At 61.1% G+C, this 56213-nt stretch carries 54 protein-coding genes, 1 tRNA gene and 3 pseudogenes (2 of these 58 only partly in view); 27 read left to right on the forward strand and 31 right to left on the reverse strand.

The genetic code is table 11. The features are described from left to right. The 7 genes from EKH55_RS04415 to EKH55_RS04445 all read left to right on the forward strand — a co-directional run. A protein-coding gene (locus EKH55_RS04415; RefSeq protein WP_192803746.1) for a phage tail length tape measure family protein crosses the window boundary here: on the forward strand, positions 1-578 show its end. 1570 nt of this gene lie to the left of the window's left edge; the window shows 578 of its 2148 coding nt (coding positions 1571-2148); its start codon lies off the left edge, out of view; the stop codon is at positions 576-578. Positions 579-581: 3 nt separating this feature from the next. After that, a complete protein-coding gene (locus EKH55_RS04420; RefSeq protein ID WP_151611057.1) occupies positions 582-1298 on the forward strand; it encodes a hypothetical protein in 717 nt (238 codons plus the stop codon). After that, positions 1295-1879, forward strand: coding sequence for a hypothetical protein (locus EKH55_RS04425; protein WP_151611058.1), 585 nt, complete (start codon positions 1295-1297; stop codon positions 1877-1879). Before EKH55_RS04420 ends, EKH55_RS04425 begins: the two co-directional genes overlap by 4 nt. Beyond that, a complete protein-coding gene (locus EKH55_RS04430) occupies positions 1879-2277 on the forward strand; it encodes a DUF6950 family protein (RefSeq protein WP_246231775.1) in 399 nt (132 codons plus the stop codon). The genes EKH55_RS04425 and EKH55_RS04430 overlap by 1 nt, the downstream gene beginning before the upstream one ends. Positions 2278-2280: 3 nt before the next feature. Then, the gene (locus EKH55_RS04435; protein ID WP_151611060.1) at positions 2281-4377 is read left to right on the forward strand and encodes a phage tail protein; all 2097 of its coding nucleotides are present in this window, start codon (positions 2281-2283) and stop codon (positions 4375-4377) included. Positions 4378-4444: 67 nt separating this feature from the next. Then, positions 4445-7177: a hypothetical protein gene (locus EKH55_RS29320; protein ID WP_192803747.1), complete on the forward strand. Its 2733-nt coding sequence runs from the start codon at positions 4445-4447 to the stop codon at positions 7175-7177. A gap of 11 nt (positions 7178-7188) precedes the next feature. Beyond that, positions 7189-7374 (forward strand): hypothetical protein, encoded by a 186-nt coding sequence (locus EKH55_RS04445; protein WP_151611061.1) that lies wholly within the window; start codon positions 7189-7191, stop codon positions 7372-7374. Position 7375: 1 nt separating this feature from the next. Here the strand turns inward: EKH55_RS04445 and EKH55_RS04450 are convergent, their stop codons facing one another. Further along, complete coding sequence (locus EKH55_RS04450; RefSeq protein ID WP_151611062.1) at positions 7376-9364, reverse strand: glycosyltransferase family 29 protein; 1989 nt, start codon at positions 9362-9364, stop codon at positions 7376-7378. Positions 9365-9834: 470 nt separating this feature from the next. After that, entirely contained in the window at positions 9835-10680 is an 846-nt protein-coding gene (locus tag EKH55_RS04455) for a hypothetical protein (protein WP_151611063.1), read from the reverse strand. 471 nt (positions 10681-11151) lie between these two features. On the opposite strand from EKH55_RS04455, the gene EKH55_RS04465 reads away from it, so the two are divergent. The 4 genes from EKH55_RS04465 (at position 11152) to EKH55_RS04485 (ending at position 13783) form a co-directional block, all read left to right on the forward strand. Beyond that, positions 11152-11928, forward strand: a complete 777-nt coding sequence (locus EKH55_RS04465) for an ABC transporter permease (RefSeq protein ID WP_151611065.1) — start codon at positions 11152-11154, stop codon at positions 11926-11928. 92 nt (positions 11929-12020) lie between these two features. Continuing rightward, a complete protein-coding gene (locus EKH55_RS04470; RefSeq protein WP_151611066.1) occupies positions 12021-12989 on the forward strand; it encodes a glycoside hydrolase family 19 protein in 969 nt (322 codons plus the stop codon). A 120-nt stretch (positions 12990-13109) separates the two neighbouring features. After that, positions 13110-13349, forward strand: a complete 240-nt coding sequence (locus tag EKH55_RS04480; RefSeq protein ID WP_151611068.1) for a hypothetical protein — start codon at positions 13110-13112, stop codon at positions 13347-13349. Between the two features lie 41 nt (positions 13350-13390). Then, entirely contained in the window at positions 13391-13783 is a 393-nt protein-coding gene (locus EKH55_RS04485) for a hypothetical protein (RefSeq protein ID WP_151611069.1), read from the forward strand. A 10-nt stretch (positions 13784-13793) separates the two neighbouring features. On the opposite strand, the gene EKH55_RS04490 is transcribed toward EKH55_RS04485, so the two are convergent. Then, positions 13794-14033 (reverse strand): hypothetical protein, encoded by a 240-nt coding sequence (locus EKH55_RS04490; RefSeq protein ID WP_151611070.1) that lies wholly within the window; start codon positions 14031-14033, stop codon positions 13794-13796. Positions 14034-14361: 328 nt separating this feature from the next. On the opposite strand from EKH55_RS04490, the gene EKH55_RS04495 reads away from it, so the two are divergent. After that, entirely contained in the window at positions 14362-14535 is a 174-nt protein-coding gene (locus EKH55_RS04495) for a DUF3606 domain-containing protein (protein WP_151611071.1), read from the forward strand. Between the two features lie 373 nt (positions 14536-14908). Here EKH55_RS04495 and EKH55_RS04505 read toward each other — a convergent pair whose 3' ends face one another. Next, a complete protein-coding gene (locus EKH55_RS04505) occupies positions 14909-15421 on the reverse strand; it encodes a thermonuclease family protein (protein WP_151611073.1) in 513 nt (170 codons plus the stop codon). A 115-nt stretch (positions 15422-15536) separates the two neighbouring features. Here EKH55_RS04505 and EKH55_RS04510 point away from each other — a divergent pair, with 115 nt between their 5' ends. Together EKH55_RS04510 and ligD are read left to right on the forward strand one after the other, a co-directional pair. After that, on the forward strand, positions 15537-15860 hold the full coding sequence (locus tag EKH55_RS04510; RefSeq protein ID WP_151611074.1) for a sunset domain-containing protein: 324 nt from the start codon (positions 15537-15539) through the stop codon (positions 15858-15860). Positions 15861-15890: 30 nt separating this feature from the next. Continuing rightward, complete coding sequence (gene ligD / locus EKH55_RS04515; RefSeq protein ID WP_151611075.1) at positions 15891-16868, forward strand: non-homologous end-joining DNA ligase; 978 nt, start codon at positions 15891-15893, stop codon at positions 16866-16868. Between the two features lie 57 nt (positions 16869-16925). On the opposite strand, the gene EKH55_RS04520 is transcribed toward ligD, so the two are convergent. Next, positions 16926-17420 (reverse strand): hypothetical protein, encoded by a 495-nt coding sequence (locus EKH55_RS04520; RefSeq protein WP_151611076.1) that lies wholly within the window; start codon positions 17418-17420, stop codon positions 16926-16928. Between the two features lie 664 nt (positions 17421-18084). Continuing rightward, positions 18085-18161 (reverse strand) — tRNA-Pro (locus EKH55_RS04530). A 166-nt stretch (positions 18162-18327) separates the two neighbouring features. On the opposite strand from EKH55_RS04530, the gene EKH55_RS04535 reads away from it, so the two are divergent. Further along, on the forward strand, positions 18328-18540 hold the full coding sequence (locus EKH55_RS04535) for a hypothetical protein (RefSeq protein WP_069460673.1): 213 nt from the start codon (positions 18328-18330) through the stop codon (positions 18538-18540). Between the two features lie 116 nt (positions 18541-18656). On the opposite strand, the gene EKH55_RS04540 is transcribed toward EKH55_RS04535, so the two are convergent. The 5 genes from EKH55_RS04540 to EKH55_RS04560 all read right to left on the reverse strand — a co-directional run bounded on the left by EKH55_RS04540 (position 18657) and on the right by EKH55_RS04560 (position 24533). Continuing rightward, positions 18657-19823, reverse strand: a complete 1167-nt coding sequence (locus EKH55_RS04540; protein ID WP_069460674.1) for a glycosyltransferase — start codon at positions 19821-19823, stop codon at positions 18657-18659. 2 nt (positions 19824-19825) lie between these two features. Next, the gene (locus tag EKH55_RS04545) at positions 19826-21070 is read right to left on the reverse strand and encodes an O-antigen ligase family protein (RefSeq protein WP_151611078.1); all 1245 of its coding nucleotides are present in this window, start codon (positions 21068-21070) and stop codon (positions 19826-19828) included. Then, the gene (locus EKH55_RS04550; protein ID WP_151611079.1) at positions 21067-22629 is read right to left on the reverse strand and encodes an undecaprenyl-phosphate glucose phosphotransferase; all 1563 of its coding nucleotides are present in this window, start codon (positions 22627-22629) and stop codon (positions 21067-21069) included. Before EKH55_RS04550 ends, EKH55_RS04545 begins: the two co-directional genes overlap by 4 nt. Positions 22630-22779: 150 nt before the next feature. Continuing rightward, positions 22780-23952: a glycosyltransferase family 4 protein gene (locus EKH55_RS04555; protein ID WP_151611080.1), complete on the reverse strand. Its 1173-nt coding sequence runs from the start codon at positions 23950-23952 to the stop codon at positions 22780-22782. A gap of 5 nt (positions 23953-23957) precedes the next feature. After that, positions 23958-24533, reverse strand: coding sequence for a polysaccharide biosynthesis/export family protein (locus EKH55_RS04560; RefSeq protein WP_069460678.1), 576 nt, complete (start codon positions 24531-24533; stop codon positions 23958-23960). Positions 24534-24739: 206 nt separating this feature from the next. On the opposite strand from EKH55_RS04560, the gene EKH55_RS04565 reads away from it, so the two are divergent. Next, positions 24740-26884, forward strand: a complete 2145-nt coding sequence (locus EKH55_RS04565; RefSeq protein ID WP_151611081.1) for a GumC family protein — start codon at positions 24740-24742, stop codon at positions 26882-26884. A gap of 30 nt (positions 26885-26914) precedes the next feature. Here EKH55_RS04565 and EKH55_RS04570 read toward each other — a convergent pair whose 3' ends face one another. After that, positions 26915-28135: a GNAT family N-acetyltransferase gene (locus tag EKH55_RS04570; protein WP_151611082.1), complete on the reverse strand. Its 1221-nt coding sequence runs from the start codon at positions 28133-28135 to the stop codon at positions 26915-26917. Positions 28136-28323: 188 nt separating this feature from the next. Between EKH55_RS04570 and EKH55_RS04575 the strand changes: the two genes are divergently transcribed. Beyond that, positions 28324-28974, forward strand: coding sequence for a CatB-related O-acetyltransferase (locus EKH55_RS04575; RefSeq protein WP_151611083.1), 651 nt, complete (start codon positions 28324-28326; stop codon positions 28972-28974). A 1-nt stretch (position 28975) separates the two neighbouring features. On the opposite strand, the gene EKH55_RS04580 is transcribed toward EKH55_RS04575, so the two are convergent. Beyond that, a complete protein-coding gene (locus EKH55_RS04580) occupies positions 28976-29716 on the reverse strand; it encodes a metallophosphoesterase family protein (protein ID WP_151611084.1) in 741 nt (246 codons plus the stop codon). 13 nt (positions 29717-29729) lie between these two features. Further along, positions 29730-29939: a DUF2842 domain-containing protein gene (locus EKH55_RS04585; protein ID WP_069460683.1), complete on the reverse strand. Its 210-nt coding sequence runs from the start codon at positions 29937-29939 to the stop codon at positions 29730-29732. Between the two features lie 208 nt (positions 29940-30147). Here EKH55_RS04585 and EKH55_RS04590 point away from each other — a divergent pair, with 208 nt between their 5' ends. Further along, a complete protein-coding gene (locus tag EKH55_RS04590; RefSeq protein ID WP_151611085.1) occupies positions 30148-31251 on the forward strand; it encodes a COX15/CtaA family protein in 1104 nt (367 codons plus the stop codon). 21 nt (positions 31252-31272) lie between these two features. Here the strand turns inward: EKH55_RS04590 and EKH55_RS04595 are convergent, their stop codons facing one another. Together EKH55_RS04595 and EKH55_RS04600 are read right to left on the reverse strand one after the other, a co-directional pair. After that, positions 31273-31878, reverse strand: coding sequence for a response regulator transcription factor (locus EKH55_RS04595; protein WP_151611086.1), 606 nt, complete (start codon positions 31876-31878; stop codon positions 31273-31275). Beyond that, positions 31875-33887 (reverse strand): two-component system sensor histidine kinase NtrB, encoded by a 2013-nt coding sequence (locus EKH55_RS04600; protein WP_210249908.1) that lies wholly within the window; start codon positions 33885-33887, stop codon positions 31875-31877. The genes EKH55_RS04595 and EKH55_RS04600 overlap by 4 nt, the downstream gene beginning before the upstream one ends. Before the next feature lie 162 nt (positions 33888-34049). Here EKH55_RS04600 and EKH55_RS04605 point away from each other — a divergent pair, with 162 nt between their 5' ends. From EKH55_RS04605 to EKH55_RS04615, 3 genes are all read left to right on the forward strand, one after another. Beyond that, a complete protein-coding gene (locus tag EKH55_RS04605; protein ID WP_151611087.1) occupies positions 34050-35057 on the forward strand; it encodes a TRAP transporter substrate-binding protein in 1008 nt (335 codons plus the stop codon). A gap of 61 nt (positions 35058-35118) precedes the next feature. Further along, on the forward strand, positions 35119-35751 hold the full coding sequence (locus tag EKH55_RS04610) for a TRAP transporter small permease (protein WP_069460687.1): 633 nt from the start codon (positions 35119-35121) through the stop codon (positions 35749-35751). Beyond that, entirely contained in the window at positions 35748-37073 is a 1326-nt protein-coding gene (locus tag EKH55_RS04615; protein ID WP_069460688.1) for a TRAP transporter large permease, read from the forward strand. The genes EKH55_RS04610 and EKH55_RS04615 overlap by 4 nt, the downstream gene beginning before the upstream one ends. Before the next feature lie 104 nt (positions 37074-37177). Here the strand turns inward: EKH55_RS04615 and argC are convergent, their stop codons facing one another. The 5 genes and pseudogenes from argC to rplM form a co-directional block, all read right to left on the reverse strand. Then, positions 37178-38110, reverse strand: coding sequence for an N-acetyl-gamma-glutamyl-phosphate reductase (gene argC, locus EKH55_RS04620; RefSeq protein WP_069460689.1), 933 nt, complete (start codon positions 38108-38110; stop codon positions 37178-37180). An 82-nt stretch (positions 38111-38192) separates the two neighbouring features. Further along, positions 38193-39149, reverse strand: coding sequence for an agmatinase (gene speB, locus EKH55_RS04625; protein WP_069460690.1), 957 nt, complete (start codon positions 39147-39149; stop codon positions 38193-38195). Between the two features lie 22 nt (positions 39150-39171). Then, positions 39172-39276 (reverse strand): annotated as a pseudogene (locus EKH55_RS29665) (antibiotic biosynthesis monooxygenase); the annotation flags it as partial. Positions 39277-39356: 80 nt separating this feature from the next. After that, positions 39357-39824: a 30S ribosomal protein S9 gene (gene rpsI, locus EKH55_RS04635; RefSeq protein WP_012707595.1), complete on the reverse strand. Its 468-nt coding sequence runs from the start codon at positions 39822-39824 to the stop codon at positions 39357-39359. 2 nt (positions 39825-39826) lie between these two features. Then, positions 39827-40291 carry a 50S ribosomal protein L13 gene (gene rplM, locus EKH55_RS04640; protein WP_069460692.1) on the reverse strand — a complete coding sequence of 155 codons (465 nt, stop codon included), beginning with the start codon at positions 40289-40291 and terminating at the stop codon, positions 39827-39829. Positions 40292-40608: 317 nt separating this feature from the next. Between rplM and EKH55_RS04650 the strand changes: the two genes are divergently transcribed. Then, positions 40609-41430, forward strand: a complete 822-nt coding sequence (locus tag EKH55_RS04650) for an enoyl-CoA hydratase (protein WP_151611088.1) — start codon at positions 40609-40611, stop codon at positions 41428-41430. A 45-nt stretch (positions 41431-41475) separates the two neighbouring features. On the opposite strand, the gene EKH55_RS04655 is transcribed toward EKH55_RS04650, so the two are convergent. After that, positions 41476-42312, reverse strand: coding sequence for an EamA family transporter (locus EKH55_RS04655; RefSeq protein ID WP_069460856.1), 837 nt, complete (start codon positions 42310-42312; stop codon positions 41476-41478). Between the two features lie 212 nt (positions 42313-42524). On the opposite strand from EKH55_RS04655, the gene EKH55_RS04660 reads away from it, so the two are divergent. The 4 genes and pseudogenes from EKH55_RS04660 to EKH55_RS04680 all read left to right on the forward strand — a co-directional run bounded on the left by EKH55_RS04660 (position 42525) and on the right by EKH55_RS04680 (position 45474). Then, entirely contained in the window at positions 42525-42953 is a 429-nt protein-coding gene (locus EKH55_RS04660) for a CoA-binding protein (protein WP_069460694.1), read from the forward strand. Positions 42954-42971: 18 nt separating this feature from the next. Continuing rightward, positions 42972-44255: an O-acetylhomoserine aminocarboxypropyltransferase gene (locus tag EKH55_RS04665; protein WP_151611945.1), complete on the forward strand. Its 1284-nt coding sequence runs from the start codon at positions 42972-42974 to the stop codon at positions 44253-44255. 418 nt (positions 44256-44673) lie between these two features. Continuing rightward, a complete protein-coding gene (locus EKH55_RS04670; protein ID WP_151611089.1) occupies positions 44674-45081 on the forward strand; it encodes a hypothetical protein in 408 nt (135 codons plus the stop codon). Positions 45082-45248: 167 nt separating this feature from the next. Further along, a pseudogene (locus EKH55_RS04680) lies at positions 45249-45474 on the forward strand (hypothetical protein). 381 nt (positions 45475-45855) lie between these two features. Here EKH55_RS04680 and EKH55_RS04690 read toward each other — a convergent pair. The 7 genes and pseudogenes from EKH55_RS04690 to EKH55_RS04720 all read right to left on the reverse strand — a co-directional run bounded on the left by EKH55_RS04690 (position 45856) and on the right by EKH55_RS04720 (position 53787). Next, positions 45856-46791 (reverse strand): MBL fold metallo-hydrolase, encoded by a 936-nt coding sequence (locus EKH55_RS04690; RefSeq protein ID WP_071025230.1) that lies wholly within the window; start codon positions 46789-46791, stop codon positions 45856-45858. Then, positions 46788-47588: an SDR family NAD(P)-dependent oxidoreductase gene (locus EKH55_RS04695; RefSeq protein WP_151611090.1), complete on the reverse strand. Its 801-nt coding sequence runs from the start codon at positions 47586-47588 to the stop codon at positions 46788-46790. The genes EKH55_RS04690 and EKH55_RS04695 overlap by 4 nt, the downstream gene beginning before the upstream one ends. A gap of 37 nt (positions 47589-47625) precedes the next feature. Next, positions 47626-48036, reverse strand: coding sequence for a DUF4126 domain-containing protein (locus EKH55_RS04700; RefSeq protein WP_427915842.1), 411 nt, complete (start codon positions 48034-48036; stop codon positions 47626-47628). Positions 48037-48182: 146 nt separating this feature from the next. Then, positions 48183-49013, reverse strand: a pseudogene (locus EKH55_RS04705) (alpha/beta fold hydrolase). A 258-nt stretch (positions 49014-49271) separates the two neighbouring features. Then, a complete protein-coding gene (locus tag EKH55_RS04710; RefSeq protein WP_069460700.1) occupies positions 49272-49820 on the reverse strand; it encodes a type 1 glutamine amidotransferase family protein in 549 nt (182 codons plus the stop codon). Between the two features lie 96 nt (positions 49821-49916). After that, entirely contained in the window at positions 49917-52712 is a 2796-nt protein-coding gene (locus EKH55_RS04715; protein WP_486669405.1) for an ATP-binding protein, read from the reverse strand. A gap of 343 nt (positions 52713-53055) precedes the next feature. Continuing rightward, the gene (locus EKH55_RS04720) at positions 53056-53787 is read right to left on the reverse strand and encodes a hypothetical protein (protein WP_151611093.1); all 732 of its coding nucleotides are present in this window, start codon (positions 53785-53787) and stop codon (positions 53056-53058) included. A gap of 639 nt (positions 53788-54426) precedes the next feature. Between EKH55_RS04720 and EKH55_RS04725 the strand changes: the two genes are divergently transcribed. Further along, entirely contained in the window at positions 54427-54771 is a 345-nt protein-coding gene (locus EKH55_RS04725) for a cupin domain-containing protein (protein WP_151611094.1), read from the forward strand. A 34-nt stretch (positions 54772-54805) separates the two neighbouring features. Here EKH55_RS04725 and EKH55_RS04730 read toward each other — a convergent pair whose 3' ends face one another. Continuing rightward, positions 54806-56014, reverse strand: coding sequence for a right-handed parallel beta-helix repeat-containing protein (locus EKH55_RS04730; protein ID WP_069460704.1), 1209 nt, complete (start codon positions 56012-56014; stop codon positions 54806-54808). An 84-nt stretch (positions 56015-56098) separates the two neighbouring features. Beyond that, positions 56099-56213, reverse strand: partial view of a cytochrome P450 gene (locus EKH55_RS04735; protein WP_069460705.1) — the 3' portion only. Its footprint extends 1124 nt past the window's final position; only the last 115 of its 1239 coding nucleotides appear in the window; its start codon lies off the right edge, out of view; its stop codon occupies positions 56099-56101.

The following is a 56213-nucleotide window of genomic DNA, read 5'->3' on the forward strand; positions in this document are numbered from 1 at the left end:
TCGCGAACGGCGAGGGGTTCTGGAAGTCCTTCGGCAAGGCTGCTCTCAACGTCCTGGACAAGATCATCGGCAAGATCGAGGACCAGCTTGTGGAGGCACTGTTCTCGGTCGGCAGCGCCAGCACAGGCACGGGCGGTGGCGGCTTCCTCGGCGCGATCTTCGGCGGCATCGGCAAGTTGTTCGGCTTCGCCTCTGGCGGGTACACCGGGGGCAAGGCTGCCTCATCTGTGGCCGGCGTGGTTCATGGCGGGGAATACGTTTTCTCCAAGAGGGCAACAGACAGGATCGGCGTTGGGAACCTGGAGTCCATGCACCGGGCGGCCAAGGGATATGCATCCGGCGGCTATGTCGCTCCAGCTCCGGCCAACCAGAACGGCAGCCGTAGCGCGACGGCGGTCATGGTCGACGTCCGCACCTATGTCGATGAAGACGGCAACTGGCAGTCGGAAGTCGAGCGGATCAGCCAAAAGGAAGTCAGAAAAGCTACCCCAGGGATCGTGAACGCGTCGAAACAGCAGTCCGTTCCGGCTATGGCTGAATATCAATCGAACAAGGCAAATGCGGATTGGAGGTCATAGTTTATGCCTGAAATCCTCGTCTGGCCTCATAAGCTGCTGAAGCCGTCCGCCAACCCTGCCGATGTCGTGCCGTTCACTCGTTCCGGCGGTCGCACGCTGGGCGGCACGAAACCGGCCTATCGCACTGACCTCGGGCACTGGCGTGTTGACCTTCAGGACGTCGCATTGGTCACGACCGCGCAGAAACGGACCTGGGATGCGATCTCGACTTATCTCAGTGGAGCATCCGGTCGCGTCGCCGTGCCAATCTGGGCGATCGACACCGCGCCATATGCCAGCGGACAGCCGGAAAGCACGACAGAGGTCACGCATTCCGACGGCAGTACGTTCAGCGATGGGACGCGATACGCGCAAAGCCCGATCGCCATCGTCTCGTCTGGCGTCACGGCGATCGGCGCCACGGTCATGTCCATGCGGATCATCAACGGCGCGCAAGACCTCTCCGGGCTCCGGTTTTCCTACAACCACGTCGCCTACAAGACCGGGCAGGTCCTTTCGATCGTCGACGACGTCTGGACAGTGCGCATCACGCCGTCCGTCGCGCAATTAATCCCCGCCGGCGCCGATCTCGAATTCCACCGGCCGACCTGTGTCTGCAACCTGGCGTCGGACAACGCCATGCGCCGCGGCATGAATGCCGATGGCGTCGAGTTCATCAGCGTCTCGTTTCTTGAAGACACCCGCTATCTGAGCGATCTCGCTGCGGGGATCATCGCATGAGTTATAATCTCCGCATCCTCTGCGACGCGATCCTGCCGGACCGGACCATCAGGGTATGGGATGGATCCGGCCGGGTCTTTCTAGACGGTGAAGGCAATCTCTATCGCGCCGCGCAATTTTCTGAGGACGCTCTTCAGCAGATCGAGGCGGCCATCAACGGGGAAGCATACACGCTCTCGCTCTCCCTGATCGCGCTGCCGCAGATGGCCGGCGATGAAGTCTGGGAATACGATGAGGAGACGCCGATCTCTGGATCAAAGTTCGTCGTCAAACTCCAGACCGTCGATGAGTACGAGCAGCCGGAAGGGGAGCCGGAAGTCGTTTTCACCGGGCTGATCGACAACCTCGCTGTTACCGACCAGGGCGTTGAGGACGATGAAGACGGCGACCGGTGGGAATCGATCGTGACGATCGAGGTGACGAACCGCTTCACGCTGCGCACGCTCGCCAATGGAGCCGTCCTTTCGGACGTGGATCAGAGGGAGCGGTCGAAGGTACTGAACCCGTCCGCACCGGATGACGAGTTCTGCACCCGCGTGCCGACGCTGCTGTCGAAAACAGTGCGCTGGCCGAATTGGTGATGCGCGAAACTCTGGCGCAGTTCATAGCCGCGAATTCCGCCATGCCATGGACACCGGGCGGCGCCGTTGATTGCTGCCTTGCTCTTGCGGAATGGGCGATCTGGCTTGGCTATCCGGATCCTGCTGCGCATCTCCGCGGTGCATACGAACCCGGCCAAGGGCAACTCGACATTCTCGCCAGGTACGGCGGCGCTCTGCCTCTGGTTGCTTCTTGTGCGGCGGCAATCGGTGGCAGGCCTGTCGCCGTTCCTGAAATCGGAAACATCGGTGTCGTCGGAAGTGCGCGCAACCCGCTGCGCCAGTTCGGCGTGATCCATGACGGCCACTCTTGGCTGACGAGAACTCCGACCGGTTGGACGACCGTCTCCGCCAAAGCTCTCGGGATTTGGAAGATCTGACGTATGGGCATCATCGAAACATTCGTGCTGTCGGTCATTGCAACGATCGGCACGACGAGCGTGCTCGTCTCGAACATACTTTATCTTGGCCTCTATGCAGGCATCGGTCTCGGTGCCTCATATCTTGCTGGCCAGGTCTCGCGGTTGTTCGTGCAAAAGCCTTCCGTGCCGAAACCGGAAGACGGATCGTTCAACCTCAAGCAGAATGTCCCGTCTCTCCCGATCGTCTATGGCACAGTGAAGAAGGGCAGCGATTACGTCTTCCTCGAGGAGAAGAGCGGGACCGCCTATCATATCCTCGTCTGGTGCGGCCGGCGCATCAACAATTTCACGCAGCACTATCTGCATGACGAAAAGGTTACGGTGAACGGCAGCGGCGTCGTGACGAGCCCGTCGCATTTTGGCTCGAACGTCACCATTCTGTCCCGGCGCGGCCTCAATGCTGAGACTGCCTATGCGCCGGTTGTGTCTGCCTTTCCAACCATCTGGTCGAACAATCACCGCGGCGACGGCCTCGCGTCGGTGATGATGTCGTGCAGGACGGTTTCGCAGAACGACTACCTAGATGTCTATCCGAGCCAAATGCCGGAGCATTCGGCGGCCGGAGAAGGCGCGCTTCTGTACGATCCGCGCAAGGATTCGACGCAAGCGGGCGGCTCGGGGTCGCATCGTTACGACAACCCGAACACCTGGGAATTTTCCCGCAATCTTGCGCTGATCCGCCTTGACCACCTGACCAAGCCCTATGGCGGTAAGCTCTCCTATGCCGACATGTACATGCCGGACTGGATGAATGCGGCAGATGTGTGCGACGAGCTCGTGACGAACCGCAGCAGCGCGACGGAGCCGCGCTACCACGGCGGGATCTGGTTTCGGGCGAACAATGATGCAACGGAGGTCGGTCGGAACATAGACGAGGCTGCGGAGCTCGTCGTCTATGAGCGGCCGGACGGGCTGATCGGTGTTCATGCCGGCGAGTATGTCGCGCCGACGGTCCGCCTGACGCAATCGGACATCTTCGCGATCTCGGTCGACAAGAACCGCCGCAAGGCAGCCACGGTGCTTGCCGTGCGCGGGCGCTACGTCAACCGGTCGAATGACTACGTGACCGAGGACGCCGCGCTCTACGGTGACCCCTATGGCATTGTGGATGACGACAGCGAGAGGACGCGGACTTTCGATAACATCTGCATCCAGTCGCACAATCATTGCCAGCGGAAACAAAAACTCACCTATACCCGGGCCAACGCAAGACGCGTGCAGATCACCGCGGATTATCGGGCGGCGAAGGGTGTTACCTATTCGCGGTTCGTCAGGGTGCACTGGCCGTCGCGAGGCCTTGCGGAAGCGATTATCGAGATCACCTCCGGCGTCACACGAGATCTTCGCAACATGCGGATCTCGTTCGCCGGCATCCTGGTCTCGTCCTCGCTCTACGATTTCAACGCGGCGACGGAAGAAGGTGAGCCTGGGGCCGTCATCGAGCCCGCGCCGGATTCCGGCGTCCCGATCCCGGTAAACTTCTCGGTCTCGATCGAAACGGAAGTCGTTTCCGGCGGCAGCACGGCGGCTTACGGTCTTGCGACGTGGGACTTTGTCGACGACAGCCTCATCTACGAACTGGAATGGGAGCCGACGGACGGATCCGAGCCGGCGCGTTCGGCTTTCTCGACGGCCGGCCAGATCGAAGTCCGCTCCTCCTACCTCGCGGACGGGAAGGAATACAAATTCCGTCTCAGGGCGTGGGGCGGCGGGTCGAAGAGTGCGTTTACGGCCTATCAGACGCTCACTGCGACGGCCGATCCGGTGGCGCCTGGGCCCGTTACAGGAGCTTCGCTGACTGGCGGGGCGGGTGAGGCTGAGTTCGACTGGATGGCGCCGAATAGCGCCAACTACTTCGCCTCGAGGCTTTACCTCAACACTGTGAATGACTTCGCCACGGCAACGCTAGTCGCCACCGAATACGGCGCCGCGGCTGCCAACGACGCCCGCACTGTGACCGGCCTTTCCGCCGGCACCTATTATGGCTTCATCGAAGCGATCAACTCTTCCGGCGTGGCCGCGACAGAAGTCGCGGCCGGATCAGCCATCGTCACCTGACCAACTCCCAATCCAACCGTTCTCCACACCCTGCCGTCTCGGCCGGGCAATCCCGCTTGAGGTAAACATGGCCTTTTCTCCGAATGCGAACACCGTTTATCGCGACTATGAGGCAGACGGAATCCCGTCTTCAGGCGAGCACGACCCGAAGAAGTCGGACATCCGCACGCTCCTCACGACGTACGAGACGATAATCGATGCATTCACCTCGAACGGCGGCCTGATCTATTCCAGCAAGGCGGCGCTCGATGCTGATCTCGCGCATGGCGCCAACACCATGGCCTGGGTGCTCGGCGATGCGACGGTTGCCAACAACGGCGTCTACCAGAAGCAGGGCGCTTCTGGCGCTGGCTCCTGGACACGCGTAGCCGATCTCCCGTTTTCCTTCATCATCGCTTCGGACGCCGGCGCCGGCACGGCGAACGCCATTCAGGCGACGACGAGCATTCCGGTCAGCAGCTCGGCGCTGATCTGGATGAACATCTTCGAGGCAAATACGGCGTCGCCCGTGACCGTGTCCTTCAACGGAGGCTCGGCGCTGACGATCAAGACGAACAGCGGCAATGATGTTGCGGCCGGCGGCCTGACTGCCGGAATGATCGTGCTCGGCATCGTGAGCGGTTCGACCTTCCGGCTGGTGAGCGACCAGGCGAGCGCGGCGGTTCTGGCGGCGTGCGAGGCGGCGCAGGCGGCGGCAGAAGCGGCGGCCTCGCAGGCGGCTGCTGCGGCGGCGTCTGTTGTGAACCTCATCTCGCTGGGCTGCGATGACACAGGGAGTGTCGATTGTTCGGCCATCCTTGACTCGGCCGAGCTAACCTACAAGCACATTATCATTCCTGACGGCAATTTCCTGGTCGACGCGGACAGGATCTGGCGCAGCAGCGTCACCTATCATTGGGAAGGCGGCCTGTTGGTAAACGGCACAGGTAGGACCCAGACATTTCTTGCGAACCTCGAAGCGCCGCCAACCGCGCACGTCTTCGGTGGCGAATTGACAGACGGAGCCTATACGCGCATCGGAAACGAACCTTACCAGTTTCGCTGGCGAGGAGGGCCGCAGATCAAGCATGCCACCGGACAATGGTTTGGTTCCAAGAACGATATCGTAGAGCTTACCGACGGCGCTGTTTCGGCCGCGGCTACTACGTTCACCTCCGCTTCGGCAAACTTCACCTCTGCGGACATTGGCAAACTGATCTGCATCCATGGCGCCGGATCGTCCGGAAACAATCACGCGGCGACAATCGCCAGCATAAACTCGCCAACGTCTGTCGAGCTCGCCAATGCGGCTGTCACCACCGTGTCGGGAGCCGAGTTCTTCTATGGGACGGACGACGAGGTAAGCCTCCACTGTGCTCAGTATTTCAACGGCACCATCTTCATGGTGGATGACTGTACCTATCTCACGGGGCGCCAAATTCAGCAGAGGAAAAGCCGTCAACTGATGTTCGGGAATGGGGGCCGAGCCAGGTTAAAGTGTTCTGGCGCAAGCACACTCGGCGCTGTCGTCGGCGTCAGAGGAATACCTCCCGCAACCGCCTCTGGCGAGCCGCAGGAGTATGTAGAGGATGCCATCGTTGAGGGAATAATCATCGACGGATCGAAGGCTGTAAATGCGAACTGCTATGGGGCTGCCTTCCACAAGCGAAGCGGCACGCGTCGATGCATCATGGTAGATGCCGGGCGGAAGGCGATCACACATCAATATTGGTGCATCGATCCCATTGCGGAGGACGACAAGATACTGTCTGCTGTTAAGGAGGTCGGTAATACGACGGGCGCAATCTCTGTTGAGGGGCAGACGGCCGGTCTGAACTATACGAACGACGGCGGCTTCAATGGCGTCGCCGATATGCTCGGGGCGGATTGCGTTGGCGGGCATATCCGTGTCTCTACGATCGTCGAGAGCGACTACAATTACATTGTCCTTCAGCGCTGCACCGGCGTTAGCGTCGATGTGGGGCGTTGCGGCGATACGATCGGCTCCGGTGGGCACATTGTCCTTGGCCAGTACGCCAAGAGCAATGAAATCAATGTGAAGAAGGCGGGGAATACTGAGCGTCGCTTCATCTTTTGTGACAGCAATTCCCAGGACAACGAGATCCATATAGATGCGGGTGACAATACCGGAACCGGGGCGGACGGATATTCGGTCCGCGACCTGGGTAGCAGAAACCGCATTCATGCCAAATTCGATCATTCGAACACGGCTACGACCAACGGGCGCGCGGTGGAACTGGCTGGAGCCGATGGCGACATCGATCTTGACGTACGCTCATGTGACTCCACGACAGTTGTCGGGGGTGCCGGCACAGGTTACCGGTTATTGCCGACGATGCGCGTCAGAGCGACGGCGGCCCGCGCCGTACTATCCGGCGCTGCATGGAGGATCGGGGGCGACTATGAACCGACCGGGGCGACGGGGATCCAGCTCAATGGCGCAAACTCCATCGTCCTGCCTGGCACGAAGATAGGGGGCAACGGGAGCCAGCGCATCCTGGTCAGCTCCGGTGTTGCGGGCGCCATCGTTCCTGGCGGTATCTTTTTGACCGGGACTGGCGCCTCTATTGACTGGGCAAACACTGCCGATCTGTGGTCCAGCGGTGTGAAGCATAGCAACGTAGGGGATACGAGCACGTACCATTGCGTTCGGATGGGGAGCCTGATCGACGGCTCCTATGCTGGTGACCCAAATGGCGTGATTACCGGCACCTATGGCTCTACCATTCGCGACGGTCTCAACGGGAACGTCTATCGCAAAACCAGCGCTAGTGGGAATACTGGCTGGACAGCTATGTGAGGAGAAGAAAAATGGCTGAAGATCAAGTCGAAGTGCCGAGCGTGTCGATCCACGTTAGCCAAACGGGTCTCGTGCAAATCACCTTCAAGGGCGCAGTTGCTTCAATGGATGAGGCGTCCGGGGAGGCTGTGCTGTCGATCTCGGCTGTTCAACTGCAGGAACTCAAGGCAGCTATCCTTGAGTTCCTGCCTGAGTGATTTAGAGGCGTTTGATAGCGCCCTTATCGAGAAGGCTTTGCATATAGGCCTTCTCGCGATCGAAATCATGTTTGCCATCAGCCTTCGTCGTCACGTCGAAGTAGCGGCTAAGTGTCACCCGGTTGTCGGCGTAGAATTGGAAGCCGTGCACGTAAACCGTCGCGGCTTTTCCGTGCATGTCGCGGGCCCATTGAACGGCAACGATTCCCGTTGATGGCCACTGGTTTTCGGCTAGGTCGAAATCCATATCTAGGCGGAGGGCGTCGACATAGATCGAAGACTTTAGGACGTTCTCGGGTGGTGGAAGAACTTTGCATCCGCGGTCCTTGTCGAGGAGCCTGGCTTTAATCTTCTCGTAGTCATCGCGCATGTTGGCGCCGCACACGAAGACCTTTGATGCCGGAAGGGAGCTGAGCTCCTCGCTCGGCATGCAAGCCGGTGAAATGAGAGCATAGTCCGTCTTCGATCCGATATGCTTTTCGAATCCTTTGATCCGAAAATTGTTGACCCGGATAACAACGTCGAAACCGTCAATTTTTTGGCCAAGTTCCCGCTCAAGGACCGAGGGAGCATTGCCCAGAACAACAACCTTGAGGTTCTCTGCTTTTGCCAGGAAAGGAATCGGGAAGTTCTTCTTGCGTGAGGCGCGGGCAAGCCGCCGCCTCTCGCGATAGTGTTCGATCTTAAGATCGGAAGCCAGCCGTCGCGTTATACCCTTTAAGGCGTCACGTTCCTTCAGAACGTGTTCTAGTCGTCGCCCCTTTCCGTCGAGGGTGGTTCTTTCCCGCTGAACTGCCCGCATCAGCTTCAGGAGTTTGCTCTGCTCCTCTTGAAGTTGGGCGACGCGAGCGTCCAGGCTGTCGGCGTTCCTCTCTTCGTAGAGATCGACGACCTCTTGGTCGAAAATCGGCAAGTTGAACGGTATAGTATGTCTCGGCCTGAAGGCTCTATCACGGAAGCGTTCAACGCTGAAATTCTCAGCGATTGCGCGGAAGCGTTGCGGATCAGGCCTGAAAGCTTCGATACTCTCGCAAAGCTTGCGGCACATGGCGTCGGGGTCTAGCGCCACAAATTCTCGCGGTAGCATCTCGTTAAAGCCGGTAGTGGCGAAAGCATAGGCCGGATGACCGGTCGCGAGCGCCTCGAACACGACTAGCGGACTCGGGTCGTCACGGGATGTGAGGACGAATATATCCACTTCTTTCAAAGCATCTTGAAAGTTCGGCGCGTGGCCCATCCATTTGATCGCCTTCGGGTACGGGACGTTGAAATTTTTCGCTCGGTCCGTTGCCGCGTACCAGCGGAACTCCACCGGGCGCTTTGCGACCTTGGAGACCGTATTCGCTATATAGGAGAAAATATCGATGCCCTTGCGCTCATCAGGAACGCCGGCTCCCGCAATCACGATCGGAACCGTCTCTGGCTTGGGCTCAGCACGTGCATTGACTGCGAAGCTCTTCAGGTCAACCACCTCGTAGACAATCCGGAAGCTGTCTAACGAAAAACCGAACATCGTTGCCACGCTATGGAGGCACTGCGAGGTCGGGACCCAATTCATCACATGCAGGCATTGGAGGAGTTCGCGGCACCGCTTGAAGTTCTGCGCCTCGCGTTCGGCGAGGAAACGAAGGTTCCACGCCGTCTCGTGCCAGTAGATAGTGACTGGGATTGCCTTGGCGAACGCAGTCGACAGCGCCACGATGCTGCTGGGCAGCAGGAGAGACTGAAACCCGTTAAACAGAAAATGAGGGTGCTGAACCTCCGCCAGCTGCTTTGTGAGGGACTTCTTGAAACTCTCTGCATCGTCAGTGACATTGCAATAGCCGGCCAGATCAGCAATTCGATCTTCGCCAATGAATGCCTGGTATATGGATGCGCAAGGTGAAGTGTGCTTGTCTCGCGGGTGGTGCGACAGGAAGATGAAGTTGGGGATGAACCCCATATCATCAGTCTCGACGCCGTCCTGAATGCGCCGCTGATCCATGTTCATTGAAGGGCTTCCTATTCCGAGAGGTAGTCTTCTTGGGAGCACAGACTACCAGTTGGCTTCGTATTGTTCCGAATCTTCCGGTTCCGGGAGTTGGTCATCCTCTTCCTCAACCTCTTTCGGCTCCCGGAGGGCAAAGAACGAAACTACAGCACCAACAAGGAAGACGCAGCCCTTGGCTGCGTCGTATGGCAGAAAGTAAGAGATGCCGACGAGGGCAAAGGCGAGGCAAACAACGGTTCTCATAAGGCACAACCAGACTGAGGGCAATTAGCGTTAGGCGAAAACGCGATAAGGTCACTTTTCCTGGTCACATTGTGAACACTGTAGTCTGCGCTCCAATTCTAGGTCCACCGCGCTGTCGACACTTTTGAGCGCCTGCTCGATGATTCCACGGGCGGTATCAGGGTCGTCAGAGTATGCGTTCTCGGCTTGCGCTGCTCTTATCAAGCCCAAGATGGCTTCACCAATCGTCATTTTGCTGGCACTCCCTCATCTGCTGTTAGGCGCGACTTGATTTGGTCGATGTAACCGATCAGTTGTCTCTTAGTAGAATCGTGTCCCTGTAGGGCGTCGATATCCTCAGCGGCCATCGCGAGTGCGCGCTTTTGGCCGTATCGGAAATCATTAATTGCCACAGTGGCGGACCTATGGGCGCTTTTCTCATATTCCTGGGCAACAAGCGAGAACAACCGACATTCTTCAACATCATCTCCGGCGCCAACTGCATCGTGGATCACATGCTCGAGAAGGTTCAAGTCCGCCAGGGCGAACCCGGCCGGATGACCGGAATATGGGAGTGCCCAGAGTATGGTGCTCTGGTGCTCAGTTGCAATCGCCGTGCTGTGAGCGTTGTCCATGGAGTGCTTCGGGTCGAAAAAAATGTGCGCAGGAATGCTGCTGCTGGAAATACGGTGGCGCCATTCATTAATGGTAGCCAGTTCCGCCCTCCAACGCTTCTCGAACGGTGCAAGAACAGGATCAAGGGATATTTGAGGCGATATAGCAATGGACCTGGTTGCGCCAAACCTTTCAGCAAGCGCCACAGCGGCGAAGCCGCCCATACTTGATCCCATGACGATGCGATTGTCGAACCCGGAAATTAAAGGCATGACGGTTTGTATCGCTGCGTCAACGTCGGGGGTTTGGTACCAATGGTTGCGGAGTGCGACAAAGAACATCGCGCTGGTGCCTATGTGCTTCTCCCAAAGCGGTCGCGGTTGAACCGACGTCCAATTCGAGAACGTCACAGCAACGGTGTCGGTCGGGGCGCGGCGAAAGTGAACCTGCAAATCTCCACTCGAATAGACGCATTCCATAAAATCGCTCCCTTTCATTCCCAACGGGTATTCTTCAACCTGTTTTTTGCCTATGACTCAAGGCCGGTTGTCCAGGAGAGGGTGTTAATGAACATAGACGAGCTTATCCGGCGTCTCGAGACAGCTCCGAAGCCAGAGCGTTCTCTCGATGGAGAGATTGCGCTGATGTTGGGGTGGAGGAGGCAGGCCGAGGAAGGCCAAGTCCAGGAAGGCGCGCAGAAGACAACTCGGTGGATCGTGCCCTCCGGCCAATCTCCGGGAACGGTTCCGTCTTTCACATCGTCGATCGGCGCAGCTGTGGAGTTGATGAACAGGATTTCACCCGCGGACGTGTGGGGGGTGAGTTTTGCCGAGGGCAAAGGCACTGCCGTCATCGGGGGTGGTCCATATTGTCATGGAGCCACACCGGCAATGGCGCTGTGCATCGCCGCGCTCAAATTGAAGCGGTTCCGAGATCAGCGGCGATAGGTCATGAACATTGTATTTCAACATGTTCGGGTGACCGGCGCCCTTATGGTGCGCGAAATGTCCACGCGGTATGGTAATAAACCGGGTGGATATGCTTGGGCTCTGATCGATCCAGTTGCGCATGTCCTTCTGCTCACGTTGATTTTCCAGACGATATCCAAAGTTCCAGCCCTTGGTAGTAGCTTCTCGCTTTTCTTCGCATCCGGTTATTTGCCGTACTCGTTCTACCAGTCGATGGCAGCCTTTACGTCGGGGGCGATTAAGGCAAATAGAAACTTGCTGAACTACCCAGTTGTTTCCCCATTTGATGCAGTGGTATCGCGGTATTTTGTGCAGATGCTAACCTCAGCTCTAGTCGGCTGTATCGTTATGGCCACAGTAATTTTGCACGACGGAGTTTCATTGCATGCAGACCTTCGTGGTGTGGTATCCGCGTTTTTTCTTGCGACATTTCTCGGCTTTGGAATGGGGCTAATAAACTCTGTGCTTTTTGCTCGATCTCCACTGTACGAGCAAGTGTATGGGGTTATTACACGGCCGCTGTTCATGCTGTCTGGAGTGTTCTTCCTGACTGATAGTATTCCTCACCCATACCGGGACATGCTGCTTTACAACCCGATTGCTCAGGTAATAATGGCGTTTCGCAAATCAATATATCCAGAGTACAGAGCATTTGGCTTGGATATGTTCTACATTGTAATCGTTGCTGTGATGTTAATTTCTGTCGGCCTCATGTTGTTTACCACCTCTGGAAGGGCAATTCGAGAAGATAGACTTTAGCATTCGCAAGATTTTCATTCAAAACCCCGCTTTTGCGGGGTTTTTTATTGCGTATAGGGCAGATACTTCCTCGCAAATATCAGGAGTCACCGATGAGCGTCATCACCGCTCAACAGGTTCGCTCTGCCGCAAAGGGCAAAGTGAACGAGAGCAACCTCGCGTCCGTGCTCGTGGCGCTGGACAAGTACGGCGATCGATTCGGCATGGATCGGCCGCACCGCCTGGCGCAGTATTTCGCCCAGCTCATGCATGAAAGCGGCGACTTCCGCCATGACCGCGAGATCTGGGGCCCGACGCCCGCGCAGCAGCGCTACGACACGCGCACCCATCTCGGCAACACGCCTGAGAAGGATGGCGACGGCTATCTCTATCGCGGCCGAACCGGCATGCAACTGACGGGTAAGGACAACTATCGGCAGTTCCGCGACTGGTGCCGCGCCGCCGGCCTCGACTGCCCGGACTTCGTCAAGGATCCGAATGCGGTCAATACCGATCCGTGGGAAGGGCTCGTTCCCTTGTTCTACTGGGACACTCGCGATCTTAACCGCTGGGCCGACGAGGGAGACGCCGAGACCATCACGAAGAAGGTCAACGGCGGCAAGAACGGCCTGGCCGACCGGTTTGACCGGCTTGCCCGGATCTCGCTCGTGCTCCTCGGGTATCGGGCTGACAACGTCATGCAGTTCCAATCGGACCAGCGGCTGCTAGTCGACGGCGATGTCGGCCCGAAAACGCGCGCTGCCATGCACAGGGCGCTTGTGGCGCTCACCCCGGGCGAAGCCGCACGGCCAGAGGTCAAGGCCGCGCCGGTGACCGAGGAGAAGCGGGTCCCGGTTCCCGTCACGCCGCCCAGCCTCGACGCGCCGTGGTGGAAGTCGAAGGAGGTGATCACCCCGTCTGTCATCGGCGGCGGCGCTTCGCTTCTGACGGCGATCGGTGGCATACCCTGGCAGAACCTTCTCCTGATCCTTGTCGCGTTCTGCGGCGTCGCTGGCTTCCTCTATTGGCGCAAGAACGCCGATCGGAAGGCGGTGGCGAAACAGGTCGAGGGGATGGCGTGATGTTCTCCGCTCCTCGCCTCATCGTGGCCGCGGCCGCTCTCGCAATCGTTATTGGCGGCCTCGTCTGGATTTATCGTCAGGGCGCCGACGACGTCAGAAACTCCATTGAAAGGCAGAACAATGAAGCTGGCCGCACTGCGGACGATGTCCGCTCTCGCTTTGACCTTTGCCCTCCAGGGATGTGGGACTTCGGCGCCGGCAAGTGCCGACGGGCTGCGTCGCGTCGTTGGAACTGATCTGATCGGCGCGCGCGGGGCGACTTCGGCGGATCAACGGAAGATCGACCGGACCGTCGTCGGCATCTGCGCCGCGGCGGTATGGTCGAAGGCGGAATGCGCGCGGCACGGCGAAGCGCAGTAACGAACCATCCGAAATCGCATTGCATACGAGGGGCAGGGGAATTGGCCAACGAAACCGAAGAGAAAACCGTCGTGAAAACTCCAACCTGGAAATTCGAGTGGAATCTGAACACCCTGGTCATCCTCTTTGGCTTTGCCGGCGGGTTGGTCGCCTGGGGCGCCACATGGGAGAGGGTGAACGCCAACCAGGATTCGCATGCCGATTCCATCGATCGGCTCGACAAACGCCTGACTGCGGCGGAGGTTTCCCTGCGTCAGCTCGACAAGCACGAGCTTCGAATATCGGCGGTCGAGAAGCAGGCGGCCGAAGCGGCGACGTCGATGAAGGCCGTCGAGAACACGCTCAACAGCCTCTCCATCGACACGCGTGTGATGCGCGAAATCCTTCAGAGGATCGAGGCCAGCCAGCGAGACGGCGCGCAACTGCGGCGGTGATAGGCGCTCCTCAGATTTCGACAAATTCTTGCTGCACGTGCCTTCCTGGCAGACGAGCCGCAAGGTCGATGTAAGGCACTGGCGTGCCAGTGTATGTGGTGAACGACCATGTTCCCGGCCTCAGTTCGATGTCAAACCCACATTGCGCAGCGCGCTTGATTGCAGCATTGAAGGTGTGCATAGCCTCGGTCAGCTGGCGCTCCGCCTCCTGCTCCTCGGCGGTCTTCGAAAACAGATAAATCTCAGCCATAGGTTCGGTTCCTTGCAAGTTTGCCCGGGTGCGCACTTGATCCCTCTTCCGCTGAGAGTACAATACGCATAAGCGACGTTCGAAGCGGTTCCCTTCGATGGAACAGGGCCATAGAGCCCCAAAAACCGAATTCTGGATACGTCGCGATCGGAGCTGCAGCGGACCGGGCCCAGTCCTACCTGCAGCTCTTTGCATTTCAGGTCGGCTCCAACTCGCCGTCGTTTCCCGTTATCATCCTCCGGCCATCATCCCTGCCTGTCGTAGAGATTCCAGCCCTTGTCGCAAGCACAACTGCTCCTATCCTTCTTCATCGAAGATGGAGGAAAGCATGGCAGATGATCCGAAAAAGAAAGGTCGGGACCGCGGCCTTGTATCCACGCAAGAGCACGAGGTCGCCTATATCATGAGAAAGGCGAAGGTGACCCGGCAGAAGGCGCTCGAGGCAATTCGGGAAGCCGGCCCTAGCCGCGACAAGGTGATGGCGTATCTCGCGCAGAAGTGAAGGCGGCTCACTGCTGTTCGCTTTCGACTCGTGCAGCTCGTCGATTTCGGTGGAGCGGTCTCGCTCTGTCCTTGTTCTCTTTTTGTTCTTATACTATCCGACTGTCATGGTCGAGACGATCGGAGAAGCATTCAGCCTGGGTTGGCAGTTACGGGCGCGCTGCGCGTTCGGCAAGCGCGAGGGCATGAAGTCGGTCCGGCAGTGCGTCTGGAGCTACGATCTCGACATGCTGACGCTGGTGACGACGCGAGGCAGGGACTTCCCGCTTGCAATGCTCGCGAGCCGGCTTCGATGTCCGCGGTGCGGTTCACGATCGGTGGCCGTCGTGTTCATACCGCCGTCGGAAGGCGATAGGCGGCGAGGTGCCGCGTGATCAGCAGGAGGGCTGCCGCTTTGCACGCTCAGCTCGCGCCAGGCACGGCAGCTGAAAACGGCCGCGCCAAATGCCTGCGCCACGGGCTCTCGCCTCGTCCTGGGCATCTGCATAGGCTCCATTGCTGTACCGCTCCCAATCTACCGCATTGCCGCTCTTAACCAGCCAGCGGTTGACTTCGCGGCTGTCGGCGCGGAAGCATCTTCCGACGAACCGCCCGTAGCGATCGCGATCGACGAATTCACAGCTGGTCGGACGGGACGCCGCTAGAAAGCGGTCAAGCGCGGCAGCCGCCTCCTTGCCACACCGATAGGCGCGTCCGTTTTCATCCTCGCATTGCTGCCAGCTCTCCGGAGCGTCGACTCCGTTCAATCGAATCCGTTCGCCTCTGATCTCTATCGTGTCGCCATCAATAACCGAAGCGCGTCCGATTAGAGGCTCGACGGCGCTTGCGCTCTGGGAGATTGAAAGAAGGGCGATCGAGGCAATAGCAAAGCAGTGGCGAAACATCATTGACCGGGTAGGCCACACTGCCAGGCACCCGGTCAAGTAGACTAACCCATTTGTACAGCTTTTGCCGGTGTATGCTCGCAGTTACTATCAGCGCGCGAGAGTGTTGGAAGAGCGTATGGGCAATCGGCAAAGTTATCGAGGTCAACAGCGAGGCTCGGTGCTTCTCAAAGCGCCGGGCCTCGTGGTGCTTGGGATCGCGATGGGGGCGGCCGGTGGTTCGACTGTCTTTGACATGGTGACAGGGGGCTCCAGCATCACCGGGGTGGGGCTGTCCTGTAACATCAAGGGCAACGTCAGCATCGACACGGGTGAGCGAATTTTCCATGTGCCCGGCCAGGAATATTACTCGCGGACGAAGATAAGCCCTCAATATGGGGAACGTTGGTTCTGTTCGGAAGCCGAGGCGCGTGCCGCTGGATGGCGCAAGTCTCGTCGGTGACATTTGGCGGTTCTGCGCGTTTACTGCGCGATGACAAAGGCATCATCGAAGAACAAACCACCGGAGCCGCCTGACCCAATGCCGGCGCGTGTCGACCCTTGCCTCGCAACACTCGTCGACAAGCCGCCGAACGGGCACGATTGGGCCTTTGAAGTGAAATGGGACGGCTACCGGCTTGCCGTCCATATCGTATCCGATCGCGTGCGGCTGATCACGCGCGGAGGCTATGACTGGACGGACCGCTTTCCGGCTATTGCTGCCGAGGCGCCGCGGCTGAAGGTGAAAACGGCTATCTTCGACGGTGAGGCCGTCGTGCTCGACAAGCAGGGCCGATCAGACTTCGGCATGCTGCAGCGCGCCCTCAGTCGCCGGCCGGCCGCGCATGAGCCAGACGAAATCATCTTCTTCGCCTTCGATCTTCTCTATCTCGACGGGTGTGATCTACGGCGGCTGCCGCAGCGCGAACGACGACGCCTGCTCGAACCGATCCTTGCCGGCCGCGACGGCGCGATTCGCCTGTCCGAAGAAGTGGAGGCGGACGGCGACGAGCTGCTGCGTATCGCCTGCACGCATGGTCTCGAGGGAATCATCGCCAAGCATCGCGAGCGCCCCTATCGCTCTGGCCGCCGGCCAGACTGGCTGAAAATCACCTGTAGCCGCCGCGACAGCTTCGTCATCGTCGGCTTCGAGCCGTCAGAAGCGACGCCTGGCGCGATCGGCCGGTTGTTGCTGGCGGCGCGCAAGGGCGGCGAACTCGTCTATGTCGGCGGCTGCGGAACCGGCTGGAGCCGCCAGGAATCGGTCAAGCTGCGGGAGCTCCTCGAGGAGATCGAGACGAAGTCGCCGGCGGTGAACCTAAAGCGGAAGGGCGCGGTCTTCACCGAGCCGTTCCTGGTCGCGACAGTGGAGTATCGCGCCTGGACAGAGGATGGCAAGCTGCGGCATCCGTCTTTCAAGGGGATCAGGGAACCGGCGGACGACGCAACGGTGTTTCAATTAGCTCCCTAAAAGGCGAGGCGCGTAGAATCCTGCGTCTCCATTTCGGGCGACTTCCGAGGCTCATGATTAAAAAGCAACTTTGTGCGTATCGAGGTGAACTTTTGCCTTGGTTATCAGCGCTTTAAGTTCTTCGATGCGGTTAAGCGCGTTGAAGTGCACTGATACGTTTTCCACCGTCACAACGAACATATTCTTCCCGCGACCATCATTGAAAACGGTAATCTTAAGGCCGTCCACTTCATACTCGACCTCTGAGAAGGCGAAGCGATCAGTTCTCAGCGTCGCCTTTGCGAGTTTTTCCAGCGATGTAAGAAGCTTGGGAATGTTGTCGTACTGTATCATCGCGCTGGCTTCCTGCGGATAGTCACCAATTGACTCGAGCGCAACGCGAACAAAATACGCGACGTACCTTCTGTCAGGGACGACCGCCTCGCGGGCTTCCACTTCGATCGTCCCCATGGCCTGCAAGGTGCCCATTGATGAGTAACCGCGGACAACTACGTCACTTCCTTCGACCGGATGTGCCGTTGCCTCGTCGTTGTGCAGATTTGCCAAGTTCATACGCCTTCTCCCCCCATTGATTATGCTGCAACTACAAGGTTGCAGAACTGCTAACAAAGTCAATATTACGTGTAGGCTAATTCGAGGGAGGTATGCTCGCCGGGAAATTGCGGTCGCGGCAATGAGCTCACGACCTTCATCACCCAATTAGGCAACTTGGCCCAGGCGCGGCGAAGCTGGTCTATTGAGGCATCTAATTTGGAGGAGCACATGAAATTCGGGATGAGGAAGCCAAGCTTGAAGAAAAGCCTCGCGGCTCGCACCTCTGTAAAGCGTATGGTTCGCCACAACTTGGGTGTGAAAGCACCAAGGGGCTATGGATGGATCACCGATCCCAAGAAGGCGGCATACAACCGAATTTACAGTCGGACGACCTTCAGTTTCTGGAGTTTGTTAGGGAGGTTATTCGGTCGCGGATAGCCGAGTAGTGGTAGCTGAGGCAGAGCGGTTTGGCGCAGCCGCTGCGGTCCCGCGATGTATCTTTGAGAAGGTGTGGTCGGGAATCAACAATCGGAACCAATGGTGAACATTGCCGAGATTCGTCCGGGACTTTTTCGGGACTTTATGTTCCCGAACCAGCATTTTGGGCGCCTTTTGTTCCGCTTTAGCGGAAACCGCCTGACGGCGAAGACTCCGAATTCTCATTGAAATTCAAGTAGATAAATGGTCGGAGCGGCGGGATTCGAACCCACGACCCCTTGACCCCCAGTCAAGTGCGCTACCGGGCTGCGCTACGCTCCGACCCGCTTTGTTACAAGCCCGCTCTCATTAGTCGGAACGCTCAGTCGGCGCAAGGGAAAAATGGAGATCCTTGTCCCGATCTGCCACCGTTGAAAAAGCGCGTTTTGTGATTTGGATCACGGCCCTGCCGCGGATACACTACGCCGGCAACAACAGGAGAAGCCCGATGAAGAGCATCCTCGTATTTGCGGCCGCCTTCGTCCTGTCGACGACGGCGGCGTCCGCCGCATGCCTTGGCCACGACAAGACGGCCTCGACCAGCACGGTGGACAAGGAGATCACGACGGCGAGCGTGACCAAAGCCGAACAGTCCACCCCGAGCGATGACCTCCTCCTGCAGCGGAAGCTGCAGCAAGACGAAATGGCCGCTGAAGAATAGACGGCAGCGTTCATCAGAGGGCCTCGCAGCGCGCCCGCCGCGCTGTGAGGTCCTGTCGTTTCAACAAACACGCAATCCGCTCCGCGTGCCGCCGCACCGCGCCACTTCGGACGGCGTCAGCGCCGCCGTCGTGCCGCCAGACGCAGATAGATTTCCTCCGTCCGGTCGAGCATCTGCTCAAGCGTGAAGCGGTTCCTGCGGGCTTCTGCCGCGTCGGCGAGCTCTGCATATCTCTCCGGATCGGCGGCGGCGATCATCGCCTTGGCGAGTTGCGAGACGTCGTCGCTATTGCCGACGATGAAGCCGTTTTCACCGTGGTCGACAGCGGTGCGCGCGCCGCCGACGTTCGAAATGATGATCGGCCGGGCCGCGGCGACGGCCTCGAGCATCACATAGGACATCGCCTCGTAGCGGCTCGGCATGACGATGAGGTCGAAGGCGCAGACGGCTTGCGGACCTGTAAATGCCGAGGTGAGGTGGATGCGGTCCTTCAATCCACTTTCGTCGATGCATTGCCGGAGTTCTTCTTCCGCATCGCCGGAGCCGATCATTACCAGGTGGCTGTTGCCGACCGACCGGGCGGCGCGCTGAAAGGCTTCGAGCAGGCGCTCCGGCGCCTTCTGGGCTGCCAGCCGGCCGATGAAGCCGTAAACGAACGCATCGGCTGGAATGCCGAGGCTCGCGCGCACGGTCTTGGCCAGGCCGGGGGAGGGGGCGAGAACGCCGTTGACGATGATCGAAATCCGCGCTTCCGGAAGGCCGAGAGTGAGGGCATGGGCGCGTTCATCGTCGGAAACCGTTATCAGGTGATCGGTGAAGAACCAGGCGAGCGCCGCTTCGATTGCGCCATAGATGAACCTGCCGCCGCGACCCAGCGTCGGGTCCATGGTGCGGAATGCGTGCGGCGTGTAGACCCGCGGCACGTGCCGGCCCGGAAGCCTCAGCCGCGTCAGGGCTCCCGCTTTGGAACTGTGGCCGTGAATGACGTCGAATGGTCCGGCCTCGCGAATGATCCGCTGTATGGCGCGAAAGGCGGGCAGGTCGGAGGGCCCGGGCGCACGATGCATATCGACCGCGTGCATGGCGGGAAGACCGATCTCCTTCAATTCGCGCAGGAAATCGTCTTCGGCGCGCCGGGGCGAATAGACGGCCTCGACATGGTGGCCGCGCGCATGCATGCCGCGGCAGAGATCGAGGAAGTGCCTTCCGGATCCGCCGCCACTCGGCTCGAGGACTTCAAGGAGCCGCAATGGCTTGGCTGCCGGTCTGACGGTCAGAGACATGCTCATGCAAGCCTATGGGCGCGCGCTTGCCGCCGGCTGCGATATTCGAGGGCGGCGCATCCCCAGATGACGCCGAGCAGCATGTAGAAATGGCGCCAGTGATCGGTGTCGATGACGTTGCCGATGCCGACATGGCCGATCAGCGTGATCCAGCTGATCATCAGGTGGGGCTGCCAAGGCCGGTCGAGCAGCAGGAAACGGAACCCGAGCGAAAGCGTCCAGAGAATCAGCGTCACGTAAGCCGCAAAGCCCAGCCAGCCATAGGATGTCAGGCACTTCAGCCAGATATTGTGCTCGTCTTCCGGAAAGATCGTGCTGAATACCATGGGGCCGATGCCGAGCGGCTTTTCCATGGACATGAGAAAGCCGATACGGTGGCGCTCGAAGCGGCCGAGATGTCCGCCGTCATAGTCCTGCACGAGCTGGGTACGGTTTGAGAAGAGTGACGAAACCTGCTCCGACTGCAGCGCGACCGCCAGGGCCGCCGCAATGAAGAGGATGCCGCAGAGCGCCAGCACGAGAATTCTGAGGCGGAAGAGGCCGCTTCGCTCCTTCAGAAGCATGATGAAAACGAGGGCGAGGACGCCGAAGAGATTGAGTGCCCAGGCCGCCCGCGAAAAGGAGAGGAAAACGCCGAGCGTCAGCACGACGAGCCCGGCAACCTTCAGCGGCGCGCGGCGGATCGGTTGCGTAAGGAGCCCGTGGAGCAGGTAGAGCACCGGCGCGGCGAGATAGGGCCCGAAGACGTTCGGATCCTGAAATGCGCCCTTTGCCCGATCGTAGAGCGTGAAGCTGCTCGCCCCGGGAATTGCACCGAAATAGCCGAGAATGCCGAGGAGGGCGGTGACGACCGCCGCCGCCGCCCATGCATCGAAGATCAACCGCAAACGCCGGTGGCGTTCCTCGATGATGGCGGCGAAGAAGACGGCCGAAAGCGCGAGAAAGCCGGAGACGGCCATATAGATCGGCCCGTCCGAGAGGTCGGCCATCACCGTTAACGATAGAACGCCGCCGACCATGAAGAGGATGAGTAAGGCGAGCAGGGGGGCAGTGGCGCGCGAAATCCTCAGGCCAAACAGGGCCCAGAGGCCGATCAGGCCGGTCAGGAACACTTCATAGGGTGCCGGCTCTGCGAGGACGAAGCCAGAGCCGAATACGGCCAGTGCCACCAGGCCGGAGCCGAGGATCGAAATCGCCGCAAGCTGCGGCCGGAGCACGGCGGGACGGAGAATGCTGGCGGTACTCAATACGCGTTTTCCGTGTTGAGCAGGCGCATCGGCGTCAGAAATAGGATCTTCAGGTCGAGGAAGAGCGACCAGTTCTCGATGTAATAGAGGTCGAAGGCCGTGCGAAAGCGGATCTTCTCGTCATTGTCGACTTCGCCGCGCCAGCCGTTGATCTGCGCCCAACCGGTCACGCCGGGTTTGACGCGATGGCGGGCAAAATAGCCTTCGACGACATCCGAATAGATGCGGTCCTGCGTCTGCGCGTGAACTGCATGCGGGCGCGGGCCGACCAGCGAGAGCTCGCCTTTCAGCACGTTGAAGATCTGCGGCAGCTCGTCGATCGAGGATTTGCGCAGAAAGCGGCCCACCGGCGTCACGCGCGGATCGCCCTTGGTGACGGCGTTGCGCGCGGTCGGATCGCTCAGATGCGTGTACATCGAGCGGAACTTATAGACTTCGATGATCTCGTTGTTGAAGCCGTGTCGCTTCTGCTTGAAGATGATCGGGCCCGGCGAGGTGAGCTTCACGGCGACGGCCGCCCCGAGCATTACCGGCCAGAGCATCGCGAGCGCGACCAGGCTGAAGAAGACATCGAAGCATCGCTTGGCGACGGAATCCCAATCGGCGATCGGCTTGTCGAAGATGTCGAGCATCGGCACCTTTCCGACATGGGAATAGCTGCGGGGGCGGAAGCGCAGATTGTTGGCATGGGCGGCAAGGCGTATGTCGACCGGCAGCACCCAAAGTTTCCTCAGCAGCGTGAGGATGCGGTCTTCCGCCGTCAGCGGCAGCGAGAAGATCAGCATGTCGATGCGGGCCATCCGTGCGAACTCGACGAGTTCGTCGACGGTGCCAAGCTTCGGATAGCCGGCGATGACATTCGGCGAGCGGCGCTCGTCCCGGTCGTCGAAAATGCCGCAAATTCGGATGTCGTTATCGGGCTGATGCTCGATCGTGCGGATCAGTTCCTTTGCCGGTGCACCGCCGCCGATGATGACGGCGCGGCGTTCCATCGTGCCGTTACGAGACCAATGCTTGACCGAATAGGCGATGAAGGCGCGTTCGGCGACGAGGAACAGCACGCCTGCGGCGAACCAGCCGCCGACCCAGACACGGGAATAGAGATGGCCCGATTTCAGGAAGAACAGAGTCAATGCGATTACGCCGAAGGCGCCGGTCCAGGCGCCAAGGATGCGGGGCATCATCCGCAGCCATGCCCTGAGGGCAGGCACCTGATAGGCATCGGCGAGTTGCATGGTGATGACCGCAAAGGCCGAGCCGCCGGTCAGAATAGCAATATACACCGGCAGGTCTGCAAGCGATGGGCCGACATATTGCGTATTGATCGCATAGCCAATGGCGAAGAGGGCGCAAAAGTCCAGGAGCCGAATCAGGCCAATCATCATGGCGGGCGAATAGGTGTCGGCGCGAAACTGAAGCGCTATCTGACGGGCCAGCGGATTGAGCCCGGCTGGAGCCTTTTCCGCCTGTGTCGCTTCGCGGTCGATCGTGGCGATCGTTGACACCTTTTTGCGAAGCGCTTCTGCGTCGAAGCTTTCGGTCCCGTCAAACTGATTCATAGTCTCTATCCGGCGCTTACTCCTGCTGCATGTCTCCTTAAATCGATCTCGATCTTGGGATGAAGACACGCAGCACTTCCAGGTGCTGCAGCGATCTTTATGGATGCGCGGCGCTGGGTTTCGGGATAGCAGAAAGCCACTAAGAAACGCTTACGTCGTGCGAAGCCGCGCGTCTGCGTAGAGGGCTTCTTCCGTAAGCTCGCGATAGAGCTGCATAATGCGGTGGGCCATGGTCGAGGCCGAGAAGCGCATCCTGATCCGCTCGGGGTCCGGCATCGTCCGGTCGGCCCAACCCTCGTCGTCGGCAATTTCGGCCATAAGCTGGCCGAGTGCATGCGCGTCGCCCGGCTCGACAAGCGCCGGACTGTCGGCGCCCAGAACCTCCGGAATTCCCCCGACGCGAGTCGCGACCACCGGCCGTCGCGCCGCAAGGGCCTCGAGAAGAAGATAGGGCATAGCCTCCGCGCGCGAGGGAATGACGACGGTCCGGGCGAGCGACAACGCCGTGCGGGTTGCCATTGCGGGAAGCAGCCTGAGGCGATCCCCAAGCCCCATGCGCGATGCCATTTCCTCATATTGCCGCTGCTGCGGACCATCGCCGATCATCAGCGCCGAGAGGCGCCGTCCCGTCAGGCGTTCGGCCCGTTCAAAGGCCGCTATAAACAGATCGGGACCCTTGAGGTCCCGCATCATGCCGATAAAGACGAAGTCGGCCATGTCCGGCCTCGTCTCGACCGGCACGAATTCAGCGTCGTCGACGCCGTTGTGGACAAGTTCGCTGCGGCCCTGCGGGCGGCCAATCTTCGCGAAATAAGTCTGGCGTTCGAAGTCGCAGACGAAGACCAAGGCGTCAGTCAGGCGCTCCTGCAAGCGCTCCAGCCGGAAGATCGCGGCACCCGTCAGCGACTTCCGGGGGTAGTGCAGGGTGCCGCCATGCGGCGAATAGAGGCGGGCTACGCGATACTTGTTGACCCGCAGGGCTGAACCGATGATGCGTGCGAGCGCGCCACCCTTGGCGCCGTGCCCGTGCAGCACATCCGGTTGCAAACGTCTGATTTCCTTGTAACTGCGCCATAGGAGCCGGACATCCGAGAGTCCCACGGCGCGATCTATCGGTGTGCGGATGATGCCGAGAGCCAGATGCGGACGCACCGCCTCGAAGAGAGCGTCCTCATGGGCACCGCCGGTGGTGCTGTCGCAGAAGATTCCGACTTCATGGCCGGCGCGCGCATGGGCTTCCGCGAGATCGCGCACGTGGCGGAAAATCCCGCCGATCGGCGACCTGAAACAATGGATGATGCGCAGGGGGCGTTCGCTCCGCATCGGTTTCAGAACAGCCGTTCGCGAACATAGATCGTGTCGCCCGCCAGCACCGGATCGGTGATCGGCACCCGGCCAGTGATGATGCGGCCGTTGATCTTGCGGGTGATATCGGCACTCCCCTGGTTGGCGCGCGGCGTGAAGCCGCCGGCAACCGCGATTGCGTTCTGCACCGTCATGCCCGGCACATAGGCATATTGGCCGGCCTGGCCCACCTCGCCCATGATAAAGACGGAACGGTACCGGTCGACCTCGATCGTCACGTCCGGATCGCGTAGGTATCCCTGACGCAACTTGGCGGCGATCATGCCCTCGAGCTCCGGCAGCGTATGGCCGCGCGTGGGCACCGCGCCGATCAGCGGGAAGGCGACGTAGCCGGCCTGATCGACCGTATAGGTGCCGCTGAGTGCCGCCTGCTCGAAGACATTGATGCGCAGCCGGTCGCCGCTGTCCAGCCGGTAGGGCTGGATGGTCGCCTCGCTGAAGGCTTTGGGTGCCGGCTGATAGCTCGTGCATGCGCTTGCGAGCACCGACAAGAGTGCCACGGCGAAAGCGCGCGCTGTCTTTTTACCTGCGGTCGACATGCGGGTTTGAGCTCCAGGGAAATCACCTCTCTGGCGCCGTTATCGATCCGTTAGGGTTAATAGCCGGTAAACTCGTGACGGAAATCGCCTGTCCTGGCAGCGCCGAGCCGCAGGGGGTACACTGCCTGGTTGCGCGCGGCATTAACCGTTGCGTTACCATGTCCCTTTACCTTCGCGGCGGAATGAAAAACTCGTGGAGTTGGGACATGTCGGGCATCGGCGGCGGACATGAGGATGTGGATATCGACCTCGGCGGCCTGTTCCGCGCCGTGTGGCAGCGTCGCTCCCGTGTTGTCCTAGCAACCTTAGGCGCGGCGGCCGTCGCCTTTGCCGCCGCGAAGATGATCGCTCCCCAATATGAAAGCGAAACGCGCGTCCTGATCGAGTCGCGCGAACCCGAGTTCAGCGGTGCGGGGCAGCTCCCCCAGAGTGGTTCGGACAGGATCTTCGACGAGTCCGGCATTGCGAGCCAGGTTCAGGTCCTTCGCTCCGCCGACCTGATCAAGCAGGTCGCACGCAACATGAAGCTGCACGAGTTGGAAGAGTTCGATCCCTCAGCGCACCCGTCGGCACTTTCCGATCTGCTGGTCATGCTCCGGATGAAGAAAAATCCCCTCGAGTTACCGCCCGAAGAGCGGATTCTAAGGGAGTTCAATTCCAAGCTGCAGGTCTATCAGGTGGAAAAATCCCGTGTGATCGCGATCGCCTTCACGTCGAAGGACCCGAAGCTCGCCGCAGCCATTCCGAACGAGATGGCGAAGGTCTACCTGTCGCTGCAGAGCGGTGCGAAACTCGATTCCAATTCGGAGGCGAGCCGCTGGCTGGAGCCGGAAATCGCCAATCTGCGCGAAAAAGTGCGCGAGGCGGAGGCGAAGGTTGCCGCCTATCGTGCCGAGTCCGGCCTGCTGCCGACCAGTGAGACGGAGAATTTTGCAACGCGCCAGCTGAGCGATATTTCCGCCGAGCTTGCGCGTGTACGCGGCGAGAGAGCCAACGCCGCCGCCCGCGCGGAAGGGGTGCGCGCGGCGCTCGCCGACGGCCGCGCTGTCGACACGCTTGCCGATATCGTCGGGTCGCCGATGATCCAGCGGCTGAAGGAAAGCAAGGCCGCCCTTGAGGCGCAGATCGCAGACGTCTCCACATCGCTGCTTGATGGCCACCCGCGGCTCAAGGGGCTGAGGTCGCAGCTCGAAGGCATCGAAGCGCAGATTCGTTCTGAAACGCGCAAGATCCTCGCCAGCCTCGATAACGAAGCGAAGGTCGGGCAATTGCGCGAACAGCAATTGGTGCAGCAGCTGAATTCGCTGAAAGCCCAATCGGCTCAGGCCGGCGAGGAGGAGGTGGGCCTGCGCGCCCTGGAGCGCGAGGCCGCCGCGCAGCGGCAGCTGCTCGAGACCTATCTGGTTCGCTACCGCGAAGCGACCTCGCGCAGCGTCGCCAATGCGACCCCCGCCGATGCGCGGGTGATCTCGAACGCCGTCATTCCCGCCCTCGCGAGTTTCCCAAAGGTCATTCCGATCACCATTGTTGCGGCTTTTGCGAGTTTTCTGGTGAGCTGTGTCGTGATTATGCTCGCCGAGCTCTTCAGCGGCCGGGCCCTAAGGCCGACGTCGGTCGCCACCCCGACGGTTGCAGAGCCTGCACCGGCAAGCGCGGCACCCGAAAGCGCAAGCAACGTCCCCTACGAGGCATCCGTTGCCGCGGTTGAGCCGCAGTCGGGAAAAGAAAGGGAGGTTCGGGAGCCAAATGCAGCAGAGCAGGATTTCTCGATCGAATCCGTTGCCGATCATCTTCTCGGCCATGGCGTCAGGGTTGCGGTTTCGGTCTCGCCGGGTGGCGACGAGGGGTCGATGGCCGCGGTGATGCTGGTGCGCCTGCTGGCGGAAGCGGAACAGAAGGTCGTGCTGATCGACTTTTCCGGTTCGGTCTGCCCGACTCGGCTGATGGCGCAATCACCGCATCTGCCCGGCATTACCGACCTGCTTGCGGGCGAGGTCGCCTTCAGCGAGACGATCCATGCGGACCGCTTCTCGGATGCGCATGTCATCCCGCGCGGCGAGGCGGATCCTCGGATGGCCATGCGCGGCATCGAGCGCCTGCAAATGATCGTCGATGCGCTTACCAACGCCTACGACCTGGTGCTCATCGAATGCGGCCAGGCAGATGCGGAGGCTGTCGCCAAGGTGGCTCGCCGCGAGGGCACCGAGATCATTCTCTCCGCTCCCTCCGTCAGCGAAGAGAAGATCGTCGAAGAGCTCACCCGCTTTGGCCAGGCCGGCTATCGCGACATCGTGCTGATGACCGGGGCCGGCCGGCCGGGGCCGGACTTCCCCGACCGCCGGGCGGCGTGAGCGTGCCCGGGCCAGGGCCCGCGGGCAGCTTCAATCCTCTGCGCCTGGGCCCTGTTGCCAGCGGCGACGCTGCCGCTGCAGGAACCCGTAAGCCCTCTCATTGGCCTTGATGGTTCGTTTGGCGCGGGTCATCGCCCGGTACAGGCTGGCTGCCAGAAAACCGCGCGGCGTTAGGGGTAGGACGATGTCGCGGAGCGAGGTCTTGATCGTGCACCATGACCGCTTGTAGCGCTGGTCGCCGATGCCGAAATCGAAGAGCTTCACCCCTTCGCCACAAAGACGCTCGATCGTGCGGTAGAACAGCAACTCTCCGGGGCTGCTGTCGGCCGCGACCCCATCGTCGATCGAGCCGAACTGGCAGATGACGTGGTCGCCTTTGCGCAGCAGGCCGGAGATGGCGATGATCTTGCCCTGGTACTCGCCTTTCAGGCCTATCGCATCGAGCTCGAAGAGGCCGCCGGTCTGGCGATCGACCAGGGCGTGGAAGAAGGCGCGCGTCGCCGCATCGCTGAACACGTCCGGCAGGCCCAGCGCGGCGAAGCGCGAGGCCTTCTGCTGGAAGAATGTTTCCAGAAGGGCGTGCGCTTGCGGTGACTGGCGGGCGGTGATGTAGTCGTAGCCACCCATTTCGGCGAGACGCTTTTCAGAGGTGCGCATCTTCTTGCGGCGGCGCTTCGCATTGAGTTGCGTGAGCGTGGCCTCCATGCCGTGAAGGAGAGGCAACTGAAAGGATGCGTTCGGATGGGTGATGCCAGGCAATGCCGAGAAGGGATTGAGTACGCCGCGCCACTTCGCAGGCATTCTCTCGAGCCTCACGACGTCGGCAAATGGACGGAGCTGGCGCATGCCGTCGGTCAGAGCGCGGACCAGTTCGACGCGCGGCACGGGCTCGAGGTCTGCGAACACACCGGTGTTCAGATTGCTGTGTTCGGAACCGATCAGACGGGCTGTGCGAACGAGACCCCGCTCAACGGCGAAGGGCAGAATGAACATGGGCTTCTGGCCGCAGGCGCCGCGGATCACCACGACGCGGTGAGTGTGTGTCCTACTCCAGGCCACGCACCAGTCGAAGCTCTGGTGCAGCGAATTGCGGCTGTTCTCATCCAGCGCTCGCCACTCCGCCTCGAGCTCGTCCAGCTCAAGATGCAGCGAGACCGTGATCCGGACCATATTGGGGGATTCGATCGCCTGGTGTGGCCTGCAGGGCTGGGCGGCGTTCGGCGGGGGGAGGGTGAGATCGAGATTGGCCATGTCTTCAACGTGATCCGCATACGGGGGTGATGCCATTCAAGCGCAAAATCCTCCTATGCCGGATTAATCTCGCGGGCGGGCGGGGGCTGATCGCGCAATGCGGTTAGCAAAGGGTGAAATGTGGCTGTTTAAAAAGCGTCTCGCCGCGTTACATGGGACTACGATTGCGGGGGAGCGAGAAACCAGTGATGCGATCCAGCCACCTGGCGCCGGACTCCGGTGCCAAATTTCCCATTGCCGAATTTCCGCGCATCGGATTCCTGAAGAATCTCGTGCGTTCGCCTCTGATCGAGATCGGCGAATACAGCTACTACGACGATCCCGAGGGGCCCGAGTGCTTCGAAGAGAAGTGTGTCCTCTATCACTACGACTTCATCGGCGATCGCCTGGTGATCGGCCGTTTCTGTGCCCTTGCGACCGGCGTGCAATTCATCATGAACGGCGCCAATCACGCGCTGGACGGCTTCTCGACCTTTCCATTCGGCATTTTCCCCGGGTCATGGCGTGAAGCCTCCGATCCTGCGGCCCATACGGCCGGCCATCGCGGCGACACCATCGTCGGCAATGACGTGTGGATCGGCATGGAGGCGACGATCATGCCGGGAGTCAGGATTGGAGACGGCGCCATCATCGCGGCCAAATCGGTCGTGGCGAAAGACGTGCCGCCCTATGCCGTCGTGGCGGGAAACCCGGCGCGAATCGTCAGAACGCGCTTTCCGGCCGAAGCCATAGAGCGGCTGCTGGAAATCGCCTGGTGGCACTGGCCGATCGACAAGGTGACGCGCAACATCGCGGCGATCACCGGTGCCGACCTCAAGGCGCTCGAGGGCGCGCGGTAACTCAGTCCAGAAAGCCGGTGGCGAGCACGCTTGCCCAATCCGGGCGGTTGCGATCGGCGGCCAGTCTCGCCATCGCCATGTGATCGTAGGGAATGCAGCGGAAGGTCACGCTCCATCCCTTCGCCGTGTGATCGAGAATGGCATAGCGCGCGTCCGGCGAACCGGTCTCCACCCTGTGGGCAATGGGGTGATCGTCGGTATAGCCGGGGCAACCGACGCTTCCTGGATTGACGAGGAGTCGCCCGTCCCGAAGCCGCACCGCACGCGGTATATGCGTGTGAGCGCAGAGGATCACCGGATAAGCGATATCTTCCGCGAAACCTTCGATCGCCTTCCGGTTCGCCATATGGACGATGCCTTCGGGGGCCAGGGACTCCATCCAATAGGTCTCGTCGCCCTGCGGCGTGCCATGGCAGAGAAAGAGCGTGTCACGATAGACGAACGTCTCCGGCAGCGTCGCCAGCCATTCCAGATGCCGCGGCTCAAGCTGGTCATGGGCCGCCCGGTCGGAAAGACTCATCTCGCTTGGATCCTGCGTGAGCAGATAGCGGTCATGGTTGCCGCGGATCGCCGCCATGCCCCGGGAGATCAGGATATCGGCCGTCCGGGCTGCGTCGAGAGGGCCGCTCAGATGATCGCCGAGGTTGACGATCTCGCCGATGCCCTGCGCATCGATATCCGCGAGGACCGCCTCCAGCGCGAGATGGTTCCCGTGAATATCGGAAATGACGGCGATCCTCATATGCGCTCCTGTGTCAGCGTCTTGCGGGTTTTTCCATCCACTTGATGATCAGCATGGCTGGAAGGATCCACAGGAGCCCGGTAAAGAAGAAATAGAGGAGATGCGCCCACCACGCTGACGCGCCGAGCAGGAGGGAGGCGAAGGTTACGGCCGCCAGCGCATAGGTGATGACGAGAATGATGATCAGGATTGTGCCGATCAGTTTTCTAAGGCGTACGGGCATTTGACTTCTTTCGGATAGCAGCGCCGGATGCGGGGTCCGCAATATTCCGCGTGCCGCGCACCCACGTCTCGAACTTGGCCGCGACGGCATGCCGCAAAGGCTCTGGACTTGTTTTGCACGGCCGTCTGGTGCAAATCAACGGCTTTCGGACCGGCTATGGCGGCAAGCTGCACGAGGGCCGTGTCCGCCGACGAATGAGGACAGGCTGATGGCCCACGCCGACGCGGCAACAGAACGGACGCTTCTCACCGAGATCGACAGGACCGGGCGCAATCGCCGGCAGATCCGCGGCTGGCTCGCCGTGGTCCTCTTCACGCTCTTTGCGCTGGTGCTTGTCGGCGGCGCGACACGGTTGACTGAATCCGGCCTCTCGATCACCGAGTGGAAGCCGATCCATGGCGTCATTCCGCCTCTGTCGGCGGAGGAGTGGGAAGAGGAATTCCGTCTCTACCAGCGCATTCCCCAATATGAGCAGCTCAACAAGGGCATGTCCGTCGATGAGTTCAAAACGATCTTCTGGTGGGAATGGGCACACCGGCTGCTTGCCCGTTCCATCGGCGCGATCTTCGCCTTGCCGCTCCTCTTCTTCTGGCTGACGGGGCGGATCGAAAGGCGCCTGAAGCTGCCGCTTGTGGGCCTTCTGGCGCTTGGCGGCTTCCAGGGCTTTATCGGCTGGTGGATGGTCTCGTCCGGTCTGGTCGAGAGAACCGAAGTCAGCCAGTACCGGCTTGCCACCCATCTTGTCATTGCCTGCCTGATCTTTGCCGCCTGCATGTGGATCTTCCGCGCCCTTTCTCCGCATTCCGGCGACGCGGCACCGACGAAAAAGGCAAGGACCATGGCGGCTGTCATTGCCGGCATGAGCCTCTTTCAGATCTATCTCGGTGCGCTCGTCGCCGGCCTCGACGCGGGCTTGACCTATAATACCTGGCCGCTGATGGACGGCGCGATCGTGCCGGGAGGGCTGTTCGCGCAGGATCCGGCCTGGATCAATCTCTTCGAGAATCCGAAGACCGGCCAGTTCTTCCACCGTGTGGGAGCCTATCTGCTTTTTGTCCTTGCGCTCGTGCACATGATTTCGTCGCTGCGTGCCGCGCCGGAGACGACGCATGCCCGCCGTTCGGTGGTTCTTTTCGCGCTGGTGACGGTGCAGGCGGCGATCGGCATCACTACGCTTCTCCTGCAGGTGCCGGTCGGCTGGGGTGTGCTGCATCAAGCGGGCGCGCTCGGGGTGCTCGGCTTCGCGATCGCCCACTGGCGCGGCTTTATCGGCGAGTATCCGAGGGAAACGGCGATCGAACGGCGCGATTGATCCGCTACGCCAGCGAGTGGGTTACGGGGGGGCCAGTTCTGCCAGCATTCCCGCAAGCTCGGTCGTGTTGCGGGCGCCCAGTTTCTCGAGGACCCGGCTGCGATGCACCTCCACGGTGCGTATCGAGATGCCGAGCTCATGGGCGATCTGTTTGTTGAGCTTCGCCTGCAGCATCAAGTGCATGACCTCCGTCTCGCGATTCGAGAGCGTCTGGACCCGGCGTTGCAGAGCCTGCTGATGCCCCAGGAGCGCACGTCTGTTCTCGTGCGTGGCGACGGCTTTCAGGACGAGATCGACCAGAAGGTTGTCGTTGAAGGGCTTCTCGACGAAATCGAAAGCCCCCGCCTTCAGCGTTTGCACCGCAACGGGCACGTCCGCGTGACCCGTCAGGAAGATGACCGGCGCCGTCCAGCCTCTGGCGCGCAGCCGATCGAACACCTCCGGACCGGACAGGCCTTCCATGCGCACATCGAGAACAACGCAGGCGCAGTCCTCGTCCGGCAGGGCCTCCAGAAACGCCTCGCCGGACGACCAGCCTTGTGTGGAAAGTCCACGCGATGCGAAGAGGAAGGCGAGCGCGTCGCGGATGCTCTCCTCGTCGTCGACAATATGGATCGTGCTCGTCATGAGTAGCCCACCGCCTTTTCCATTTCGTCTGCCAGCGGAAGGGTAACGGTGAACACCGTTCCCCCTCCGGCGCCGGGCCGATGCGCAAGATGGCCGCGATGCAGTTCCACGATCGACCGGCAGATGTTCAGTCCCATTCCCATTCCCTGCTCCTTCGTGGAGGTGAAAGCGTCGAAAAGCCGTCCCGCCACTTCGGGCGCAATGCCTCCGCCCTGATCCTCCACCTCGATTAGCGCATGGCCGTCCGCGCCTTTCAGGAGACGGAGGACGAGTCGGTCGCCCGTGCGGCGGTCCTCGGCCATGGCCTCCATGCCGTTGCGGATCAGGTTCACGAGAACCTGCTCAAGAAGAATGCGATCGGCCATGACCGTCCCGACATCCGTCAGTTCGGTGACGACCCGGACGCGGTTTTCGCGGGCATCCGCCAGCATGAAGCCGATAGTGTCGGTCACCACATCGCGCAGGCGTAGCCTGCCGAAATGCGGTTCGCGCTTCCTTGCGAAATCCTGGATGCGCCGGATGATCTGCCCGGCACGATTGGCCTGGAGCGAGAGCTTTTCGACGGCCGGCCCCAGAACGGCCGGCTCGGCCTTGCCCTGTTGCAACAAATTGGCAAGTCCCGCGGAATAGCTCGCAATCGCCGAGAGCGGCTGGTTCAGTTCGTGCGCCAGCGTCGAAGCCATCTCTCCCAGCGTGACAAGGCGGCCGGTGCGGGCCATGCTCTCGTCCTGGGCTCGGGCCAGCCGGGCCGCCCGTTTGCTATCGGTGATGTCGATGACGGAGCCCATCCAGCCGCGATGGCTGCCTGCGGCGTCGATGAGCGGGGCCTCATAGACCTGCACGTCGATTTCGGTGCCGTCGGCCCGGCGAAACCGGGTCTCGAACGCTTGGGAAACGGCGCCGCCCTCCGTCAGCGCGCGCTGGCGGGCGAGGGTCTCCTCCAGCCGGTCCGGCGACCAATAGGGCATAGGCGGGGAACGCCCGACGAGTTCGGCGGCCGGCCAACCGACGAGCTTGCAGAAGGCCGTGTTCACGTAGAGCACGCGCCCCTGATGGTCCTTTGCTCTCAGCCCCACCGTGAGGCTCTCTTCCATAGACCGGCGAAACGCCATTTCGCCCTCGAGGCGCTGCTCGGCACGCCGCCGGCGTTGTGCACTTCGGTATAGCGTGAGCAAGGCGAGAATGGCGAAAGCCGCCAGACCCGCGATCACGGCGACGAGCAGCGTGTTCACGAAGGCCGTCGGCGGATCATAGGACCCTATCCGCAGAACGGTGCCGGGCAGCGGCGGGTCGAAACTGATCGTGTGGGTCGGGTTTTGCGGATCGGGGCTGCGTTTCGCTCGTCTGGCGATCACGCTTCCGCCTGCGTCGGCGAGTTCGACACCATATTGCTCGGCGATCCACCATGGAATGTGTCGCTCGAGCATCAGCGGGACGGAGATCGTCGCCGTGACGATGCCGGTACCGCCCTGCAGCCAGACGCCCATGCTGAAGCGCTGCGACGTGACCTCGCCGAAAACCGGCCGGGCGGAGACCGTGCGTGACTGCACCATGCGCTCGACGAGCCGCCGGTCCGGCGTGCTGTCGAGTCCCGGCACGGCCCTGGTCACGTTCCCTGCCGCATCATGCCATACGATCGAGAGCACTTCCGGGTTGTTGGCGATATGGAGCCGCGCTCGCGCGTCGAGTACCTCGGCCTGCGTGCCGCCGGAGGCATCGAGCGCCAGTCGCGCCAGCATGTCCTCGTCAACCGAAAGCTGGAATCGCAAGGTCTGTTCCACCCACAGCGCGTCGGTGGCAAGCTTCGTTCGCGCCTGCTCGGCCTCGCTGCGGCTGACGATCCAGACCAGCGCAGCCACAAGCGCCACCAGCGCCACGATGGCCGCAAGGGGCACCAGTGACAGAAGATCGGTCCGACCGCCCTGTTCCCTCACGTTCGCCGACCACGGATCCTCCCCTGGCCGCGTCCCGTCCCGCTCTTTCAGTGCGCCCACCTCCCTCGGTCGCAAGGCCCACTTCTTGAATTTTTCCTGGTTGGGCCTGTCGATTGTGGAAACCCACAATAGCCGTCAGGCGCAAAGGCTGGCAAGGAGAGGCATCATGCAAGCAGGAGCATTCCACGGTTTGCGACCAGCGCCTGCACGGGAGGCATGATTAGAGGAGGAGAAAATATGCTGACACGTCGCACTTTCGCCCGCTTGGCCGGGGCTGCTGCCCTTGCGCTCACCGTTGCATTGCCCGCCTGGGCCGAGCCGGTCGTCATCAAATTCAGTCACGTCGTCGCGCCGGATACGCCGAAGGGCAAGGGGGCGGAGAAGTTCAAGGAGCTGGCCGAGAAATATACCGACGGCGCGGTGAAGGTGGAGGTCTACCCGAACAGCCAGCTTTACAAGGACAAGGAGGAGCTGGAGGCGTTGCAACTCGGCGCCGTGCAGATGCTCGCCCCTTCGCTTGCCAAATTCGGGCCGCTCGGCGTGCAGCAGTTCGAGATTTTCGATCTGCCCTTCCTGATGAACGGCTATGACGATCTTCGCAAGATCACCGATGGAGAGATCGGTAAGTCGCTGCTGTCGAAGCTGGAGGACAAGGGCATCACGGGGCTTGCCTATTGGGACAATGGCTTCAAGGTCATGTCAGCTAACTCGCCGCTGCACACGCCCGACGACTTCCTCGGTCTCAAGATGCGCATCCAGTCCTCGAAGATTCTCGAGGCGCAGATGCAGGCGCTCGGCGCCGTTCCGCAGGTGATGGCGTTCTCGGAAGTCTACCAGGCGCTGCAGACGGGTGTCGTCGACGGCACGGAAAACCCGCCATCGAACATGTATACCCAGAAGATGCATGAGGTGCAGAAGCACGCCACGATTTCCAATCACGGCTATCTCGGCTATGCGGTCATCGTCAACAAGGCCTTCTGGGACGGCCTCGATCCGGCGATCCGGGAGAAGCTGTCGCAGGCAATGGCAGAGTCGACGGAATATGCGAACTCCATCGCCAAGCAGGAAAACGAGGCTGCGCTCGCTGCCATGAAGGCAGCCGGGACGACGGAATTCCACGAATTGACCGAGGACGAGCGTGCCGAATGGGTCGAAGCCCTGAAGCCGGTCTATGAAGAGATGTCCGGACGTGTCGGCGCCGATCTAATCGAGCAGGTCCGCACTACTCTCGGCAGCACCAACTGATCACCACTCGGCCTGCGGGGGCGTGGCTGGCGCCGCGTCCCCTTTTTTTTCGAGGTTCGCCATGACTCTGCGCATCCTCGACCGCCTCGAAGAGATTCTGATTTCCGTGCTCATGGCTGTGGCCGTGGCGCTGATCTTCGTCGCGGTCCTGCACCGTTTTTCCATCGGATTTGCAGCCGACATAGTCGGCTTCGCCCGCACCAACGACATGCCCGCCCTGATGGACTTCGCGCGCTCCTTCTTCAAGACAGTGAACGCGATCAAGCTTACCTGGGCGCAGGAGGCCTGTATCTACCTGTTCGTCTGGATGGCCAAGTTTGGCGCGGCCTACGGCGTGCGCGTTGGTATCCACGTCGGCGTCGATATCCTCGTCGAGCGCCTTACCGGGGCGGCTCGCCGGCTCGTTACCATAGTCGCCATGTCCGGCGGGGTTCTGTTCACCGCAATCATCGCCTGGATCGGCAGCGACTTCGTCTATCATGTCGCAAAGGGCGGTCAGACCTCGCCAGATCTCGAGATCCAGATGTGGATCGTCTATCTCGCGGTTCCGCTTGGGTCGGCACTGATGTGTTTCCGTTTCGTCCAGGCGCTCTGGCTCTACGTGACCACGGGCTTCATTGCGCATCATGACCATGGTGCCGTGGAAGGACTGGAAGAAGAGGCCGAGGATCTTTCCAAGGGAGCTCACGCATGACCGCGCTTCTGATCTTTGCGATTCTTGCGATCCTGCTCGTCACCGGCATGCCCGTCTCCATCGCGCTGGGGTTGACGGTCTTCGCCTTCCTCTTCGGTTTCACCGGCATCCCGATGGACTCGATCGCGTTGAAGCTGTTCACGGGTATCGAGAAATTCGAGATCATGGCGATCCCGTTCTTCATCCTGGCCGGCAATTTCCTTACCCATGGCGGGGTCGCCAAGCGGATGATCCGGTTCGCGACCTCGATGGTGGGGCACTGGTATGGCGGCATGGGACTTGCGTCGGTGCTGGCCTGCGCCCTGTTCGCAGCAATCTCCGGCTCGTCGCCGGCAACGGTGATGGCCGTCGGTTCGATCCTGATCCCCGCCATGGTCCGGCAGGGTTATCCGCCGCAGTTCGGCGTCGGCGCGGTGGCGACGGCCGGCGGTCTCGGTATCCTGATTCCGCCGTCCATCGTGATGGTCATGTATGCCGTCGCCACATCCGGCATGGTGGTGACCGGTCCGAATGGCGAACAGGTCATGTCCGCCTCCATCGGCACCCTGTTCATGGCCGGCGTCGTTCCCGGGCTGATGCTTGCTACGATGCTCGGCGCCACGACCACCTATCGAGCTTGGAAGAACGACTATCCGCGCATGCCGCGGGCGCCGTGGAGCGAGCGCATCAAGGCGTTCCGCGAAAGCGTCTGGGGCCTGATGCTGATCGTGATCATCATGGGTGGCATCTACGGCGGCATCTTCACGCCGACCGAGGCGGCCGCGGTCTCGGCCGTTTATGCCTTCGTCATCGCGGTTTGGGTCTACAAGGACATCACGCTGCGCGAGGTGCCGAAGGTGCTGCTGGCCTCGGCGGCCATGTCGGCGATGCTGCTCTACATCATCACCAATGCCGTCATGTTCGCCTTCATCCTGACCTCGGAACAGATACCGCAGATGCTGTCGTCGTGGATCGTCGATTTCGGCTTCGGCAAGATCGGCTTCCTGCTGATGGTCAACGTGATCCTGCTTATGATCGGCATGGTGATGGAGCCCTCGGCGATCGTTCTGATCATGGCGCCGATACTTTATCCGGTCGCCGTCAAGCTCGGTGTCGACCCGGTTCATTTCGGCATCATGCTGGTGGTCAATATGGAGATCGGGCTTTGCACGCCCCCGGTCGGGCTCAATCTCTATGTCGCCTCTGCGCTATCGAAGCTGGGTCTGACGGAAGTGACGCGAGCAAGCTGGCCATGGCTGCTGACGGCGCTCTGTTTCCTGGCGGCGTTGACCTATGTCCCGGAAATCTCGCTTGCCCTGCCGCGGTTCCTAGGCTTGAACTGAATGCAGGCCGGACACCGAACGGCCGCGACCCGGAACGGGGTCGCGGCCTTGTCGCGTTCGACGCGGCGTGGCAGGTCAGATCGGTCAGGATCTACTGCCGTTGGTCAGGCCGAGAGCATCAGATCCATATTCTGGACGGCCGCCCCCGAAGCGCCCTTGCCGAGGTTGTCGAGCAGGGCGACGAGGTTCACATGCGCGCCGCCGCTGGTGCCGAAGACGAAGAGCTTCATAGTATCCTGGCCGGCGAGCTCGGCGGCATCAATGCGAGCCAGCTGGGCACTTTCTTCGAGCGGCACGACTTCGACGATCGACTGACCGGCATAGTGCTCGACGAGCGCGGCGTGAATGCTTTCGAGCGTCGCGCCGGCCGCAAGCTCGTCGAGATAAAGCGGAACCTGCACGATCATGCCCTGTGGGAAGTTCCCGACGGAGGGCGAGAAGACCGGCGCGCGCTCGAGCAAGCCATGCATCTTCATCTCCGGCACGTGCTTGTGCTTCAGGGGGAGGCTATAGAGGAAGTGCGGTGCGCCGATATGCTCGGGATGCTGCTTGTCCTCCATCTGCGCGATCATCTGCTTGCCGCCGCCCGTATAACCGGAGACGGCATTGACGGTGACGGGATATCCGTCCGGCAGGATGCCCGCCTGGCGCAGCGGCCGGATGGCGCCGATGGCGCCAGTCGGATAGCAGCCGGGATTGGCGACGTGCCGGGCGCCGCGGATCTTCTCGGGCTGCGCCCGGTCCATCTCGGCAAAGCCATAGGCCCAGTCGGGCGCCACGCGATGCGCGGTCGACGTATCGATGATGCGCACGCTGTTGTTGCCGGCGACCATGGCGACCGCCTCCCGCGAGGCATCGTCCGGCAGGCAGAGAATGGCGATATCGGCGCCGTTCAAAAGGTCCTCGCGCATCGCCGCGTTACGACGCTCCGCTTCCGGAATCGACAGGAGTTCGACATCGGAGCGGCCGGCCATGCGCGCGCGGATCTGCAGCCCAGTCGTGCCATGCTCGCCATCGATGAAGATCTTCGGTTTCATGATTTATCCCGCTCCTGCAGACCTTTACGGGGATTTCCGGAATCGGTCTGACATCGAATTGAATCTTTTTGTTAACGCAACGTCAGCCGCGTCGCTCCGCAAGCCATTCGGCGCGCAGGCCCAGCATATACATGGCGATCGTCGACCCAGCAATGGCGGTCATATCCGCATGGTCATAGGCAGGCGCCACTTCGACGACATCGCTGCCAGCGACATGAAGCGCGCCGAGCTTGCTGAGGACGGAAAGGATCTTCGCGCTGGATGGGCCGCCGGCGACCGGGGTGCCGGTGCCCGGTGCAAAGGCCGGATCGAGGCAGTCGATGTCGAAGGTGAGATAGGCAGCGTGGCTGCCGACGTGGCGGACGATCGTCTCGGCGATTTCCCCCGTACGCATCTCCTCGACCTCATGGCCGTAGACGATGCGGATGCCGCAATCCTCCGGCGCATGCGTGCGGATGCCGATCTGGATCGAGCGCTCCGCGTCGATCAGCCCTTCGCGTGCGGCGCGGCCGACGAAGGAGCCATGATCGATACGACCCCCGGCGTCGGGCCAGGTGTCCTGATGAGCGTCGAAATGGACGAGGGCAAGGGGACCATGGAGCGCCACATGCGCCTTGAGCACGGGATAGGTGACGAAATGGTCACCGCCGAGCGTCAGGAGATAGGCGCCCGACCTCAGGATCTTCCCCGCCTCGCGTTCGATGGTCGCCGGCGTCTCGGCGTGGTTGCCGTAGTCGAGCAGGCAGTCGCCATAGTCGATCGTCGCCATGTCCGCGAAGAGATCGCGCTGGAACGGATATTGCGGATCGTTGTCGAAGATCGCAGACGCCCGGCGGATCGCCTGCGGTCCGAAACGGGCACCGGGGCGGTTCGACGTGGCCGCATCGAAGGGAATACCCCAGACGACGGCGTCGACGCCATTAAGGACCTTGGTGTATTTGCGCCGCATGAAGGAGAGGACGCCCGCATGCGTCGGATCCGTTGCCGCGCCGTAGAGCGAGCGGGCCGTGATGGCGTGATCGATGGTTTTTTCCGGCATGCTCAAGCCTCCGTTCTATCGAGCCATAGGCGCGCTCCGCCCGCGCCACACGCACTTCATAATGGCAGTACCATTTTTCCCGGTCCCGCCGTTGCGCAACAAGATGGTCGACGTGCTTTTTCCACGCGAGACTCCGACAATGGATACCAAAAAGAAAAAGGCGGAGCCGAGCCCCGCCTTTTTCGAATTCGCAATTCCGTGCAGCGGTTAACGCTTGGAGAACTGGAACGAACGGCGTGCCTTTGCACGGCCGTACTTCTTGCGCTCGACCACGCGGCTGTCGCGGGTGAGGAAGCCGCCGCGCTTCAGAACGGAGCGCAGGCCCGGTTCGAAGTAGGTCAGCGCCTTGGCGATGCCGTGACGAACGGCACCGGCCTGACCGGAGAGGCCGCCGCCGGCAACCGTCGCGTCGACGTCGAACTGACCATCACGGGCAGCGGCGACGATCGGCTGCTGCAGGATCATCTGCAGGACCGGACGGGCGAAGTAAGCCGAGAAAGGCTTGCCGTTGACGGTGATCTTGCCGGAGCCGGCCTTGACCCAAACGCGGGCGACGGCGTCCTTGCGCTTGCCGGTCGCGTAGGAACGACCCTGCGCGTCGACCTTCTTCACGTGAACCGGAGCGGCCGGTTCCGCCGTCGTGGCGATTTCCTTGAGAGCGGAAAGGTCAGCCATTATCAGGCGCTCCTTATGTTCTTGCTATTCAGCTTGGCGACGTCGAGGACGGTCGGCTGCTGTGCTTCGTGCGGATGGTTCGCGCCTGCATAGACGCGCAGGTTCTTCATTTGGCGACGGCCGAGCGGGCCGCGCGGAACCATGCGCTCAACCGCCTTCTCGATGACCCGCTCCGGGAAGCGGCCTTCGATGATCTGGCGAGCGGTACGCTCCTTGATGCCACCCGGATAGCCGGTGTGCCAGTAGTACTTCTTGTCGGAGTACTTCTTGCCGGTGAGGGCGACCTTCTCGGCATTGATGACGATGACATTGTCGCCGTCATCGACATGCGGGGTGAAGGTGGCCTTATGCTTGCCGCGCAGTCGGTTTGCGATAATGGTGGCGAGGCGGCCGACAACGAGCCCTTCGGCGTCGATGAGGATCCACTTCTTCTCCACCTCTGCAGGCTTCTGAACGAAGGTTGCCATATCTAAACTCTTTCGTTGGACCCGGAAACGAGCCGGGCGTTTCTTGTTGCTTGCTTTGGCCCCGATGAAGCCAAAAAAGAAGGCGGCCCGAGAGGGACCGCGATCTTCGGCAGCTTATACGGAAGGGCGAGGGAGAGGTCAAGAGCGGCATTTTCCGCCTCACCAAAGAAGAGGAAGCAAAAACAATTAGTTATGTAAATGGTATCATAATACCACACAGTTTTTGACCAGGGACGCTCGCGCGAGCGGCCTGCCGGGGTTGAAAGACCTGTGGCTGCGGCGTACGACGTGTTCCTTCGTGATAATGGGAGAAAACCATGGCTGACGTCGTTGCCTTCAGGAAGGAAGAGCCGGGCGGCCTGCTTTTGCGGGAGGCAAAAGGCCCCGTGCTGCGGCTGACGTTGAACAACCCTCCGGCCAATGCCCTCTCGCTCGCGCTTCTGGAGGCGCTGGCGTCGGAACTCGACGCCGTCGCCTCGTCGAAGGAGACCAAGGTCGTCGTCATTGCCGCTTCGGGCAAGGTCTTCTCCGCCGGCCACGATCTGAAGGAACTGACGCTTCATCGCGCCGACAGCGATGGCGGCCGGGCTTTTTTCGAGCGCGCCGTCCGCCTTGCGGCCGATATCATGCTGAAGATCACCAGGCTGCCGCAGGCGGTCATAGCCGAGATCGACGGGCTTGCCACCGCGGCGGGTTGCCAGTTCGTTGCAAGCTGTGATCTTGCGGTCTGCACCGACAGCTCGACGTTCTGCACGCCCGGGGTCAATATCGGCCTCTTCTGCTCGACGCCGATGGTGGCGCTGACGCGCACAGCGCATCGGAAGCAGGCGCTGGAGATGCTGCTCACGGGCGAGACGATCGATGCGTCCACCGCCAAGGACTTCGGCATCGTCAACCGCATCGTGCCGCAGCAATATCTGCGTCAGGTGGTCGACAAATATGCCTCGGTCATTGCCTCCAAATCGCCGCAGGCGCTTAAGATCGGCAAGGAAGCCTTCTATCGGCAGGCCGAAATGCCGCTCGATGCCGCCTATGACTACGCTGTCGGCGTCATGGTCGAGAACATGCTCGCACGGGATGCGGAGGAGGGGATCGGTGCCTTTCTCGGTAAGCGCATGCCCGAGTGGAATGAGGACTAGCAGGTCCACGAGAGTGCCTGCGGCAAACCTGAAGAATCCAGGCCCCTAAGCGAGCCGGAGCAGCAGGGCGCCGAGCGCAATCACGCAGGCCGCGGCGATGCGCCAGATGCTGACGCGTTCCTTCAGGAACACGACGGAAATCACCACTGCAAAGAGGATGGCGGTCTCGCGCAGCGCCGCGACGGTCGCAACCGGAGCCCTGGTCATCGCCCAGAGCGCCAGCCCGTAGGAGCCGAGCGAGCCGGCGCCGCCGACAAGGCCGCGCAACCAATGGTGACGGACGTGGCCCAGCACGGACCTGACGCCGCGCGTCATGAAAGCCCAGGCGAAAAGCAGGACCGGGGGCAGCGGTGCCATCCAGAGCGTATAGGAGATGGCGTTGCCGGAAACACGCGCGCCGATACCGTCGATGAAGGTGTAGCTCGCAATCACGCAGGCGTTCAGAAGGGCGAGAGCAATGGCGCGCCGGCCGCCCTTGCGCGATTCCAGCGCGAGCGTCAGCACCCCCGCCGAGATCGTCAGGATTCCGGCGAGCGCGCCGTCGGTCAGATGCTCGCCGACGACGATGCTGCTCGTCGCCGCGACGATTAGTGGCGCCGTGCCGCGCATGAGCGGGTAGACGAGGCCGATATCACCGGCGCGATAGGAGGCGGCCACCAGTTGGAAATAGGCGAACTGGAAGATTGCCGAGACCAGGATGAAGGGCCATGCCTCCGGCCGCGGCAGCGGCAGGAGGGGGAGAAACGGCAGCGCCACGACGGCGGCGCCGAGCGCAACCATGGCGGCGTCCAGCGACTTCTCCGCGCCGGCTTTGACGAGCGCATTCCAGGTCGCATGCAGAAGCGCCCCGAAGAGCACGAGCGCAATGACATCAAGCGGCAAGATGAACCTCGGTTGGCGCTTCGGAAGGAGGGTCGGGAACTTGTCGCCTTGCATTCGGGGAAATGCAACCGGATTCCAGTATCCGAGTTGAAATTCGGCGAGACGACAACGAATCGGTGCAAAGCCGGCCGAAAGAACCGCGATTTGGTTGACTCGTCGCGGGGCGGCGCCAACTATCGGCGCAATTGGCATTCGATGGGCGGACTGGAAGCATGAAACACGATTCTTATCCGGATGGTTACCTCGCCGATATCCTGCGCGAGACGAAGACAGTCGCCCTCGTCGGCGCCTCGCCGAAGCCCGAAAGGCCGAGCCATCGGGTAATGGCTTTCCTGCTGCGTAAGGGATACCGCGTCATCCCGGTCAATCCCGGCCAGGCGGGCAGAACGATCCTCGATCAGCCTGTCGTTGCAAGGCTCGCCGACATCGCCGAGCCGATCGACATGGTCGACGTTTTCCGAGCCCCGGCGGCCTTGCCGGGGCTCGTCGACGAAATCCTGGCTCTCCCCCGTTTGCCCAAGGCAATCTGGGGCCAATTGTCGGTGCGCGACGACGAAGCCGCGGCCAAGGCCGAAGCCGCGGGCCTAAAGGTCGTGATGGATCGCTGCCCGGCCATCGAGTATCCGCGTCTGATCGGCTAGGCGAATAGGGAGAACATGATGACGAAAGCCGGACCCGGCTTCAGCACGCTGGCCATACACGCGGGAGCCCAGCCCGACCCGACGACCGGCGCGCGCGCGACGCCGATCTACCAGACGACGAGTTTCGTCTTCAACGACGCGGATCACGCCGCGGCACTCTTCGGGCTGCAGCAATTCGGCAATATCTACACCCGTATCATGAATCCGACGCAGGCGGTACTGGAGGAGCGGATTGCCGCGCTCGAAGGCGGCACGGCGGCGCTTGCCGTGGCTTCGGGCCATGCAGCCCAGCTTCTCGCATTTCATACGATCATGAGCCCGGGCGACAACTTCATCGCGGCACGGCAGCTCTATGGCGGTTCCGTCAACCAGTTCGGCCAGGCCTTCAAGTCCTTCGCCTGGCAGGTGCGTTGGGCCGATTGCGCCGATCCGGAAAGCTTCGGGGCAGAGATCGACGGGCGCACGAAGGCGATCTTCATCGAGAGCCTCGCCAATCCGGGCGGCATCTTCGTCGATATCGCAGCGGTTGCCGAAGTCGCCCGCCGGCACGGCCTGCCGCTGATCGTCGACAATACGATGGCGACACCCTATCTCGTGCGGCCGCTGGAGCACGGGGCGGATATCGTCGTCCATTCGCTGACCAAGTTCATCGGCGGCCATGGCAATTCGATGGGCGGCATTCTGGTCGACGGCGGCACGTTCGATTGGTCGAAATCAGGCAAGTATCCGCTTCTTTCCGAGCCACGGCCTGAATATGCGGGCATCGTGCTGCACCAGGCCTTCGGCAATTTCGCCTTCGCCGTTGCGGCCCGCGTCCTGGGGCTCCGGGATTTCGGACCGGCGATCTCGCCCATGAACGCCTTCCTGATCCAGACGGGCGTCGAGACGCTGCCGCTGAGGATGCAGCGCCATTGCGATAACGCACATGCCGTGGCCAAATGGCTGGCGGCGCAGGAAAAGGTCTCCTGGGTCCGCTATGCCGGGCTCGATGGCGACCCGAACCATGCGCTCCAGCAGCGTTACTCTCCGAAGGGGGCGGGCGCTGTCTTCACCTTCGGGCTCAAGGACGGATACGAGGCGGGCAAGCGTTTCGTCGAAGCGCTCGAGATGTTCTCGCATCTCGCGAATATCGGCGACACCCGCTCGCTCGTCATTCACCCGGCCTCGACCACTCACCGGCAACTCACGCTGGAACAGCAGGTTTCTGCCGGTGCCGGGCCGGAGGTCGTCCGTCTGTCGATCGGCATCGAGGACGTCGAGGACATCATTGCCGACCTGGATCAGGCGCTGGCGAAGGTCTGATGTTGTTCATCACAAACGTCTGTTTTTTCCGCGCATACCTCTGACACGTTTCAACCGTCGATGGTGGGTGTATTCTGAGGAAAACAAACAGAAATCCCCCGCATGTGAAACTTGTGGCAGGGGATTTGGCAGGTCCATCTGGATGTTTGCAGGATTGTGATCCAGCCACTTTTCGGCTACCCAGCCCCAGCCGATTTCCTGAACCAGACGGTAGATGCGTTGGGGCAGCTAAAAAGCCTTCCCCCTCCAGCCACTAACCTCAGTGTGGAGTCGTTGGGCTAACCTTCTCCAACCATATAACGCGTGTTATCGGGCTATTGCGTATGCCGTCTGGGCACATCCTATATTCAATGGCAAAAAGCCGGTGGCTGCAATTTCGGGTCTGGATCGTGCTCGGCACGAGCTAGGCCACCACTTCGTGGGCTACCATCTCAAGTTTGAGATGGGCGACGTTTCGATCGAACCTCCGCTAGGCAATCTGGTCTTCATCGGCGGCACTTCGGAACTCGACACGTCAAGGCCGATAACTTCGATGCTTGAGTTGGAAAAGTGGTGCGAGGACCGGGTGAAGGTCTTGTACGCAGGCGTAATAGCCCAAGCTCTAAAGGGAGGCGTGGTCGACAACCAAGCGGCTATCTGTCTTACCACCGAAGTCAGCGGCCATATGGATCACAAGATGGTCTCGCAGCTAATGAACCTCCTTCGCAACGTCCGCTACAGTGATCGCCCCCGAGCCGACGCGGAAATCTCCATGCAGGCCGACGAGCTCGAGCTTTGGAGTGAAACGTCCGACTTGGTCGCGAGCTACGCGTCCGAGATCGAGTGAGTGGCCGTTGACCTTCTGAAGAAGCTAAAACTTACAAGACCGGAATTCGAGGCTCATCCCCTAGTCAAAGCTCGCTTTCCGTAGCGACTCATCCCCGGTACGGAGCACACAAGCGACCACGCGCCGACCTGGATCGAACATTCAGATGGGCCTACGGAGGAAGGTCAATGACGATGAATGATTGGCGGGCCGAGCTGCGCCTCGAACTGGAAAAACTGGTTGACGCCGCCGTCGTCGCCGGCGCGCGCCAACAGGATGTCTTCGCCGCCATTCTTGACGAGGTTGGACAACCTTCGGACCGCCTACGAACGAGACCCTGATCCCGCCGAAGACGTCGGCGAACAAGTCATCGAAGGACCGACCAACAATTGGCCCGCCGCCGACAAAGGCTGAGTGAAATTGAGAATGAGCCAGCACGGACCCATACTGGGCGTCGCCGGTCAGAACGGGATTATAGAGCCGCGCCGGGCTGGAAACCGAAGAGGCAGATGGCGGCAGCGACGGCCAACTCGAAGGAGTTTGATGCTTCACGCCAGCGAGCGGAGCAAGGTCCAGGGCGCGAATGACTTCCTCGTCTTCGGCACGGTCCCCTGCGCATTGTCACTTCTTCACAGCTCGGTTTCCGGCCATCCAAGACACGGGCGTTCGGGATTTCGTGGTGGGCGTCTTCCACCGGGAGAACTGGACCGTCGGGGGAGCCTCGGATGAAATTGATGGGTATGAGCCGCATGATCTCGTGGACTCCGGGCCGCCCTGCACACCGGGAGTGACGTCCTATGCCTTCACGAACGCATATCCGCTCCCGCGACGCTCCGCATACCCGATGCCTGGATATGCCCAGTGGTAGCCGAGCATCCGCAACTTCTCGGACGCAGCCCGATCCAAGAGCATTTGCCTGCTTTTGAGAGCGGTCTCCGCGTCGGTATCGAAGCCGAAATGCCATGAAGGATGCTCGAAGAAGATGACATCATTGGTGCAGGCGTCCCCTGTGACGAGGAGGTTCTCGTCGCCGGCGAGTTCGATTGACATGTGACCTGGCGTATGGCCTGGGGTGTCAACGACCAGCATGCCAGGTACGATCTCCTCGCCCGGTTTGACGAGTGTCAGTCGATCCCGTACGGCGAACAGGTCGCGCTGGGCCCCCTGCGCGAAACCGTGCAGGACTGGAGGCATCTTGGCTTCGAAGTTCTTGTCGGTCCAGAAATCCCATTCGGCCCGGCTGACGAAGTAATGGGCATTGGGATACAGAACCTTGCCGTTGGAGGTGATCGTCGCGCCCGAGTGATCGGGATGGGCATGGGTGAAGACGACCTTCGTGATCTTCGCGGGGTCCACGCCCAAGGCGCTGAGGTTGACCGCGAGCTTTCCGGCCGTGGACTGGAAATTCGACCCGGAGCCGTTGTCAATCAGAATGAGGTCGTTGCCGTGGCGGATGAGTGGAATATTGGCCTGCACAGGTGCGCCTTGGTCGTTGCCGCCGAGCCTTGCCATTATCATCTGCCGTTCCTCGGGCGTGGCGTCTGGCAGGAGTATTTCGGCTGGCAGTGTAATGAAGCCGTCACTGACGACGGTGATGTCGAACGCGCCGTGCTTGAACCGGTGGAAATCGGAGGCGTACAAGGCTGGCGGAAGTACTGCGGCCGAAGCCGCCGCGGCGGTGACTGAGAGTAAGTCGCGACGCGTGAATAGCACTGCTCTTGGATCGCTCATCTCATCTCTCCTCTCGGCCGATACCGTGCGGCCGCATGTTTCAGCGAGAGGTGCGGCCCGAGGTCGCGTCTTGTCCTTTCATGCTGCTCCCAGAGGTCGCCGTCGGCGAGGGAGGGGATCGTCACCACCTCCCCGCGATCGAAACCAGCCAGGGCTGCGTCCACCATTTCGCCCGCGTCCATCATCATGTCCGCGGGGATCACGCCGATGTCGATGCCGGCTCTGTCGAATATCTCGGTTCGCGTGAAGCCCGGAAGCACGGTTTGCATCCGGACGCCGTGTGGCTCCAGTTCTGCGGACAACGCCTGCGTCAGAGCAAGAACGAACGCCTTAGTCGCGACGTAGGTCGCGTTGAAACGCTCGGGCATCAGCGCCACCGCGGAAGCTATGTTTATGATCGTTCCATTGCGGCGGTGCGCAAAGGTGTGCGCCGCCGTCGCGGTCAGGGAATGCAGGACGTCGACATTGAGCTGGACCATCTTGCTGAGACTGTCGGGGTCCGATCCCAGCAAAGGGCCGTTCGGGCCGATGCCGGCACAGTTCACAAGCAGGGATATCTCGGCGTCCTCGCGAAGCTTCACAATTACCCGTTCCAGATCGGCCACGCTGGTGAGGTCTGCGATCAGAGGAGTGACGACCACGCCGTGGTCGCCCGACAGACGGTTGGATAGTGATTTCAGGCGGTCGAAGTCACGGGCGACGAGAATGAGATCGTGACCCCGGCGGGCCAGCCGTTCGGCGTAAACCGCGCCGATGCCTGATGAGGCTCCGGTGATAAGGGCTGTTCCTTGTGTCATTTTGCTTTCCTGTTCGCTTGAGTAGCGTTGAGAGCGGTCATGGTACGGACGCCACGATGAGGAGAGCGCCGCCGATCGCCACGGCATCCTCGATGAGGGCAGCCGGAGTGTCGCGTCGGAACGCTTTGGCCAGCCTGCCGCGGGCGGCGGCACCCGCGAGCGTCCCGGCAATCGCACCGAAGGTGCCGGCGAGTAAGGCTTCGGTGAGCGACCCGCCGGCCGCGCCCACGGTAGCTCCTGCGAGCGCCCCCATGAGAATGCGAGCGCCGAATTGCATCGGCACTTTGCGGGACGGGGTGTTCGGGAGCTGGTCGGTGACGAGCTCGACGAGCGCCAGCGCAGTGAAAATCAAGGGCGTCCACCTGTAGCCCATGAAAGCGAGCGGGGTCCCGGAGACATCGAACCAGCCGAGGTGGGCCGCCCAGGCGGCGGCCGCCGGGGCTGTCATTGCACGGAGGCCTGCGGTGATGCCGATGAGTATTGCGAGGGCGTATGTCACCCGTATTCCCCTTTCCAGTGCGTCTTTGTTGCCTAGCCAAACAGAATGGGGAGGGGCACCGAAACGATACTCTCGGTGCGGTTCTCCTCGCCGGGTCAGCCGCGGATAAAGCCCAGGAGGTCCGCGTTGATAATCTCGGGGTGGGTGGTGCACATGCCGTGAGGCAGGCCTTCGTAGGTCTTTAGCGTGCCGTTCTTCAGGAGCTTGACCGAAAGCGGAGCGGAGTCGGCATAGGGGACGATCTGATCGTCGTCGCCGTGCATGACCAGCGTCGGCACCTTTATCCGCTCGAGGTCTTCGGTGAAGTCCGTCTCGGAGAAGGCCTTGATGCAGTCGTAATGGGCCTTCGCGCCACCCATCATGCCCTGACGCTACCAGTTGTCGACGACGCCCTGGCTGACTTTCGCGCCGGGGCGGTTGAACCCGTAGAACGGTCCGGCAGGAATATCGAGGAAGAACTGGGCGCGGTTGGCGACGAGCGCGGCGCGGAAGCCGTCGAAAACCTCGATCGGCAGGCCGCCGGGGTTCTTGTCCGACTTCACCATGACGGGCGGAACCGCGCCGATCAGCACGGCCTTCGCCACGCGCCCGGGCTTGGCCCGCGCGACGTAGTGCGCAACCTCACCGCCGCCTGTCGAGTGGCCGACATGGACAGCGTCCCTGAGATCAAGCGCATCCGTAAGCGCCGCGACATCGGCCGCATAGGTGTCCATTTCGTTGCCGGACGACGTCTGCGTGGAACGGCCGTGGCCGCGACGGTCATGCGCGATGACGCGATAACCCTTGTCCAGGAAGAACATCATCTGGGCATCCCAGTCGTCGGCGCTCAGCGGCCACCCGTGATGGAAGACGATGGGCTGGGCGTCGCGTTGTCCCCAGTCCTTGTAGAAAATTTCCGTTCCGTCCGCGGTCCTGATAAACGACATGTCCTCACTCCTCTTCTCGGTTGAAGTCGCTGGAGGGGCGGCCGACGTTTTGCCGGGCAATACGATTGCGGCGAGGGCGAAACCTCCCGCAAGCAGCACGTCCCTCCGTGTGGCCTCCGCCGTGAATGCGACTGATTGTTCATCCATTTTGCATCTCCCTTGCGGTGTCCGCCTGAACGATTGCAACCTCTTCCAGAAAGGGCGTTTTCGCGAGTTAAGTGTCGTAAATCCGTGCAAAGGAGCGGTGTAGACAGTGAGTTACGCCGTCGTCGCGAACTGCCTGCGAAGTTCGATCACGTTGAGGAGTGCATGTGCCGCGAGCGCCGCAGACTGCCCACTGTCACCGACGACCAGCAACCCGCTCCCCGCGCCTTCGGCAGCGATGTCGAGGCCTCGGCCGGGGATGATCGCCACGGGCTTCATGTCTCCGAGGAAGGCCCGGATCATGGGCGCGACGCCCAGGCCGTCCGCCCCCCAGATCGAGCCTGAAAATCCGAAACAGAACGCTGCGTCGAAATCGTCGATGACGATCTGATCGAGGCTCAGAGTATCGGCAAAGTCATCCCTCGCGTCGCGATCCGAGAGAAAGCGCTGAACGCATGGCTCCTCGCTTGGGAACTGGCGCAGATCGGGGGCAAGCGCGGCATACCCGCCCGTCGGCGTGGCGAGAACGACGTCCGCCTCTACGTCCTTGAACATGTAGTAAACGGGTGCAATTCGCTCGATGCGTATTTCATCGTTCGAGGACTCTCCGACCATATCCGCCGACAGAATGACCAAAAGGCGGATCGGTGTGGCATGGTCCATTTGCACTCTCCTCTTCCTGGCATTTGTGCACGGATCGGGGAGGGCGGACGAGTTGAGAGTTGTAAATCGGTGTAAACGGAACGCTCTATCCGCATCTCACGAAGGCACGGAAGGATCGCCCGCGGGAATGATTGGCGGTGCCTGCATCCCCCCATCACCTCGCCGCTCGATGACAAACTCGTCGGCTTGGGCAGCGGCCAGCGCGGCGCGACACTGGGCGATGTCCTCCACGATGAGACGTTTCCATCCCTCCGCCTTGTCGACGAGCGCGCTTTCGAGAGCGGCTTCGAACGCGGCCAGTGCCGACGGTCCACCGCCCGCCGCCTGGGCTTCTATATGGCCCTTGACTCGATGAAGCTCGGGCAGGCACCAGCGCTCGCCAGAAGAGGCGCAGCGGCCGAGCGCGGCATTTATTGCCGCCAGTGCCTCTTCCAGGCAGCCTGAGGCGGCAAGAGCCTTGGCCTCCGTCGTCTGGAAGATCGTCTGGAAGAGCGTGAAGCCTGCCCCGACGAGCACGCCCATGCTCGAGCGTATTTGTGTCAGGCACTCGCCCGGCTTTCCCGTTCTGAGCTGAAGTTCGGCCTCGAAGCAGTCCGCATAGGTGTTCCAGACGTCGAGTGACAGCGCCTTCGTGTGCTCGCGCAGGAGCTCGATGTATTCTGCTGCAAGGTCGTTGCGGCCAGCAAGCAAAGCTATGGGGCATGCCGCCTCCGCCAGGACGTTGCTGAGCGAAAGGTGGTGGCGGATGTCCAGCGCGTGCCTGATGGTCTCGGCGATCTCGCGGAGGGCGGCGTCCTCTTCCCCCAGGACCCAAAGGCACCGCGCCAGAATGATCCTCGCGGTCACTCGCTGGTCGAACTGGAAACGGACGGAATGTCGCCCGTCGGGAACGGTCTCGTACTCGGCCAGCATCATCCGGAGCTCGTCCACCGCTTCCGCGTGTCGGCCGAGCCAGTGCAGTGTTGCTCCATGCATGCGGCGTCCGATGATGACGTCCGCCCGATCGGGTGAGGATGGCGCGACTGCCAGATAACGACCGACCAGCTCGAGGGCGGGTCTCGGCTCCCCTCGGTTTATCGCGTCTACCCACAACGCCCACATGGCGCGCAGCTGGTAGTCGACATCGCCCAGCTTTTCCGCGATGTGCAAGGCCGTCGTCCATGCGCCTATGCCATGCTTCGACGCATCGGTGGATCGCATCTGCGGCCATCCAAGCGCAGCATACAGCTTCATCCTGCTCCGCTCGTCGAGATCGGGTCGCGCATCGAGGTGGCCGAGTGCCTTGGTTACGGCGACCAGACATTCGTCGAGTAGGGAAAGGCGGAAGAGGAGGGGCAGAGCGGCCACGGTCAATCGTACCGCTCGGAGGATGTCGCCCGAATTGCCGAAGCTCCACTCGAGCGCAGCGCGAAGGCCAGGCACCTGCTGCGCGAAATCCTGCGACCACTCGTCCATCGAGACGGAATAAATCTCCCCTTCCGCCGCCTCGAGCAACGCGATGAGGTGTTCGGAAAAACTGGACATGACAACGGAGAACTCTCCGGCGTCGGCCAATTTCTCCGAGGCGTAGAGGCGGGTGGTGTCGAGCAGGCGATAGACCGGCTCACCGTAATGGGTGTCCGCGACCAGCAGCGATTTCGAGACGAGTGCCGCAAGAAGGTCATCGGCTTCGCCGCCGGAGATAACGGCGCGCGCGGCTCCTCCCGTGAAGCCGCCTGGCAGGACCGAAAGTTCTTTCAGGGCCTGCTGCTCCGGCGGCGGGAGACGCAGATAGCTCCAGTCGATCGTTGCACGAAGCGTCTGATGCCGGGGAAGCGCCGTCCTGCGGCCGCGCGACAGCACGCGGAAGCAATCGGAGAGGGAGCGTGACAGCGCGGCCACGCCAAGGGACTCAAGGCGGCCCGCGGCAAGCTCGATTGCCAGGGCGATGCCGTCGAGCCTCGAGCAGATTTCCGCGACGTAGGGCGCGTCGGCATCCGAAAGTTCGTACCCGCCGAGACAGGCGTCGGCGCGATCCACGAACAGCTGGACCGCTGGGGAAACCAAGGCGGCCGCGGCGGTGGCGGCAGAAGGAGGAAGACCCAAGGGCTGCAGGCGGTAGACGCGTTCGCCGCGTGCGCGGAGAGGCTCGCGGCTCGTTGTGAGTACTCGCGGAGATATTGTCTGATCCAGCAGCGCTTCAGCGAATTCGGCCGCGTGCTCCACAACGTGCTCACAACTGTCGAGGACGACCACCACATTACGCGCATCGAGATGTGCGCTTATGTCCCTCACTATGTTGTCGGTGCGGATCAGGATGCCCAGCTCCGACGCGACCACGGTGGGGACCAGAACTCCATTCCCGATTTCCGAGAGATCGATCCAGACAGCGTCAAGGTCTGCCGCACACCTCGACAAGACGGCTTTCGCGAGGGTTGACTTACCAATGCCGCCCGGTCCGCAGATCGTGACCAGCCGCTCCTTGGCCAGTTGGCCCGCAATTCCGGCGATGCTTTCCTCTCGGCCGAAAATGCGCGCGGGAAAGCGTCCGGAGTGCGAATTCGCAAGCGGAGCGACACGTACGGACGCTGCCCGGTTGTCCCGTTCCAGAGGGGCGATGAACGCGTATCCGCGTCCCGGAACGTTACTTATGAACCGCGGAGAGCCCTGGCTATCCCCAAGTGCCTTTCGGAGCGCCGATAGATGCACCCTGAGATTCGCCTCGTCGACGAACGTATTGGGCCAGACCTGCTTGACGATCTCGTCGTTGGTCTTCAATTCGCCGGGATGCGATGCGAGGAATGACAGGATGTCGAGCGCCCGGCTTCCCAGCGGCACCGCTGTTCCCTCCTTCAACAGGCTGCGCCTGGCGGGGATTAACCGAAATGGCCCGAAGCGTATTTCCTCTTCCAAAGCGCCGCCCTCATGGAACTACCGAAGATTGAGCCGGCGACGCGCTAGTTGTCAATCAAACCGTAAAGACGCGGATCACGTCTCACCGCGACTTGCCTACAGGGCGATTGCAGCTGTCTAGGACATTGATATTCCCCTAGAGCGGGAAGAGTGTTCGGGGGCGAGGCATGCGTATTGGGCTGGGCGTCTGCAGTGGTCATCCGACGGACTGTTCGACGAACGCTAAGGCAAGCGCGCAATTAGCTACGCATTAGGCGTTCGGCTAAACCTCACGATAATCGCTCACCGGATGCCTCGCAGACAGATCGCAGAATTCAGACGAAATGGTGCTGACGATCTATGTTCACGCCGCCGCTTCAGTTGTAAGTTGAGGCCATATGCGTGCGTCAATCGAACGAAAGGCAGCCGTCTTCTTAAATGCGGCGAAGAGTTCGTTGCGGAACTTCCTAATTGCAGCTTGGCTTCCTTCGTTTACCAGCCAAGCCTTTCTGACAAGGTCGTAGAAAGCACGATGCTCTTTAAAGTGAGCCTTGCTCAAAATCCGCTGAAGACCGTGAGTCGATCTACCCGCGGACTTTTCCTCAGCGATCTTCTCGGCAATACTGTCGAAGTCCTTCAATACGTCGCTTGCCGTGAGCTTCGAGTAACCGAAGGCCTGTACCTCGTGCCAGAAGGCGTTATGCGCCTCGCCCGTCATCAGTTCTCGCAGAAAAATGGAAAACATGCGATCGGGTGGCGACCCGCCCGGCAAGGCTATTATGTGGTGCTTTGGATCGGACATTTGGTCGCCGTCGAGTATGCATATCGACCGCATCGATGACTGATTCATCTTCAAATCGCGGAAGAGGCTGGTCAGAGCGTCTGAACCGATGTTCGCCTCAACGAAGTGCAGAAGGTTCTTCGCCGACGCAAATCCGGTGTCCAACGTCTTGCTTATGTAGTCGAGGAGGTGTTGCAAGAAAAACCGAGCCTCGTCATCCTCCGTGTACACGGGGATGAAAATGTTTCGGTACAGGGACGAAGCCTGAAGACCGCTTAGATGCATTTCAATGTGCGAGGGACCAGGATCAGGCATGGTGCTCACACTGTCCATCTGATGATGCGGTGGTCTACGTGTTCCTGAGTTTCAACTTTCATATACCATCCCGCCGCGAATCTTCGCGCTAAACTAACGTAAGTCGCTCAGGAATATTCCACAACACCAGAGCTAAACGCTTATCAGTTCACCATAACAACTGTCGCGGCAACAATCGCATTTGTCACCCCCCGGTGTTGGACGCTGATGTTTGAGGCCGGACCCGGCTAGCCCACGGGAGCCTCGGCCTAATGGCGAGCCCGAGGAAACGAAGCTATCCGCCTCAGTGCGATCGCCGGCAGATAGCTGCGGATCAGTCCGACGGAGCGGGGGACAGGAAACTGACTGGAGTTAGATGGGAAGGGGAGGCCCGGCCTCGTTCTTCAGGTCCAGCGCGGCGTAAGCCACATCTGTCATGAATTCCCTTGGAAATGCAGGGGCTTGCCGTACGGTTGCAGAGTTGGTCAATGGTATGCGATGTAGATGCCGCACCTGATCACGGGTATCTGAGGAATCGACCAATGGTATCTGAAGCCGGTTTCAGAAAAACTGAATGTTTTCAATTCGGCGCTTGTCAGAGGTATGTGACGAACCACATCTGAAGCCAAGGGCCAAGGAATTGCAGCAAGGAGGTGCCTCATGAGCCACATGCTGAGATTTGATCCGGTTACGGCCGAAGCGGAGATCGGCGCTCCGGCGCCCGATCGGCTGATTTCAGGAACGCCTGAATTCCGCACCTGGAACATCGAGGAAGCGCCCGGGGGGCTTTATGCCGGCATCTGGGAATCGACGCCCGGAAAATGGCGGGTCATCTATGAAGAATGGGAGTATTTCCACATCCTCTCCGGCTATTCGATCGTGACTGAGGAAGGCGGCGAGGCCGTTCATCTGCGGCCCGGCCACCGCATGGTCCTGCGGCCCGGCTTCAACGGAACATGGGAAGTCGTGGAAACGACCCGCAAGGACTACGTCGTCCGGCTTTAGGCAGAGCCTACCAACGCTCGCGTTTTTGCCCAGCTCACCAGCCGCCGCTCCCGATATTGCCGCTGACCTCGTTGCTCGGATCATCGTTCCGGATCAGGCTTGCCGAGCCACCGTCCAGCCGGTTGTTGCGCACCACATTATTCTCGGCGAAATCGAGATTGCTAGCGCTGCTTCCGAAGGGATAGGCGGGATCCTTGAAGCAATAGCTGCTCGAGCCATTGCGCGAGTTCAGCCATACGGCCGGCCTTGCGAGGAACGATGAGCGGTAGCGGAACGTATTACCGACGATCTGGTTGAATTGCGGCTTCTGATGCCGGATCACGCCCCCTTCGCCGCAATTGCGATAGACGAAGACGCCACCATTGTCTGTGTGCTCGAATGTGTTGTTGGTGATCCTGTTCCCGGCCGAACCGTCGATGGCGATCAGTTCTCGCTTCTCCGTGGTCAAGCCGAAGACGTTGTTGCTGATCGTGTTGTTGGCGGACTCGGCGTCCAGGTAGACGGCGACGGCCGTCGAACGGCCATTGACCTTGGAATTCACGAGCGCCGCATTGGTTACACCGGGTCCGACATAAAAGGGAATGCCGTCCGGCGCGTCGAAGGTCACGTTCTCCAGGCGCACATTCCTTGGCGCCGAGGCCTGGGCGAAGGCCGTGTGGTCACGGTTGCGGGACGACAGCTTCATCGTCTCACCATTGGCGTTCTCGCCAAGCCCGTAAAGCCGCACGAAGCCCTTGATCCGGCAGTTGCGAATGGTCACGGAGGACGGTGCGTCCCACGCGCCGGCCGCCGACTTCCTGGAGCGGACCGCAATGGCGGTCTTCTCCTTACGCGATTGGCCGGCACTCACGTCAAGCAGTCCGCCGCCGCAGTCGAGAACGGAACCGGAGGCAGCACTGCCTTCGAAGACGACCGGATGCGTGATGACGTCTGATGAGGACAGGCGAAGGCTGCAGGCAAGCGTGACGGCGTCGGTACCCGGCGTCTTGAGCTTAGCCTGCATGTCCGCATCGCAGGCCGGCTTCTCCACCACGTCTTCGACCGGTGGCGCTGTGGGAGGCGTAGGTCTGGACGGCTCCGTCGGCTGGGAGGGCGTGTTTGGCTGGGACTGGTCCGGCCGTTGCTGGACGGGATATCCGGGCGCGCCCCTGAGAGCCGTGTCGGCAACCGTGGCGAGGTCGCTCTGGCAGCCGCTGAGGGCGAGGCCGACGGCGATCAGGCTCGTGAACATCGTTGGCTGCATTGGCAGGGCTCTCCTCGCGATTCCATCAAGAAGGCATAGGACGCCATGCTTAACGGATTGTGAAGCGCTTCCGGGCCTATTGCATTACCAGACGAGATCCAGCCGTTCCAAGCCGTGGAAGTGGAAGCTGTCCTTGACCGGCGGCTCATCTTTCAGCCGAATGCCCGGCAGCCGCCGAAAGAGGATCGGCAGCGCAATG

Source organism: Sinorhizobium alkalisoli, from assembly GCF_008932245.1.
Classification (GTDB): Bacteria; Pseudomonadota; Alphaproteobacteria; order Rhizobiales; family Rhizobiaceae; genus Sinorhizobium; species Sinorhizobium alkalisoli.

Bases quoted from the DNA above. Each gene is read 5' to 3' on its own strand.
- EKH55_RS04585 (WP_069460683.1), bottom strand. From the start codon at position 29,939: ATGCCCGTACGCCTTAGAAAACTGATCGGCACAATCCTGATCATCATT.
- EKH55_RS04555 (WP_151611080.1), bottom strand. From the start codon at position 23,952: ATGCGGAGCGAACGCCCCCTGCGCATCATCCATTGTTTCAGGTCGCCG.
- EKH55_RS04445 (WP_151611061.1), top strand. From the start codon at position 7,189: ATGGCTGAAGATCAAGTCGAAGTGCCGAGCGTGTCGATCCACGTTAGC.
- EKH55_RS04435 (WP_151611060.1), top strand. From the start codon at position 2,281: ATGGGCATCATCGAAACATTCGTGCTGTCGGTCATTGCAACGATCGGC.
- EKH55_RS04470 (WP_151611066.1), top strand. From the start codon at position 12,021: ATGAGCGTCATCACCGCTCAACAGGTTCGCTCTGCCGCAAAGGGCAAA.
- EKH55_RS04725 (WP_151611094.1), top strand. From the start codon at position 54,427: ATGAGCCACATGCTGAGATTTGATCCGGTTACGGCCGAAGCGGAGATC.
- EKH55_RS04580 (WP_151611084.1), bottom strand. From the start codon at position 29,716: ATGAGGATCGCCGTCATTTCCGATATTCACGGGAACCATCTCGCGCTG.
- EKH55_RS04730 (WP_069460704.1), bottom strand. From the start codon at position 56,014: ATGCAGCCAACGATGTTCACGAGCCTGATCGCCGTCGGCCTCGCCCTC.
- argC (WP_069460689.1), bottom strand. From the start codon at position 38,110: ATGAAACCGAAGATCTTCATCGATGGCGAGCATGGCACGACTGGGCTG.
- EKH55_RS04570 (WP_151611082.1), bottom strand. From the start codon at position 28,135: ATGGCCAATCTCGATCTCACCCTCCCCCCGCCGAACGCCGCCCAGCCC.
- EKH55_RS04495 (WP_151611071.1), top strand. From the start codon at position 14,362: ATGGCAGATGATCCGAAAAAGAAAGGTCGGGACCGCGGCCTTGTATCC.
- EKH55_RS04535 (WP_069460673.1), top strand. From the start codon at position 18,328: ATGAAGAGCATCCTCGTATTTGCGGCCGCCTTCGTCCTGTCGACGACG.
- EKH55_RS04430 (WP_246231775.1), top strand. From the start codon at position 1,879: ATGCGCGAAACTCTGGCGCAGTTCATAGCCGCGAATTCCGCCATGCCA.
- EKH55_RS04465 (WP_151611065.1), top strand. From the start codon at position 11,152: ATGAACATTGTATTTCAACATGTTCGGGTGACCGGCGCCCTTATGGTG.
- EKH55_RS04450 (WP_151611062.1), bottom strand. From the start codon at position 9,364: ATGAACATGGATCAGCGGCGCATTCAGGACGGCGTCGAGACTGATGAT.
- rpsI (WP_012707595.1), bottom strand. From the start codon at position 39,824: ATGGCTGACCTTTCCGCTCTCAAGGAAATCGCCACGACGGCGGAACCG.
- ligD (WP_151611075.1), top strand. From the start codon at position 15,891: ATGACAAAGGCATCATCGAAGAACAAACCACCGGAGCCGCCTGACCCA.
- EKH55_RS04665 (WP_151611945.1), top strand. From the start codon at position 42,972: ATGACGAAAGCCGGACCCGGCTTCAGCACGCTGGCCATACACGCGGGA.
- EKH55_RS04565 (WP_151611081.1), top strand. From the start codon at position 24,740: ATGTCGGGCATCGGCGGCGGACATGAGGATGTGGATATCGACCTCGGC.
- EKH55_RS04660 (WP_069460694.1), top strand. From the start codon at position 42,525: ATGAAACACGATTCTTATCCGGATGGTTACCTCGCCGATATCCTGCGC.
- EKH55_RS04650 (WP_151611088.1), top strand. From the start codon at position 40,609: ATGGCTGACGTCGTTGCCTTCAGGAAGGAAGAGCCGGGCGGCCTGCTT.
- EKH55_RS04605 (WP_151611087.1), top strand. From the start codon at position 34,050: ATGCTGACACGTCGCACTTTCGCCCGCTTGGCCGGGGCTGCTGCCCTT.
- EKH55_RS04490 (WP_151611070.1), bottom strand. From the start codon at position 14,033: ATGGCTGAGATTTATCTGTTTTCGAAGACCGCCGAGGAGCAGGAGGCG.
- EKH55_RS04540 (WP_069460674.1), bottom strand. From the start codon at position 19,823: ATGTCTCTGACCGTCAGACCGGCAGCCAAGCCATTGCGGCTCCTTGAA.
- EKH55_RS04720 (WP_151611093.1), bottom strand. From the start codon at position 53,787: ATGCCTGATCCTGGTCCCTCGCACATTGAAATGCATCTAAGCGGTCTT.
- EKH55_RS04590 (WP_151611085.1), top strand. From the start codon at position 30,148: ATGGCCCACGCCGACGCGGCAACAGAACGGACGCTTCTCACCGAGATC.
- speB (WP_069460690.1), bottom strand. From the start codon at position 39,149: ATGCCGGAAAAAACCATCGATCACGCCATCACGGCCCGCTCGCTCTAC.
- EKH55_RS04520 (WP_151611076.1), bottom strand. From the start codon at position 17,420: ATGAACTTGGCAAATCTGCACAACGACGAGGCAACGGCACATCCGGTC.
- EKH55_RS04610 (WP_069460687.1), top strand. From the start codon at position 35,119: ATGACTCTGCGCATCCTCGACCGCCTCGAAGAGATTCTGATTTCCGTG.
- EKH55_RS04455 (WP_151611063.1), bottom strand. From the start codon at position 10,680: ATGGAATGCGTCTATTCGAGTGGAGATTTGCAGGTTCACTTTCGCCGC.
- EKH55_RS04615 (WP_069460688.1), top strand. From the start codon at position 35,748: ATGACCGCGCTTCTGATCTTTGCGATTCTTGCGATCCTGCTCGTCACC.
- EKH55_RS04425 (WP_151611058.1), top strand. From the start codon at position 1,295: ATGAGTTATAATCTCCGCATCCTCTGCGACGCGATCCTGCCGGACCGG.
- EKH55_RS04690 (WP_071025230.1), bottom strand. From the start codon at position 46,791: ATGAGCGATCCAAGAGCAGTGCTATTCACGCGTCGCGACTTACTCTCA.
- EKH55_RS04575 (WP_151611083.1), top strand. From the start codon at position 28,324: ATGCGATCCAGCCACCTGGCGCCGGACTCCGGTGCCAAATTTCCCATT.
- EKH55_RS04420 (WP_151611057.1), top strand. From the start codon at position 582: ATGCCTGAAATCCTCGTCTGGCCTCATAAGCTGCTGAAGCCGTCCGCC.
- EKH55_RS29320 (WP_192803747.1), top strand. From the start codon at position 4,445: ATGGCCTTTTCTCCGAATGCGAACACCGTTTATCGCGACTATGAGGCA.
- EKH55_RS04595 (WP_151611086.1), bottom strand. From the start codon at position 31,878: ATGACGAGCACGATCCATATTGTCGACGACGAGGAGAGCATCCGCGAC.
- EKH55_RS04550 (WP_151611079.1), bottom strand. From the start codon at position 22,629: ATGAATCAGTTTGACGGGACCGAAAGCTTCGACGCAGAAGCGCTTCGC.
- EKH55_RS04505 (WP_151611073.1), bottom strand. From the start codon at position 15,421: ATGATGTTTCGCCACTGCTTTGCTATTGCCTCGATCGCCCTTCTTTCA.
- EKH55_RS04695 (WP_151611090.1), bottom strand. From the start codon at position 47,588: ATGACACAAGGAACAGCCCTTATCACCGGAGCCTCATCAGGCATCGGC.
- EKH55_RS04700 (WP_427915842.1), bottom strand. From the start codon at position 48,036: ATGACAGCCCCGGCGGCCGCCGCCTGGGCGGCCCACCTCGGCTGGTTC.
- rplM (WP_069460692.1), bottom strand. From the start codon at position 40,291: ATGGCAACCTTCGTTCAGAAGCCTGCAGAGGTGGAGAAGAAGTGGATC.
- EKH55_RS04560 (WP_069460678.1), bottom strand. From the start codon at position 24,533: ATGTCGACCGCAGGTAAAAAGACAGCGCGCGCTTTCGCCGTGGCACTC.
- EKH55_RS04510 (WP_151611074.1), top strand. From the start codon at position 15,537: ATGGGCAATCGGCAAAGTTATCGAGGTCAACAGCGAGGCTCGGTGCTT.
- EKH55_RS04710 (WP_069460700.1), bottom strand. From the start codon at position 49,820: ATGGACCATGCCACACCGATCCGCCTTTTGGTCATTCTGTCGGCGGAT.
- EKH55_RS04480 (WP_151611068.1), top strand. From the start codon at position 13,110: ATGAAGCTGGCCGCACTGCGGACGATGTCCGCTCTCGCTTTGACCTTT.